This window comes from Peribacillus deserti (assembly GCF_002863585.1).
Lineage (GTDB): Bacteria > Bacillota > Bacilli > Bacillales > DSM-1321 > Paraperibacillus > Paraperibacillus deserti_A.
The window spans coordinates 57,672-107,797 of the sequence record NZ_PGUY01000043.1; the positions used below are offsets into that span (position 1 = coordinate 57,672).

Below are 50,126 nucleotides of genomic sequence, written 5' to 3' on the forward strand. Positions count from 1 at the left end.
TCAACTAAACGCACCCTTTTGTTTGAGATCAATTATATATAGGCTTACGCCTTGGAAACTTATAAATAAAACGGAATAACATATTATTACTGGTCCAATTTCATAACCGTTTGAAAAGAACACAGAGCGTCTTGCTCTGTGTTCTTCTCATTACAAAGATTCTAATGTAGCGATATTCCTAAATGATTAACAAATCACAAAGAAATCTAAAAATGCCTCAAGACACTTTTTTGGAACAAATATCCATTGTTAAACTAACGCACCCTTTAGTTAAACAAGGCACAAAATAATTAATCCGATCTTGCATATCCAAATTACACAATGTATACGGTTCTATCAGGTTACATAATAAACTTTAGTCGATTAATACTTACACAAATAGTTACACAGTTATTTTCTCCACTTCTCTTGGGGGAGTATAGCTAAGACTGCTTTTCTTGTTTTAGTAAGGTTCAGTGGTCAGAATGGAAGTTCTGGCAATTGAACCACTGTGTAACCTCCTTCGACCCTTTAGCCCCAAGGGATCCAGAAGGTTACACAATAAAATTGTGTAACTTTTCCACCTGATGTTCCTAAGTTTCACTTTCTTATCTAGTTATATAATAGAAGAAATAGTTTCTATACATTTCTTTTTTAAATCTAATATCCGTGCCCGAGCATCGTTGTGTGAGATGAAAATTTCGCTTCCGTCTCTATCTAATGCATATTGAATTGGGATAGATATTTCTGAATCTCTATAGGAGCCATCTGCATGGCTAGAACCCACAATCATTACTTTATGGGTAACGGCAATTTCTTTTGCTTTTGCAATCCATTCTTCAAATTGTTCTTCGCTAAACATACCGACACCAATAGGATGAACAATTAAATCCGGTCCCGTTTCTTCACTTTTTACTCCTTGCAGTATTAATTCATCACAAAGGATGTGACCCACTTTCAAATCACCCACTGTTTCAAAAGATGTTGCACTATATTTTACTCGATCTAAAATGACTTCACCCTGTCGGTTTATTAAGACCGCTCTATCTTTTGGTGATTCGTTTAGCTTGCGATAACCTCCGATCAGAAATACATTATATTGTTTTGCCAGTGTGCAGGCTTGCTCAATGTTTTCATTAAGATATCCTTCCGGAAACAAAACTATATCCACATAAGGGGTTTTTTGCAGCTCTGCTTCAAGCTGGGCAATTTGTTTCTCCAGTTTCGGTTGTATAATTAACATTTTCAATTTTTATTCCCCCATCTACAATCAACAGAAGTATAAGCAGAGAAATCATCAATAATTTCTATCACTTCAATTTTCCCGTTAATCAAAAGTTCAGGAAGCTCACTTTTTACATTACCCTTCCAATATTCTCTTGCCTGTTCAATTTTTTGAGAGAAGGGAGCCCCGTCTTCTTTAGGCAAAAGGGCTGCATCACCCTCAAAAGAACTCCCATTCACACGAAGTTTAACAATCTGTAAGACTTCCCGGTTATAGAAATCAAATATTCCCTTCCATTTCAAAACGTCTTCATAGCTTTTTGCAGCGTACAGGCAAGACAATCTTGACGGATACTGGGGGTATTCCTGCAGTCTAACCATCTCTGCTATCGTTTCTCTAATCGTCCTTATGGTTTGATCTACATAGTTAATCAAAACGCCAGCATTTTCTTTATTGATATTCAAGCCTTCATCCGTATAATGACCTTGTAAAATCTGAATAGAATCTTCGCCTTTAGAATTCAATTGTTCCCTTTCAAAAAAGAAGCGATATAACGTATTGGGCTGGTTATTCTCGAAGTTAATGAACTGCCTAAGACTCATTTTCTTCCTAGTAACGATATGATAAACATACATTTCGTTCTCATTCATGGTCTGCCCCCTGCTGGATTTCTTCATTATCTGATATATATAGAAACCATAGCACACCTTAACAATTTCTCCTGTACTATTAACTCATTTTTAAATCAAAAGCTTTATCTAGATTTTCCTTTAATCGCTCACTTCTTTTGGCAATAAATGTGGTCCAAAATGTTTTGCCTATCTTAGCGAGCTGTTCACTAGAATAATCACTTATCTCAAAATTTCCCCAGCACCCATCTTTAGTGAGCTTATCCCAGGAAACATAATCAGCAAATTTTATTATGCTCGACCGGCTCTTCAGATCCCATATTTTCTATCTTTACAAGATCGGGACATAGCCACAAAGCGGTGCATACGGATAAGAAACCTCCATGTTTCTCCTTTAATCCTACAATGTCCGCTTCTCTTAACGCTTCTTCCCAAGCTAAATGTCGGTGAGTTGTAATGAGGATCAGGTCTTGGTACTTAAAGTTTATATGTTTCACAAATGAAGACTCCCAATATGCTCCACCGTGACCATTGCATAGAACAAATTTTTTGAATCCCTGTCTTTTAAGATTCACAATGATTTCTTCTAACATGGCGGTTAAAATGTTCGGACTTATTGTAACCGTTCCCTTAAAGGAAGCGTGTTCTTCGGAAGTATTAAATGGAATGGTTGGAAGTACATAAGCCCCTAAAGCATTACCAAATGCTTCTGCATATTTTTCGGCAATTAAGGTATCCAAATGCATTGGAAGGCAGGGTCCGAATTGTTCAGTAGCACCTACTGAAATCAAGACAGTATCCGTGCCGCTTTCCCGGATGGTTTTTGTGGAATCTCTAAAACTTAACAATTCACATTCCCCTTTATTCTTAATATTCTTTATTTTACCATACGACTTCCAGAATTTTTACAATGAAAAAGAACCGCTAAAGCGATCCTTTGAATTCAGTATTGTTTGATAGGGATCTAACTTACCGATGGTTTTTTAAGCGGGGGTTTATAGTTGCAATAAGGTAACCCACTACGGAATAACACAACAAGAAGAATGCAAGAAACCCATAAGCAGCTCCTTCAAAGCCCCTAACCTCTACATACCCGTAGTAAAAGGATACAAATGAAGCACAAATAGCCATAATACTCGGCAAAAGCCTTACAAATAATGATAATTTGCGTTTTCTAAACCACCAGGTCAGAAGAATTATGAACAAACCTGGAATAACAGCAACCAAAAAAGGTCCTTCCATCATTATTTTTAACCCCTCCAAATCCTAATAACTGCACAATATTACTTTAACATATATTGTAAATTACATTTTAATTCTTCATATTTTTAAAGATTGTTATGAAATTAAAAAAGAACCGCGGCAAGCGATTCTTAATTTGATCATATATTGTTTGGTGATACGGGTCACCCATGATTATAGCTCGCTCATGAATGATTAAATTACACACTTTATACAGTTTGGATCAGGTAACATAACTTAATTTATCCTGCACCATCCTGGATAAAACATACTCAGTTTTAATTTCTGCTAACTCCTTGTGGCAGTAAGATTCAACGCAGTTAAAACAACATATGAAGTTCAGTCCACATAATATTTCGGCGATGAAAACTTACACAATAAGTTACACAGTTTTTATATCCTACTCCCATTGGGGGTAAGGACGAACCCAGTTTCTTATGTCATACGAAGGTTCATCTTCTAAAATGGAAGTTCTGGCAATTGAACCACTGTGTAACCTCTTTCGCCCTTACTGCCCGAAGGGCTTCAGAAGATTACACAACAAAACTGTGTAACTTATTGTATCTATTCATACTTTTTTCCGGTTTTTTAAGCGGATTGTATATATAGAAGAAACAGAAACAAAAAGGCTGCCGAAGCCGCCAATTATTAATGATTATTTACTTACTAATACCATACTTTCTGATTTTCCATCCCAGTTTACGATGGCGTCTATTTTATCCTTCTTGTCAGGTACCGAACAGCCAACCGTGCATGAAATATTACCAGTCTGACTTTTTTTATCAGGATTCAAACCACTTTTACTGGACTCATACTCTCCGTCCTGAAGAAATATTTTTGTTTGAATTTCTGTAGGGTTCTTTTGATCCGTAGTTATAGGAACAGGTTTCCCCCCAATGTACTTTAAAAGTACATTTGTTGTCGTTGAGTTATCAGAGCTAACGATCACGTTATACGTCACATTCCAATGTTTGCTTTTGCCCCTATACTCAATGGTTTCTGTGTCAGTAGCACAAGAAGTTAAAACTATTAATAAAGAAAGTAGTAGAAAGACACCTGAAATTCGTTTCATTTGAATAACCGCCACCTTCCGAGCCTGTTTTATATACAATTTTATTCTGATTTCTTGTTGGATAAAATGATATGCTCTTTCTTCCCGTTCCATTCAATCTCGATTTCCGGCTTGTCAGAAGAATCTGGCTCAGGTATATCGTTCACAGATTCTCTTCGGGTTGTTTTCTTGTATTCCACAGTAGTGTGGTCGGCACCAGTCTCATATCCCGCTCCTTCCAGTATCCAGTTTATCGTTCGGGGTTCCTTCTGCTTTGCGACGTATTCGATAATAGTTGTGCGGCTATGATTGCTCAATTCAAGCTTAACTTTCCAATTATCGCTCTTTCCCTGATATTCAAATGCTTTACTTTTATCCATAAAACCCAGGAATACGGTTACAATAATGCCCAAAACAAGGAAGCTGGATAAGATGAATAACCATTTTTTCATATTCTATCCTCCCTTAATCATGTATCTCGATATTTCCTACATATTCTGCACTTCCATTATCGGTTAAAAGGTCAACTTCAATTAAATAGTCTCCTAGTTCGATAGGGAATTGAAAATTATGATTTTTATCTAATTCCAACTTTGTCTTTTTATCTTTCTGCCACAGCAACACATTTAATTCTAAAATTTTAAAGTCCTGGCTATCAAAACCTACATAAAATTCTTGTTTATCTGGATTCACCCTTATTTGTTGTTGTTTTTGCGCTAATGCCCGTATATCTTTGGTTTTCTTACTGTACTGTTTATCAGTATTCCAATCTATATTTGCTTCCTTTAATTTGATGTCGTCATTGGTCATGCTAATATCGAATAGTGTGACGCTTGGTGGTGTAAAATCGTAATCCTCCCCAATACAACCGGTTAGGACAAAAACAAATAGTACTCCGATAAATGGCTTCAAAAAAATTTTCATTTTTTTCGTTTTCACTTTTTCCCTCCCCTTTATCGAATAGAACTAGTGACTATAATTCTTTTCATATTCTCCCTTTTCAAAAATTTCCCTAGCCGACATTTTGGTCCATGTTTTGATGTTATCGACTTTATACTTTTTAATGTAGTTCTCTACCATTTTGTAGCCCTCGCTGTACCCGTATAGCAGGGGCAAACCGTTCCCTCCAAATAGCACTTCAAAGGACTTATTTAAATCGGGATTATCCAGATCATTTTTTATTTGATCCCAGTAAGCTGTTTGGTAAGCTGTATTCACATACATTCCCTTTAGGTTAGGGAATACCATTTTTTCAAACATAACCGCTTTACCTTCAAATACTAAATTATCCAATAAGGAAGTTGAGGGGTATGCGTATAATTCAGTCCAGACACTATGATGATATTCATGGGCAATCACGGTTTTGATTCGATCCGGTGAATTAGAAGGGCGAGCTGAATATATGATTTTCCCTGCCCCAACCGTTACGGCATTATCTTGATTGTTTTCCTGCGGTGGGAAAATACATACACTTGTTTTCTTTTTTCCAGGCAGATATTCAGAAGACTTCATTAAGGCTTCTTTAATAGAAGAAATTAATTCCTTCGAGTCGGTGGAACTCAACGTTTTCTTTGCTGTCTGTTCAGGCGGATTATTGATTAGGTTGTCATCCATATATGGATACTCTGCATCTTTGAAGCAGGAATTATATACAGGCTGGATGATTTTAGACTGGTATAATTCCTCTTTTTTATTCGCCGGCTGTCCATCCGCTGCTTTAAAGTAATCGGGATACAATTTATATGCTTCAATTATTTCAAAGCTCTGCTGCTTGTTTTTGAATTTTATAATAAGAGTCTCTTCCTTTTTCTCACTACAACCTGCAATCCAAGTTATTAAAACTAAAAATATGAAGAAATACGTATGTTTTTTTAACATCTCCTGCTCCCTTTGTTCTTAATGAATTATATAAAGTATTTATAATAGTGTATGAAACTTATAGATACTCCAGAGATGGTAAATAGAAGTGTTCCTATAGCAAAAGAGCTTATTGAAACCTTATAAATAGGAGAAGTGCCATCATCGGCTCCTGTATTAAACTTAGCTGCCGCTTTTGTATAGTTAAATGAGGAGTTCGCTCCAAATGAACCCATCCATAACAGACTAGGAATAATTAAACTGCAAAAAAACAACGTATCAGTGAATGACCAACTTGTCTTAATTGTGATGATCTCTACCAAGATAAAATCAGTCAGCACTGTAAGACCAACAATAATAAACCTTTGCATTTTAAAGGTGAATTTCCTTTCAAGAAATTCCTCAAGTTTACTAATCCCATAAGCAAAGCCAAATACTATAAATACAAATAAAATGTTAATAATCAACTTAAGCAAAGAGATCATGATATAAAAGATATGAACTCCCCCTTTTTATGATCACGTGTTTTTTCCCTATATTCATCTTCCTTATTTTACCACCATTCCCCTTTCTCTTCATGTAATAAAAAAAGAACCGCTACAGCGATTCTTAGCATTTCTTCTATTACTCCCTAAGATTTATTAACAGAAACACGGATTTTGTTTTTACAGTTTGACTTAAAATACGTCGAAGTAATTCAGAATTAAAACTGTATGAAATGCTGTTAACCCAATAACACCAAATATCCTCCATTTCTCTCTTTCTTTAACTGCTTGAATCAGTGCGAGCACGAGGACTACTCCGAATAGTGAACCGATGGCAATGACTAAAAGGGAAGAGTCCTTAATTGAGTGTAGGACTCCTAGCCCGGCAATAATGATACAGAGTATGGTGCCGAATTTTTTATCCATGTATTTCGCCGCCCCTTTTGCCGGTATACTATCACTTTCAAAATAAGTTAAAATTTTTCCCTTACTATTTTTGCTACCCCGTAACCAACTGCCACGATGATCATTAAAGTAAAAAGAGGTATAATTACATTCGCAAACATAAAATCAGTCCTTTGTATCATTTTCTTTATCCTAGCATTTTTTCAAATTTTAAAAATCATTTATTTTTGAGGTCTTATTGAACTATAAAGTCCTATAATTATGCCTAATAATTTCATCAGTAAAAAGAAAAAGAAGTAAAACACAAAATAGTTGAAGATCAAACCTAGCAAATTGAAGCTAACATTTTTTCCACTTGGATAGTAGCCAAAAACCTGGGCAGGGAATCCAAATAATGTTCAAATTCATAATCTTTAACTCCCCATGCTGGAATAAACGCACAAGCAATAGCAACTACCCAACTACATATATAAGGTTTTTTCTTGTTCACCACATAGGGACCTCCATTTAAAGTTTCTACCGATCACTTTTCAATATGATTTGAGAAAAATAAGCACACACTATATATAGCACAAAATAAAACATCGCAGAAAATAAGCGATTATCCCAATTCATAAAAAGATTAAGTATTGTGGCAATAGTAGCGAACAAAAACGCTGACAATACTGCTTGTGTCCAAGTCATTTTCTTATTTAACTTCTTCATAAACTTCACCCTGCTTTTCCTTCATTGACGACATTGAAAACAGCTGCCGAAGCAGCCCCTAACACTTGATACAGATTATGGTGCCGAATTTATTATCTTGCATCTTATTTCCCTCACTAAATGCTCTATATGTTAAGAGAAGGTATGTAGGAATTGCTTCTTTTAGTCGCTCTCTTCTTTTGGCAATAAATGTGGTCTAAAATGCTTTGCCTACGCATAAATTCGCGGGGTATATCACCCTAATTTTACCATATGAGAGCAAGTTGCCGTATAATTATAAATAATCTTTTTTACAAGTGAGGGAGACTACTAATATGAAGGGCGAATTAATTAAGATTAGAGGTAAAAAACTTTATGTAGAATGTTATTGTTCGTACGATAATCCAGCAGTACTTTATCTTCACGGTGGTCCCAGTGAAAGCTGCTATAATTTTTCATACCACCAATCAAGAAAATTAGCCTCCTAAGAAGAACAAATGACTGTAAAAGAACACTTAGTGTGTTCTTTTTTCTATTTAATGAACATATGGGTCTACTACGACAAGAAAGGCTGCTAACACACCCATTCTTGTTCAACTAACGCACCCGTTAGTGGAAGTAGGGGTTCCATATAACCAGTTAAATGATGCGACGAAGTGACTAAAATTTTTAAGAGTAACTTAAATATCAGTATATGTTAACGACGTTCCCTTACTCTACTTCAACTACCCTGGACCTACAGATCAATAAGAAAACGAATTGTTATATCCTTGCGATTTCTACGGCTCTTGTTAATGCCATTGCAAATTGACCTGATTCAAGTTTGTTTCCTAAAGAAATGGTTTCCAATCCACTGTAGCCGTTACCTAGACGTTCTCTCTCAAAAGGAGTAACCGTAAATCCCTCGTCTAAACTCCACCCATAGCTGATGAATTTTTTGTTTTCTGTAAACCTTTTATAACTATTTATTTTTAGGTGACGTTGTAATACTGTCTTTTTATTAATGGATGGTTCTTCTTTATGACACAGTATTAAAGCTGACAATGCAATCTTCTCAAGATCCCTATTTGAATACGGTGCCTTCAATTCAATAAAGGTGTCCATTTCCACAATTCCCCTTTCAGTATCACAATTTGGGACAAAATATAAGGTTCCAGAAAAAACATCAACATAAATGTTTACTAACGTGTATTCCATACAAAAAATCTCCATTTTATCACCTACTTCAACTAAATGATTCATCCGTAGTTAAAACTCGTGGTACTCTTTCTCTTTCCCATTCCTGTTCAATCTAACCTTACTTACCTGCCCATCACAGGAATAACAAAAAGGCTGCCGAAGAAGCCATTTGTTGGTTCAACTAACGCACCCGTTAGTGTAAGTACAATCCTTCACAAACTTGTTTTCATTTTAGAGAAACACCTCTGAGTATAATACTCTATTTAATCGAACTCTTGACATTGTCTTTGACTCTCTTCTTGAGAAATATGTTTCTCAATTTTTACATTTGTCACTTTTAACCCTTCTAGGTTAGAATCCCTTACAGAAAAACTAAGCTTATCGTAATCTCCACCGTGATGTCCTGAATAGCTTAAAGCACTTGCAAAAATAAGATGTCTCCTTGGGTCTCCATCAATGGGTTCAATTTGGATTTTTGGACACATAAAAAAATCCGAATAAGATGGTCCCAAAATATTTAAATAACGTGTAAACAATGCTTCTTCAAGCAATTCTTCTTTAGTAGGTCCGTTCAATTCTTTTCTCCACCCTACTACGAGCCAATCATATAGGGATTGGGACTTTATTTGCACTTTATGGCTATTCTCCGAAATGATTAATTCCCCATCTATAGCTGTACAGGTTTTTTGTTTGTTTTCAAGTAGACACTTATAAGCAGGTTCAATGGTAATCACTTCTTCATTTACCGTTTTTAATGTCAATTTATTGGATGGTTTCTCTAAAGATACCTCATTTGTTCCATTCACTCTGCTAGAGTTATTAAGCCAGTGTACCACTTTTCTGAGTACACGCTCTTGAAAACCATCGTTGATACTGAATATACGCTGTTGCCCCGAATCATTTTCAATTTTAATGTTTTGAACCTCATAATGCTTTAATGAGTGCGTCATTAATTGTTCCAAAAAAGGAACCCGTTGTTTCTCCAGCTTATCACTTAATTTTTCAAAGTTTTCTACTGCATCAGGTAATGACAATTGCTTTGCTAATGTAGTCCCTTTCTGTATAGAATCCCTAGCTTTTTCAAATAAATTTGCCTTTATTTGAGCATCTGCAAGTGTATACCAATAGAACCACGCATCCATTTTTGATATTTTATTGTTATAAAATTTTTCAATTGCAGGATAGTAACTAGAGTATAATTCTTCATCTAAAACTAATTTTTCTCCATTCCATTTTAAAACATCTACAAAATAGGTATCTGCAATGTACCTTTGCCAAATGGCTATACCAATTTTCTTATTACTTATCAATTCCATCATATGATATGGGACATCTGCTATCACCTTTAAAGAATTATTATCCCATTTAAAAATCGCTAGTTTATTTCCTGCTGAAGCACCAGTTGTGACACCAAAGAGATATTCTTTAATACCATCACCAGTAATATCAGTGACACCTGAATAATCTAATCCTACCCCTTGTGTTTGGGTCTCCCAATTCTTTTCCCATCTTTCATTTTCTTTTTTTAGTACTATTACGCCATATTGTGAAGGATTAGGTTGTTCTTTTGCTTTTGTTTCAAAAGTAATAATAATCTCTTCTTGTCCATCGTGGTTAAAGTCATAAAACTGATACGGTTTTGTTGATTTAGGTTCTTCAGGACTTACTAGTTTTGAGTTTGATGGCACAAACTCATTGATAATTTCCATTAGTTCTTTATTCAATTTTTCTTCAGAGTGAGCAAAGATTGGTGAAAGGTTTGATATGACTGTTGCCAATATTGTAAATAATAAAATCCTTTTCATCCAAAATCCCCTTTATTGGGCTAGTATTAAAGATTATTGTCCCCTTATTTTACACTTTATATCAATAACCTTTGTTCAACTAAACTGCCATTCTGTTGAACAAAAAAGCCTTACTCCAATTGAAGTAAAGCACCCGTTTCTTTAAGTGTAATTGTTCACAGAGTCATCTTACCACCCCTTGCGGTTACACAAAGAAGTAATGTGTGCAAGATGATGTCTCCCATGCCAAGCGTAGATTCCTATATTTTCACCTACTGAAACTTCACCTGAATCTGGGTGAATAAATGTCTTTTCCATATCAGCAGGACTTATACTACGTAAAAGTTTGGTCCAGCGTTTGTGCAGTGCTTTAAGAAGTAAAAGTGAAATATCAATTGGCATCTCATAATCAGATAGTTCCGCCCACTTCGTTTCATCATATGGCTTAATTACAGGTTTTTCTTCTGTAAGAGCCAATTTAAATCGAATGTAGGCATTCATATGACTGTCAGCCAAGTGATGTATTACTTGTCGAACAGTCCACCCTCCTGAACGATAAGCTGTATCAAGCTGTTCATTATCTAAGTCTTTTACAGCATCTCGTAATAATCTTGGTAAATCTTCAATTTCATTTATCCAATCCCTTATAACACTGTTAGTAATTTCACCATCAAATTGGAAATTGCCAATTGGATATTTCATATCCATTTACTACTCCTCCTAAAAACCCCTTGATTTTTGTGGCTACTTAAATAAACGTTAAAAATATGTAATTCTACATCACTTCATTTAAATCCTTTTCACCTTATATGTTATTCAACTACACCTGTGAATTTTTTCAGGTAAAAGAAAAGAACCGCCGCAGCGATTCTTTGATGTTCTATTTGCTGTTTAGTAATACGAGTCACCTATAATTATGGTGCACGGCTTAGACTACTTTTAACTTATTTACCTATTATAGAGGCACCAATTACTTCATATCTTCTAAGGCTTGTTGAAGTGTGGCGTAAGTTTTAATATTCGAAAAGTTGATGCTTGCGTTGATAATTCTAGATATTAAATCCGGTCTAATCCCTGTAAACACTGCATTGATTCCTAGCAATTTAAGAACATCATATATAGTAAAGATTCGAGCCGCAATTTCGGTATCTATAGAGGCAATGGGTGAGAAGTCAAAAATTACACATTCAATTTTCAACTCATTGACTCTGGGGATGACTCTATTCATAATAAATTCACTTTTTTCCACATCAATATTTCCAATTAACGGGATAACCGCTATACCATTTTGTATAGGTATTATGGGTGAAGATAGTTCTGTTATCTCCTGTTTATGCTTTTCTGCGGTTTCTTTTGTTATTCTCTCTCGCTTAAGTATAGTTTCAGTAATACTTAAATCGAGCAAATAATTTAATCTACTGGTAACAGTGATAACTTCCTCAGTAGTTAGTCCATGGACCAAGCATAATTGAGACAAGATTTTTATTAATAGCTGTCTTGTATCCGCATAGGGCTTTATAAGACTCGATAATTGCTCAATATATTGAGCATCTTCCGGTGCTTCCTGTTTGGTGAGCCATTCAATGAATCTAGGTTCAACCTCTTCATTCGAAAATTCAAGCGTACTCCCTAAAAATTTTAGAAATTCAGCATGAGTATCAATTGATTTATCAATTATTTCTTTTGGTACTGTTATTTCTATCTTACTCATACTATAATTAACAATTTCCCTGCTTATTGATTCTGCATTTTCACTTAGAAAAAGTGCGAATTCTTGAATTGTATCTACCTTTTCAATACCCATAGAGCAATACTCCTAAGTGTCTATATTTTCTTTAAGTATATTGGTTGGAAGCACACTTGTCTATCAACGATAACCAACAGAAAAAAATAACTGTGGTTAACGACTTGGCAGGCAGAAATTGCATGATGATTGTATAAGTCTACGCCCATCTTAAGGGGAAATTAAGGAAAGATTTATACAATAACTACTTCTAAGGAAGGCTGCTTAAGGAGCCTCTATTATTTTCAACTTACACACTCGTTAGCTGAATAAAGAACATTTTTTGTAAGGACAAAATGTAGGAATAAGGTATGCCAAATGCACTTAAACTAACGCACTCGTTAGTTTAAGTGAAATTAATCACAATGCCAACAACGAAAATAAGGTACCCCTCTCGTATGTAGCTTATTTTCGTTTCTTTGTTGAGGTCTTTGTTAGAATAATGCTCTTATTTTTTCTCTTATATTGTTTATAACTTTTTGTCCTGTGTTTACCTCTGTAAGAGTAATATCCCACATCACAGCATTTGTTATTGGATTTGGATCTTTGTTAATTACTTTTATGGTAAGGTCAGTTACGCCATCTAAAGGGATTTGAAAATCCTCCTCGCCTGTGACTGATAACCCTAACGAATAAATGACTGTTCCGCCACTGATGAATTCTATGTCACTACCTTCTGCTCTTGCAGCGTTAATTACATCGTCCGGTTTGGCGACATAGCCTGTTATGTTTTTATATTTGCCATCTAAGTGATACGTGAATTCATTGTTTTTCGTATTATTTCTACTATACAGATTTATTTGAGGCGTAACCTCTTTTCGGTCTACTGTAAAGCTGGACAAGCTTTCATCCCACTGTACAGACCCATCTTTTAAGATCAGTTCATTCAGAGCTGCGGTTTCCCCTCCCCCGTTTTCTAGATAATTATTGATACCGCCAATAATTATAATAGTACAAAGGGCAAGTACAATAGCCATTATGAATATTTTGCAAAGCCCTTTTGGTTTATCTCGGTCACCAGTGAATATTCGCTGTGCCGCAAATCCTACCGAAGCACCTAATAAATTAATTATGATATCGTCTATATCAAAAGCTCCCAAACCAGAAAACATTTGTAGGGTTTCAAGTATTGTTATAGACAAAATAAAAAAGGTTATAAAGCGTCTAAAACTACATCGAAACAGGAGTGGAATGATAACCCCAAAAGGTATGAACGCTACAAAATTCCCGAATTGAAAAAACCAATTTTGAAAGTCTCTTCCCATTGGATAATGCAATTGAATCGCTCCAGGTATTGGGTTAAATCGTAAGCTAGAGTCTTGCCCTAGGGAACCTCTATTGTAACCAAGATACAAGAAATAGAGGATCAAAGCTGTATACAATGTTAACAACACAATCGTTATTTTTCGTAACTTTCCTTGATACATAATTACAATACTTCCTTTTCCGCAGAGTGAGACTCGTCTACTATTTGATAGCCAAAGCCTTTTGCCTCAGGAGAACTCGAAGCTTTAGAGGAACTTGAACATCCCTCTAACGCCACAATGACGACAAGCAAACTGAAACTCCATAATAACCCTCACGCACTCGCACATTTTCTAATTATACCCCTCTAACGATTCAAACTATTAATATTCTTCACGCTAGTAAAAAGACCTTCTTATTAAACTAACTTTCCTTTTAGTAAAACAACAAAAAGGCAGCCGTAGCAGCCTGGTCGTCTTCTTCAACTAAAGCACCCTTTAGTGAGATAAGAAGCAATCATAAAGGATTAATATTGTTAATATTAGGTGGTGGATTTTCCATAATCTCCATCATATATTCCTCTGCTTGTTTATTTGCTTGTTTTGCTTTTACAATCATCATAGTTGCTAAGAGAGCAATAATAAAACTAAAAACATATACAAGTTTAAATTGATAAAAAGGATAACTGTTGGCATATCCATCAACAGCTAAAACCGTAAAGTGCCAAAAGATAGTAAAGAGAATGTCCAGAGTAAGCAGTATTCCTCCAAATACCTTCATTTACATCAAACCTCCCACTCATCACTTAAATTTATATACGTATTGATATTGCATTAGTTTCAATTTTTTACCAAATGCACAAAATTAATTTGAAAAAGGCACTTAAACAGGAAACTCGTTCTTTAACTAAACGCACCCGTTAGCTTAACAAGAAATTTAGTTAATCTCCCTCGCTATTCATTTCCGAAATTTGTTTAAATGCAATACCATAGGGGTCTGTTTCTATACGTTTTCGAATTGCATCTGCACATTTTTTAGAGCTTAAAACCGATGTGTCAAGTTCCAAATCATAAATACCAGGCACATGAACGGACTCTTGCCAAAGAATGACAGGTTGCGGTACACCCCCATCTTCTGTGTAACCAGTACCCCAAGTTGCAATTCGTCGCTCCATGATAACATCTAATGGACAGCGGATTCCTACGAATAACACAGGGAAGTCCTTCAAAACCCGAGCACAGTTATAAAGAATTCCTCTTCTAGTTGAATAAAAGTCATGATGCCCAACATCAACTACAACGTTTAATCCTAATCGACTTTGTGCTGCAATAGACTCGTACATGGCATGATACAAGGTGACAATTAACGGTTCTAAATCAGGACGTTCTCCCCCCCGGTCTTAGTCCAATTCCTGGCTGGTAGCGTTTAGGAATCATCTTCATAAAAGCATCAACCCCTAAATTTATCCATACTCCATCAAAGGTATTCTGGACAATAGTAGCTATGCTTGATTTCCCTGACCGAGGAGTTCCATTTAGAACCACAATTTTACCGAGTGTATGTATGTTTGACACTAGACTTCCTCCATTTTCAAAGTACTCTTTATTTTTTTCCTATTTAATTAATCTGCCTGCTAGCAGAATAAGAAAAAGGGCTTCCCCAGCAGCCTTCCTTATTCAACTAACGCACCCGTTAGTAAAAATCACAGCTTTGAGGAGCTGTATTTATACTTTTTCAACTTCTACATGTAGCTCAGTTATTGATCCTGCATTAGTGTCTTCGTGAAATAGGTTAACATCCTTGATTTCATACTCAAAACATTTAATAGTCACGCTGTTACTGGCTTTTAAAGCGTTGGAATAAGCATTCCAGTTTAGTATGTTGAATTCGCCTACAGTTTCTCCACCAGAAAAATATCTTACTTTGATTGATTCATTAGACAATTTTTATTCCCCCTTTTGAGTAGAATTCGATATATCCATGACCAAATTCCTGTTTATGTTGAGATTTATCAACTCGAATTAAAATATTTAGGATAAATCAATTTTAAGACGCTTTTTAAGAAATTTTTCTTAATTAAAACGTAAAAGGGAAACTTATAGAAGGCTCCCTCATTACTTCTTAATGAGATTAAATGACTGCCGCAACATCCTCCCTTCCTTAAACACGGGGTTGCAGTTGGATTAAGGTCAGCGGGAAAAGCTTTTAAAAGAAACTCTATAAAATACATAGAGGTCTTGTGGATACCTTGTATAAATTTACCATGAAGTGATACGTAAATAAGTGTAGCCTACTCCCCTAAATCATGGTAATTTATTCTCGGGAGGTTGGATGAAAAATGAAAAAAATAAATATTGTGTTAGTTGTCATTCTCTTTATTTCAATGTTGGGTGGACTGTCGTATTCAGAGGCAGCAACTAACAGCTTATCTGTACACGTTATAAATGTAGGTCAGGGGGACTCCATTTTTATTAAGGCACCGACCGGGGAAACGATCCTAGTAGATGCCGGCAAATCAGGGGATACCGTTGTAAATTACCTAAAGAAACAAAAGGTTTCTACTTTAACTGCGGTAGTATCTACACACCCCGATGCCGATCACGTTGGTGGGTTAGATGAAGTGTTAAAAGCGTTTACTGTCAAATCAGTGTATGCACCAAAAGTATCGCATACAACACAAGCCTTTAAAAACTTTCTTACAGCAGTTAAAAATGAAAAGCTGACAATCAAGACTGCCCAAAATGGTGTCGTGATACCTGACAAAGATAAAAATACCGAAATTAAATTCATTGCACCTGTTAAAACATATGCCAAGTCCGATCTAAATAACTGGAGCGGAGTCCTTATGGTTAAGCACGGTGTTAAAAAGATCTTATTAACCGGGGACGCAGAACTGCAATCCGAAAATGACATGATGGCTAAGAAGTTAATTTCAAAAGTAGATGTATTAAAGGTTGGACATCATGGGGCAAAGACATCTTCCAGTGCAAAATTTCTGAGCATAGCTAAACCTACATTTTCGGCGATAAGTGTAGGAAAAAATTCTTATGGGCATCCTACAGCAGAAACCGTTAAAAGACTGACTGCTGTAAAAACAAAAATCTATAGAACGGATAAGAGTGGGAATATTATTTTTACCTCGAATGGTAAGACAATTACGGTAAAGACGGTGAAATAATATGAGTGAAAGAACGAAAGGCATTATTGACCGGTTTGAAGGAAATGTAGTGGTTGTTGAGATTAACGGCGATACAAAAGACTTTCCTAAAGACATGTTCCCTACTGAGGCTGCTGTTGGAGATGTAATTGAGATAATGGGTGAGCAGGTTAAAGTTCTAAAAGGTGAGACTCAAGAATTAAGAAAACAGATCGAAGACCTTATGGGAGAGCTATGGGAGGACTAACTTACCATTATACAAAAGAACCCCTCATTTCAGAGGGGTTTTTAATATTCGGAAATAAAACGTAATTAATATAAAATGACTTATGATAACCCAACTGTCTCCTATGAAAAAAGAGCCTTTTAAGTGCTCATTTTTGGTTCCTTGAAAAATTCAGAAGTCAAAAATTTAAGGTTGCAAAATCATTCTCATTAGATGATATTAAATAATTTTCTCCATGGTAGGCTTAAATAACCTCCGAAATTCCCATGGATACAATTTGCAATATCGGATATATCTGCTTCTTTTTTCTGAGCTAAGATCATAAGGCTATAATATTTCATGTCAGGATTTTTTAAAACAAACCCGCTATTGGCAGACCTCCCTATTGCTTCGGATAAAAATTCAGTCAATGTGTAACCTTCTTTTAATAAAAGACTCAAAACTTGTTCTCCTAGTTCGGCAGGAGATTCAATAATGATTTGATTTTCTAATGCTTTTTCTACTTTAATACAAAAGTCCACTCGAATTTTCCACCTCCTTTTCTACAAAATTCGATAGAATAGGCAGAGAATCCTTCTAAGTTTCAGTAGATTTTACAGAAGGTGGAACGTTCTAAACCTTAACAGCTATTTCCCGTATTCCCTAAAAGCACTATTCCTAATTTATCTCCAGCCAAATTAAGAATTAAGGTTTCAGTATCCGGCTGAATCTTAGTGTCAACTGCTACAATTACTTCGTGAATTGTCAAAGTAATATCATCCTCATCTGGCTCATTCAGAGCCAGTCGTAGTCTTGGCTGTACTCAGCCATCGCCTGCGAAAAATATACGATTATTCTTGGAATTGTTTTTTTCGAACATTCGTTTCTTTGTTTCAATATATTACGTGCATTATCAGTAATTTGCTAAGGTTCATTTCTTCTTCCATATTGCCATTCTATTTCAACATCATCATTTTATCTTAAAACTCTTCATATAGTGCCTTCCTCACACCGATTTAACTCAATAATCAGGCGGGCTGATTTTGCTCTCTCTTCTGCTCTAAGGTCATATATCTTTCCATTTAGTGGCAATAAATCTTGTTATTAGTTATCTAACCTCCCCCTAAACAAAAAAAAGCTGCCGAAGCAGCAGCCATACTCTATGTATTAAATACTAATAGCTCTACTATACTTTTGTTCATTTCTATCACTATACTGATATAAATGGATAATTGGAAGCATAGTGTCATTTATGGTACGTCCTATTTCAACTGCAAGACCAGCGGGACCATAATAAAACAAGTGTATTTCCTTGTAATCATATAAGTCTTGTAAATTATATAAATGTTTGCGGAAAACTTGTCTAATGGCGGTTATATCGTGGTTATACAAAACAGCATTTAATTCGGGTTTTTCAACAGAAATATCTAATTGATGATAAGGTGTACCAACAGCTTCCTTTACTTCTTCTTCCCCAATGGTGCCACTAACCTGAACAGTCACAACTAAAGATCGGCAAACTTTATCAGATATTAATACGTTTATCTTTTTATGAGTAACCTTCCCGTTTGTATCTTCCAAACACCATTTTTGAGAATCTCTATCAAATTGGTATATTACTATTGGAATTGTTTCTGATATCAATTTACCGAAATGAATCAGCAGAGGGATTGGTGATAATGAAAAAATGCAAAGTTTGGTTCCCGGATACTCCACTTTAGCTTGAACTACCTTTTTGAAAAAATCCTCGTTATCTTTCTTAGCCTGTACCCATCCAGTAGATGTGAAATCTGTAAATTCATCTTGGAAAGAAACAGCATCTAATATTGCCATATCAATTTCATCAGTAAGCAATATAGAATCAAACGGAATGCTATTTTTCCTTTTATGGATCACAGCTATTGCTTTATTATTTTGAGATAAGCGACTCCTAACCCAACCTTCGTGCTGGTTTTTCATATCGAACAAAAGTTGTGGAGGGTACGCTTCAACATTTGTGTCAATGGTATGATGACAAGGGCTACACATAAGCATAAGGTTGTCGAGGGAGTCTATATTCTCCTCATTGAAACCAAATTCTTCAGCAAATTCTCGCCGAGGAGCATTTTTCCCCGTCCCCTTTCCAATAATATGAGCCTTCTCGCCAATATTGACTTTTTTCTCAATGTCATCCAGGATTAAGGCTCGTTTGCATCTAGCACACAAGCCACCAGACCTTACCCACAAATCCCTATCGTCTACCGTTGATAATTTAAATGGATCTCTACTCATATACATTCTCAACTCCTTGTCAGTTTTTGTAGTTCCAAATTAGTTCTGAAGCCTACCCACACACCAATAGATTCAGTACCAACAATTACAAAAAACAACTCGTTAGAATCACATTTGGTGTTTCTAAGCACCCTTTTCCATTCTTTGATATCATGACCAGAAGGAGTCGGATGTCGTTCTGGGTGGGTATGCCATTCACCAAGGTAGTTACAAGTTCCTTTACTTTCTTCCCAAATAGCTTGAATGACTTTTTGATGGTCGTCTCTATTCTTTTTAAAGAAACATCGTTTTCGGATATCCCTATTCATTGGTGTCGTAATATGGTCAACTACTACATCGTGAGAGAATCGAATAAAACGTCCCATTAATACTCCACCAGCTTCTGAATCTCCTTTTTCTGTTTGATAATATTGCTGAAATTTGGAAAGTACATTATCACTAATTTTAATAACGCCTAGGGGATTAATGTTAAAGTTCATGTAGTTTCTCCCGTTCCGCAAACTGGACAATTTTCAGCCCTGTAAAGATATCGATACTCAAAAAGCTGTTCATTAGTCAACTTATATCTGTCACTTACCTTTTTCCCCTGTGATAAAACTTCTTTATCTTCTCCCTTCCAAGACAGCAGAGGATTTCCACGTTCTTGCCCCTGTAAAGTCTTGATTGCCAATCTACTGGCAAGGATGGCTGTCTGTAGTGCATCCAATGAACCATATGGAGTGAAAACAGACTCGCATCCCGTCAAAGTCTTCCCAAAGAATTGGTCGGGAGCAGCAAAGGAAGCTCGATTAGGAATTAAAATGTTGTTATTCTCTACATGGGTATATAAACATTGAAAGCACCCTTCTTTTTTCTGGTTATTTGTAAGCAAGGTGTGTCCACCTAAACCTAAAGGATCCAGCCAAGTATAGATAATTGGTGGTGCACAATCCATATTGTAAAAACGCTTATTTAACTCTAGTTCAACCGTAGGAGATCCTAAAGCTACAATAATTATATCTGAATCGAGAATGAAATTCTTCTGCTCCTCCATTAAGGTCAATACTTCTTCCATTTCATAATTGATGTTTAAAGAGGGGAAATGTTGTAGTAATTCTATTTTCAATCCTTCTGCTTTTGATATATTATTATAGGCTTTTTCTGCCTTCCAATATAAACTGCTAGTTCCTAGTTCATGGCGATAAATGTTATCCACATCTAATATCTCTTTATCAATTAGCTTTATGAATGACACCCCTGCTCTCCCTAGTTCTAACGCTATTCGGCTTCCAATTGAGCCAAGACCAATTAATGTAACCTTCTTTCCAATGAGTTTATTATGCCCCAAGGTCCGATTTAGAAGGAATTCCGTATCATGACGTTTCACTGAAAGGGGAGTTACAGAAAAAGTTGCGTGAATTTGCTTTAATGGATGCGAAAAGGGATAACTGGTTTTTATATGCCTAATCCGTTTAAAATCAGTGAGTAAAATACCAACAAAAGCTCTTTGCCCTTTTTCTATAGGAATCGATATAAAAATATATTCTTTATCCTGAGTTTTGAATTTAGTTTTCTCTAAATATGACTTGAGGTTTTTTTTAGTACCGCTGCTGATATTCTCATTTACAATTTTCCTTAACTGTTTTATATTCCAAAAATCCCAATAGGAAGGCGGCTTAACCTGAGCCCCGTCCCTTAGCGGAATATGTATTCCTCGATAGGATGTAAATTCTTTCACTACATCACATTTGTATAGTGTTTTTAAGCTCTGTGCCGTTGCATTGTCTGTGTTTTTCACAATAACTGTTTTTCCGGTATTCTCATCAAAGAAAACCAGGATTCTTTCAAAAGTGTTACCTGGCGAGAATAAGGAATCTATCCTCATTACTTCACTTTGTCTTGACCAAAGGACTTCAAAGTCAACAAGGTAGTCGCGTTTATTAATACCAGTGATTCCATCTCTTAATGTTCTTTCCGCCCTTTGGAAGGCTTCCTTGAGAATACCAGAGGGGTTGCTACTATCTAAAAGCAACCCCTCGTCATGAGAATAACAAATGAAACCATCTTTTTCGATATGAGGCAAAAAACCTAGAACTTGCGGGTCCTTTAGAAATAACATTGGCTTTTCAATAGGGAACCGAACAGGTAAAGCCAATTGAATTGTAATATCTTTTCCTCCTATAGCATAAGTACCTTCAAATGCTTTTTTAAAGGGTCCTCTGGTGGAGGAAATATTAAAGGATGAAATTTCCTTTACAGCGTTCAGTAATTCATGTAAACCTAAGTTCAGTACACTTTGCTCTATCATATTTCACCTCAAGCCGATGAATGATCAACAATAATTGCCGCTCCTCTTTTTTCACCGGTAGTAGGTTTATCGGGAACCGGAAAATCATCCCCAAATTCTTCACGCATAAACTTACACGCCTCTACCGGATCTGTTTCACTCTTAGCTTCTTTCAATTTTTCCAGTAAAGTTTGAAGTTTCCCCTTAAAATCGCTCATCTGATTCACGGTCATTTTTTCATAGATGTCATTGTAAGTAGGGGTAGGAAGGTGTACTTCTAGCCTATCTTCGTATTGACCAGTGTCTTGATTCCACATAGTTATAAATTTATTTAGCATATTTTGAACAAATGACTCTAAAGCTTCCAGGTCATTATAGGTCTTGGTATTGGAAAATAAATCAGGTGTGTATTTGGACTGAAAATGACTAAGCCCAGCAACTGTAAGTCCAATTCCGGAAGGACGATTGACTTGACCTCGGAATTTGATATCCTTCCATCTTTTCATATATCGGATAACTCTTCTGAACTGCTTACGGTCATCACCATCGGAAAGATTATTCTTGATAGTGTTCACAAGCCTTTTAGGGGCAGCCTCGTCCCAACAACGTTGATCGGCGTTGCTGTGTAGTTTACCTTTAGCATGGTGTGTAGTTTCCTCACTATCTTCTCCATCAATATAAATAGCGAAATCCACATGGTAATTTCTTTCATCGGCACCCTCTGATTCAAACTTTACAGTTACGCAAGGCTTCTTCATTTCAACATTGTCATATTGTTTACAAAGGGCATCATAAACCCACTTTTTTACCGTTACGGGATTAGAGTAATCTTCTTTCGACACGTGAAAAATTATTCCGACATCAATGTCATAATCTCCACCATCCAAGGACTTAACGCCGGTATGCATAGCGTAACTTCCTTGATGGAAGATGTCATATGAACCGGCGTCTGACGGCAATTCTTCATCTAAAATTTCCAGTAGTTCATCCCGCTTATCCCTTAACTCTTTATTGTCATCGTAATCCAGTTTGATTGCATTATGAAATTGTATGAAATCGGATTGCAAATTCGCCATAAAACACCTCATCGTTAAAGAATAGTAACCTATGAAAGTCCAAAAAAAAGTATAAATCCCTGCCATTCAATGACATAATTATACAATTTCATTAATTTAACAACAAGATATTTATATCCCATCGGGGCAGAACTTCCTTACTCACTTTTCATATTGGCTGTACAAATAGAAATTTCTTATCCATACGAAAATCGCAGAATATTTGTAGTGTTTTTTGTATCCATTTGCATTTGCGTCAGGAACCGGTGATTATGTACAATTGTTCGAACCCACCGCCAGTGTATTCGAGAAAGAAGGAAAAGGCCATATCATTGCTTCGTTCGGTACGGAATCCGGTCATATTCCATATACCACTTTCATGGCAAAAGAAAGCTTCTTGAAAGATAAAAAAGATGCAGCTGAAAAATTCACAAGAGCTGTTTATAAAGCCCAAAAATGGGTGTATGAGCATAGTTCGGCAGAAACGGCCAAAGCCATACAATCCTTCTTTCCGGATACAGACTTGGAGCTTATTACTACGGTAGTTGACCGGTACAAAAAACAAGAGTCTTTTGCGAAAAATCCGGTTCTGGATGAAGATGAATGGGATAATCTTCAGAATATTATGGATGAAGCTGGGGAACTGCCGAAGAGGGTTAGTCATGAAAGCCTCGTTAACACTGATATCGCTGAAAAAATTTCCAAAGATTGAGGAGGCTTTTATATGAGCTTTCTTAGTATCCAACATGTAAGCCATACCTACTTCACAAAGAAAACCGCGAAAACTGCATTAAGCGGCATAAGTCTGGACGTCGAGGAAGGCCGATTTCTCTCCTTTCTCGGTCCAAGCGGCTGCGGCAAAACGACCTTGCTTTCCATTATAGCCGGTCTGCTTGAACCGAGCAGCGGCGAGGTGCTTGTTGAAGGGCGGCCTATAAGGGAAGCGCAGGAGCCAATGATCGGATACATGCTGCAGCAGGATTATCTGTTTCCTTGGAAAACGATAGAAGAAAATATACTTCTGGGACTGCGGATCTTGAAGAAAGACAACGAATTATCAAGAAGAAAGACCTTCAAGCTGCTTAAAGAAATTGGTCTTGAGGGGACGGAAAAACAATATCCTAAGCAGCTATCCGGCGGGATGAAACAGCGGATTGCACTAGTACGGACTCTTGCGGCTGAACCAAAGCTCCTCCTCTTGGATGAACCGTTTTCAGCTCTTGACTTTCAAACCAAGCTGAAGTTGGAGGATCTTGTATCGGCCACCCTTAAATCGTTTAGTAAAACAGCCATATTGGTCACACATGACATAGGGGAGGCAATTGCCATGAGTGATACGATATTCTTGTTTTCTACGAATCCAGGCAGGATTTATAAGCAGATTGATGTTCCTGAAGTCCTAAGGAACCTTACACCCTTTAACGCACGAGCCCATCCAGAATATTCTTCATTATTTCAAACCGTATGGAAGGAGCTTGAAAATCTTGAAAAGCAAACCCCATCGTATTGAACAGCTTCATCAGCAATATATAGGGTCTCTGCTGAGGGAAAAACGGATCGTCCGGACTTACCAGTTCTTTATTTTTGCTTTCTTTTTTGCTTTATGGGAGCTGTCAAGCTGGCTTGAATGGATCGACCCTTTAATCTTCAGTTCCCCCTCCAAAATTGTTGAGCTGCTCATTTCGAAGATCCAGGATGGTTCCATTTTCACTCATATTGGGTTTACCGTTTTTGAAACCATATTGGGCTTTATACTCGGCACACTGAGCGGTACACTGCTTGCAGCTTTTTTATGGTGGTCGCCGCTTGCATCAAAGGTACTTGATCCATATCTGGTAATATTGAACGCGATGCCTAAAGTAGCCCTCGGACCTATTCTCATCGTAGCTCTCGGACCAGGCTTTACTTCTATCATTGCAATGGGAGCAATCATCTCTGTAATCATTACAACGATTGTAGTGTATACCTCGTTCAAAGAGGTCGATCCGAATTATATTAAAGTACTGAAGACTTTTGGAGCATCAAGATATGTCTGTTTTAAAGAAGCCATTCTACCCGCTTCGTTCCCTACTATTATTTCTACATTAAAAGTGAATGTCGGACTTTCCTGGGTAGGTGTTATTGTGGGAGAGTTTCTGGTTTCACAGCAGGGACTCGGCTATTTGATCATTTACGGTTTCCAGGTATTTAATTTCGGACTTGTGCTAATGTCACTTCTCATCATTGCCATCTTTGCCACCATTATGTATCAGCTGGTAGAGTATTTAGAAAGAAAAATCATTAAAAGTTCAAACTAGAAAAGGGGAGAACAGTGCTTTTACGAACACATTCTCTCATAGACTGATTGGCTTATGTCTCGTGAATGCAGGTTACAGCACCATGAGGATTAGCTAAATGAAGAGAACCTGCCAAGGTTCTCTTTTCATTTACAGAGACCTCTTTGATCAATAAGGCGCATACAAACCGGAATTACCCGATCCTTCATTATAAAGCTAAACCGATCATCTCCTGTTAAATTTTCCGGCAGGCGGGCTACAAGGAGCGGTCCGTCTGTTTCATAATAATTCCCCCTGGTTTCCAAGGATTTCAGCACGGTGAAAAAAACGGATTTATAGAATGAGCTGCCGCCACAATCCACATGGTAAGAACCGAGGTAAAAAAGGGTACCTGAAACTCCACCCGTTTCCTCATATACTTCCCTTTCAGCCGCATCCCTTACCGACTCCTGTTCCTCAACCTTCCCACCCGGGAATTCCCATCCCCTTATTTTGTGCTGCGTTAGCACCCATTTCCCCTCGTAGATACATATAACTAAAACATGCCCCGATCTCGCGAGAAATTCTTGATTGTTCTCCGAAAAAGAGACGATACAGCCGTTCTTATCTATAAACTGTTCCATTTGAATACCTTGCCCTTTGTATAAGTGCTTTTTATAAATTATCATAACAAATTAACGCACATTCTGACAAAAAGGGTGGTATAACTGGATGGTTTGTCTATTTTAAAATCCCCATGCTGTCGATGTGATTTTTTGCTTCCGTATCACCCAGCGTGTATATCATTTGATATACATCCTTCAATGTACCATCAAAATTGTCATTGGACTTATCCTGATGATATTCCATAAATGGCACGTGAGCTCTCCAGAATGTCATCCAGTCTTCAGAAGCGTTCATATCAAAATATTCTCTCAGCTTCCTTACCTCGTCTGGTGATGCCTCTATTTTAAAATTCCACTCGGATGCTTCACGGTCCTGGGAAATCTGTCCAGTTGCGACTGTAATATAATAGGTTTTTTTATTTTCCTTCAAGAACAACCCAGCCTTTCTAAATTCCTTCCTGAGTTAGTTTCTCTGCTCTTAATTCGTTCCATACACAAAATGTGTCAGTCATGAAGCATACAGCATCAACCAGTAACGATTAAAACAACAGGAAATTTATTTAAGGCAATTGGGTAAAAATAGATTAAACGAAAGATAAAAGGGTAATAAAAAAAATAAGCGACATATCATATTTAATCCAAACGAATAATATAGAAGCAGTAGAGAATCGTCTAATATCACCTTTAAGAAGGTTACGCCATAGGAAAAATTATAACTGCAAGGGGTGAAAAAAATGAAACTAATTGAAGAATTGTATGAACTGTATAAGTCGAAGCTGACCGGAAATGATGAAGACATTGATATGCTGGCCTTTGCTGTACTTGAACAATTAAGCCGTGAAGAGATACTGGGATTAATCCATGAGATGGATAATCAAGAGCTGATCAACCTGATGGGCCTCTATATTATAGAAAGCTTAAAAGGTAAATTCGCTCAGGAAAACTTCGAAAAACATTTGCCATACCCGTCCCGTAATGTTCATTGATACATACTGCCTATCAAGCCTTAAGAGGTATCCCTCTTAAGGCTTTTTATCTGCCAGCGGCAGCCTGCGGACAAAAAAATCGTACAAGCAGCACAGACTCCCCTATGTTAAAATAAAGAAAACATGACAATGTATAACAGAAGGTGGTGGCTTTTATAAAAATCATTTTGATTATTTCAATCATTATCGTACTGGTTGTGCTTTTGTTAGCTGTATTAACAACTTCCAAAGCTTACACTGTAAAACATACAGTAGATCCAATCGAAAATAATCCCAATGTACTAAAGGAAGAGAACTCTACGGTGGATGATGATCCGGCAGACAATTGATTTTGTAGGTTTTGTACTTCAGTACCGCTCTCGTTTTATTGCAAACGCTCTTTTCTAAAAGATTGTTGTTTTTTTAATAGTTATGTGAACCTTCCTTATTGTTAAACAGGTTGATTGGAACGTAAGGTGCGAGACTCCTGCGGGAGCAGCGTGACAGGTGAGACCCCACAGGCGAAGCCGAGGAGGCTCAGCGCACGCCCCTAAGGTCCGCGAGTATCCTGTAGTGGAAATCACCCCCTTATTCAATAACAACAAAGTTTGCGAAAACAGCCATTGCAAAAAAAGTGCTCCACTCAGCAAAAGTCAATGAAGTCGTCTTTTCGAAGAATCTCTCACGGAATAAATCATTCACTGAGCGAGAGTGCAGCACCCCGAAGTCTTAGATTCTGGACTTTGCGCCGGTTACTCATTCCTATAAAAAAGTGAAAGTGTGCACTATCGCATAATAAAAAATGGGACTGGCTCATTCAGGCCAATCCCATTTTTTATTATGCAAATACTTGGTGAAGCTCTTCTTTGCTGTGGGTCAGCCAAAACTTCATCAGTTTTTTTGCCCCTTCGAGATCGTGAAGCTTTGCCTGGCCGCATTGCTTTTCTGTTGCAGCAGGTACTTCAGTCACTTCAATTGCATCCTTCATCGTTTCTTCTAGTACATCGATAATTTCAGAAACCGTTGGTTCACCGCTTACTACTAAATAGAAGCCAGTCTGGCAGCCCATAGGAGAAATATCGATAATATCGAAGTGATTGTACTTTTCTGTGTATTTACGGATATTGATTGCCAATAAGTGCTCCAAAGTGTGAATGGAATCAGGCTTCATTGCTTGCTTATTTGGCTGGCAGAATCTAATATCATATTTATTAACAACACCGTCACTTCCAACCTTGTGAACACCGCAATGGCGGACATAAGGGGCTTTGACTGCATGATGGTCGAGTTCAAAGCTTTCTACTGAAGGCATATTATCACTCCTTTTGTAAGTCTAAGTTTTATTTTACTACTTTTCTTAAAGGTTTTCATTAATTTTCTACAAAAAACTTTATAAATCCTACCGGAATTATCAAGATTAAAACGAAATGAAGGTACTGATATGATTCAAAAATTACTAATAGGCATAATCCGCTTTTACCAAGTCGCTATATCGCCCTTAAAGCCGCCTGCCTGCAGGTTTTATCCGACTTGCTCTCATTACGGTCTTCAAGCAGTCAAGCGGTTTGGTCCCTTAAAAGGGGGCTATTTAACACTAATCCGCATATTAAAATGCCACCCTTTTCATCCTGGAGGCTTTGACCCTGTTCCTGAAAATGATGAAAGGAAAAAATAAGTTTAAGGCTGAAGACGGCAACTTTTCATTTTCCAATAAATACACTTGATATATTTTTGATTTTTCGATAATATAATCTAGGGTAATTCGGAATCATTTCGAATTATTTTTCTTTTTTCACTAAATCGTAATCAATCCGACTTATTAAAATATCAGGAGGAACACACTTTGAGACTAAAATTTATGATTGCAATCATTACAGCAGCCTTCTTAACAGCTGGCTGTTCGGCAGATAAAGAATCTCAACAAAAAGAAGTCAAGGGTGAAGAGATAATCAAAATCTATTCTACGGTGTACCCCCTTGAATACTTTGCAGATACCATTGGCGGAAAATATGTTAAGGTTTCATCTGTATATCCACCAGGGACTGACGAACATACCTATGAACCTTCTCAAAAAGATATAATCGACATGACAGAAGCAGACCTCTTCTTGTATATCGGCCACGGACTGGAGGGATTTGTTACTAAAGCAGATGATATCTTTAAAAGTGAAGATGTAGAAATGTCTGCAGTGGGAGAAAAAATAAAACTTCCAAAAGCCAGCGCCGAAGACCATCATGAAGAAGAGCACCATCAACACGGTGATGTTGACCCTCATATTTGGATGGATCCGGAACTTGCTAAACAAATGGCTTTAGTTATAAAGAATGATCTGGCAGCTAAAAAACCAGAGAAAAAGGAGTATTTTGAGAATAATTATTCGAGGCTTTCTGCAAAACTGGACCAATTGGATAATACATTCAAAACAACGATTAATGAAGCCGGACGGAAAGAAATCATTGTTTCACATGCTGCTTATGGATACTGGGAAAAACGGTATGGACTAAAACAAATAAGCATTTCAGGTTTGTCTTCTTCCAGTGAACCTTCGCAAAAACAGCTGAAAGAAGTCGTGCAAACGGCAAAAGAACATAAAATCAACTATGTGTTCTTTGAACAAAATGTAAGCTCTAAATTAACAGAAACGATTCAAAAAGAAGTCGGTGCAAAACCTTTGACCCTCCATAATCTGGCTGTTCTTACAGAGAATGATATCGAAAAAAAAGAAGACTATTTTAGTCTCATGAATAAAAACCTTGCTGCTTTAAAAACGGCTCTAAATAAATAATTTGCCATGAAAATCTTGTCTTAACGGCAAGGTTTTTATTTTTAATCAAAAATTAAAGCGCTTTCTCATGAGCAGCAGCTTGATTAGATCCATTTTTGTTTTAAAGCCTGAAGCTCATCATCAGCCAGCCTAGTGATCGTTTTGATTACATACTCCGGCAGCCCGCGTAATAGTAAAATTTCAGCAATTAAATATGGCTTATTATTAATTTTCATAAATTCCCCTGCCTTTTATTTATTGATTACTCTTATTATAATCAAATTAGCAGTAAAGAGAAAATCGGCAAAAGCCCATTTTCAGAAAATTTATTTTATTTTAATCCCTTGCTTTGTAAACTTCTTTATGGTTCGTGAGTGCTAACAATCTTCCTTCATTGATTTCAAACCCAATCCCGCTTTTTTCGGGTACAGATATCCAGCCATTAACCACTTTAACATCTGGAATAATGATATCTTCCTCCCAGTATCGCGCAGAAGACGAAATATCTCCTGGTATTGTAAATCCAGGAAGTGAAGCAAGTGCGATATTATGCGCTCTGGAGACACCAAACTCAACCATCCCTCCACACCATACCGGTATATTTTTATCTAAGCAGAGATCGTGGATTTTTTTAGCCTGAATCCAGCCTCCCACTCTGCTCATCTTAATATTTATGATTTTACAGCTGCCCATTAACAGTGCACCTTTAGTATCTTGCAAAGAATGAATACTCTCATCAAGACAGATCGGTGTTTTAATTTTTTGCTGAAGGATAGAATGCTCGGCTATATCGTCATGCGCAAGCGGCTGCTCGATCATAAGCAGCCTGAATTCATCGAGTGCCTTCAAATGATCGATATCCTCCAATGTATAGTCCGAATTTGCGTCAGCCATAAGGGGTATATCCGGAAAAAACCTTCGAATATCTCTCAGAATATCTGTATCATTGGTTCTGCTGATTTTAATCTTATAGCGCTGGTACCCTTCTCTATGAAGATCCTCGATCTGTTGTATTGCCTTATTGCTTACACCCCCGGATACGACCGCCCCTGATGGGATCCTTTTTGCAGTCCCTCCGAACAGCTTGGAAAGAGATACTCCCTGCTGCTTGGCGTATAGATCCCATATAGCCTGCTCCAGGCCGGACTTTGCCATGTTATTTCTTCTGAACCGCTTGAAAATGAACTCTAACTCTTTTGGATCCGCAATATCATATTGAAATAAAGCTGGAATTAAAAAATCCTTTAACATGTGCTGAGCCGTAACAAGGGTTTCTTCGGTATACCAGGGGCTGGAAAAGGCCGTCACTTCTCCGTATCCGTTCATACCGTCCCTGTCCGTAACTTCAACAATGATAGCCTCTCTTTCTGTCACAGTTTCCAGGTGAGTAATAAAGGGCTGTTTTAAAGGGGCAGAAATAAAATATAAAGATACCCGCTTAATGTTCATAGATTACTGCTCCTCTTCCAATAATGTATGTAGCTCTCTCCTCAGCAGCTTATTAGAGCCATTCCGCGGCAGTTCTTTGACAAAAATAATACGTTTAGGAGTTTTATAAGATGCGAGATACTGTTTACAAAACTCTTTTAATTCTTCTTCCGACACTGCATTCTCCTGGGTTAAAACAACAAAAGCATAAGGAACCTGCCCCCATTTCGAATCTGAAAAACCAGCAGCTCCCGCTTCAAACACATGAGGATGCCTGGATAATACGCCTTCTATTTCAGCAGGGTAAATATTTTCTCCGCCGGAAATAATCAAATCAGACCTTCTGTCCATAACAAACAAGAATCCTTCGTCATCAAGGTACCCAATATCTCCCGTATAAAACCAGCCGTCCCTGAGAGCCTTATGAGTCTCCTCTGCCCGGTTAAAATATCCTTTGGTTACATTCGGCCCTTTCACGACAATTTCACCCGCTTGATAGGCAGGCGCTTTTTTGCCATCCAATTCAATATATAACTCAGAAGGCAGCAAAGGTTTCCCGGCTGAACCGAGCTTTTCCATGCTATATTCGGGTGAGAGAGTAACAATCTGTGAAGAGGTTTCCGTCATTCCGTACGTTTGGAAAACCGGTATATGCTTAAGCTTACAATCTTCCAGCAGAGATCTAGGAGCTGGCCCCCCGCCTAGCAGCATACATCTAAAGGTCCTGGGATACTTTTGGTCTCCCAAATTAGAAATCATTCGGTTAAGCATAGCGGTAACAACAGAAATGATGGTCACTCCTTTATTCCTTATGTCATCGTTTACAAGCTTCTCATTAAATGAGTCATGAAGGATAACGCGAATACCGTAAATGACACTTCTCATTAAAATCGAAAGACCGCTGATATGAAAGACTGGAACTGTGCATAGCCAGGTATCCTTCTCATGCAGTCCGAGGTTCAATACAGAACCAACCGCACTCCACCAGTGGTTCCCAAACGTTTGCAAGACTCCTTTTGGTTTGCCAGTTGTTCCGGAGGTATACATGATCGTTGCTGTCTCTTCTAATACAAATTCATGAAGAATAGGCGCTTCCCCGCAATTTTTGTCCAGAAAGTCCTCTTTAATAAAAGCCGTAATTCCATGATTAGATAGGAAATTCACTTGATCTTTGTATATTTGTTCACTAATGAGAAAGGAAGCTTCTGAGTCATCCAGCTGAAATCTCAATTCGTTTTGAGTAAGCCGGGAATTAAGCAGAACAACCTTTACTCCTAAATAAAACAGAGCATGCAGAATAAAAACGGTGTCTGCATGGCTGGCAGCCAAAAGGCCGACCGTATCCCCTCTTCTGATTCCCTCAGAATAAAAAGCCGACGCCCAGTTCCTTGCATGATTATGCATATCTAAGAACGAATATCTTTGGTCTTTGAATTCCAAAGCAATCCTCTCAGGAGAAAGCTCCGACCTTTTTTCAAGCCAATTTGGCAGACATTCAGAATGTCCCATCATTCATCATTCCTTTTGCTAGACTGGATGTATTCAAGGAAAGCGGTGCCTTCCATCACAATATGTTTAATTGGACAATTGAGCAAATTCCTTTTACCTCACATTAGGTATAAGGAAGGCACATTCGCGAGCCGTAGCGACTATAGAAGCTTAGTCTACCTTACCACGCTCGAACCTGGCTCGCATGTGCATCGTGCGTAAACCAAGCATACGGCGAGCTGGCCATGAGAAGCGCTTTTCTCTCATGGGCTGGCTGGCTTACAAGGGTCTCTGCCTGGTGCTGGACAGTATATAAGCTCGGAAGGAGCAGCGATATAAATCCTAATATTACAAAAACAGCCTGACGAGTATCGTCAAGCTGTGTGAAACATTAAGGGAAACGAGGGAACTGCCCAAAATCTGGTTTCCGTTTTTCTTTAAAAGCATCTCTGCCTTCTTTTGCTTCATCTGTTGTGTAATAAAGAAGAGTCGCATCTCCAGCGAACTGCTGTATTCCTGCTAAACCGTCTGTATCTGCATTAAATGCAGCCTTTAGGAAACGGATAGCAGTTGGACTTTTCTCTAAAATTTCCTCACACCATTGAACCGTTTCATCTTCAAGCTGGTCAAGAGGCACCACTGTGTTGACCAGACCCATATCAAGTGCTTCCTGGGCATTATACTGACGGCACAAGAACCAGATTTCCCTTGCCTTTTTATGTCCAACGATGCGTGCTAGATAACCAGAGCCGTATCCTGCGTCGAAGCTCCCTACCTTTGGACCAGTTTGTCCAAAAACAGCATTATCTGCTGCGATTGTCAGGTCACAGACTATATGAAGTACATGGCCTCCACCGATGGCATAGCCTGCAACCATTGCGATAACCGGCTTTGGTATTACACGGATCAGGCGTTGAAGATCTAATACGTTCAGGCGCGGGATCTGATCTTCACCCACATAGCCGCCATGGCCGCGGACTTTCTGGTCACCGCCTGAGCAGAATGCTTTTCCGCCTTCACCAGCCAGGATAATGACACCTATATTAGCATCATCTCTCGCATATGCAAAAGCGTCAATCAATTCCATAACCGTCTTTGGTGTAAAGGCATTATGTACATGTGGACGGTTGATAGAAATTTTAGCAATTCCATTATACGTCTGGTACAGGATTTCTTCATATTTGCGTTCGGAGATCCATTCTCTTGCCATTGTTAAACCCCTCTCAAAATTGTTGTGATATTGCGGCTTCTAAATCCATTTAGACCTGAAAGCCCTGCATCTTTCGCCTTAGGAGGCCGTTTCATACCTTCCCGTCAGCTAAAAAGTCACTAACTATATGACCGAATTCTTCAGGTTGTTCTACATGAACTGCATGACCCGCATTTTCTATTATGACCCAAACTCCTGCTGTCAGCAATTCATTCATTTCGGCAGCTAGTTTACAGAATTTCTTATCCAGGGAACCTGTTATCAGCAGGACTCGGAAGGAAAGGGTTTTAAGGGTATTCCACCAAGAGGCTTGAGCACCGGTACCCATCCCTCTCAAACTATTTGCCAGACCATGCTTTGTATTGTTCAGCCTTTGTTTCTTTATTGATTCTTGTTCCTCTTTTGATAGAAGCAGCTGGGATTGAAACAAAGGAATGTGGCTCCAGTAATCAACAAAAGCCTCCATGCCTTTTCCTTCAATGAATTCTGCAAGCTTCCAATCAGACTTAGTCCTAACATCGCGTTCCTGCTCGTTATTCAGGCCGGGAGAAGCACTTTCCAGGATAAGGGAATTAATATATTCCGGATAGAGAGCTGCAAACGATAATGCCAGCCGCCCTCCCATTGAATAGCCTAATATAGCGGCCTTGCCAATATTTAATGTATCAAATATAAGTTTCAAATCTTCCACAACACGGACCATACTATATCTAGATAAGTCTGTAGGACTCTCCGTTTTTCCGTGTCCAATTATATCTATGGCAATGAGTTTAAGATTTTCAGAAAAAAACCGCGATGGGTAATCCCAATTTTCTGCGGAACCGGTAAAACCATGAAGCAGTACAAGCGCCTCACCCTCCCCGCGGATCTCTATATTATACTCAATGCCGCTGCATAGGATTTTCATTAGGATTGCTCTTTCAGAAGACTCGTAATTTCCCGGGAAACATCTTTCCACAAATCTCGATGTTTTTGGACATTAGACTCTCTTGCCGTTTTCACTTCAATTACCTTTAGACCTCTATTGTTAAAAGAAGATGTAAAAGCATCCGTAAACTCGTCCCAATTCTGCGGGACGAAATACTCAGCTCCATATAAATTTGCAGCATGCTGATAGTTTAAACCATGCGGCGTTCCGAATAAAGTTTCATAATGCCTTTCATCGTTAGATTGCGGAAGGAATGAAAAAATTCCGCCCCCATCATTGTTTACGACTACAATGGTTATATTCAATTTCAAAAGTTTAGCTGCGAGCAGGCCATTCATATCATGAAAGAAACTCAAATCCCCAATGAGTAATACCGTATTGTCAACAACTGTGCTCACACCAAGAGCTGTAGAAACTACACCATCAATCCCATTTGCTCCTCTATTACAAAACATCCGGACCTTTTTAGAAGAGGAGTGAAAAAAGGAATCAAGATCTCTCACAGGCATGCTGTTTCCAACAAAAAGACCTGATCCATCAGGCATTAAGTCATTTAGCAATGCGAACAGCTTTCCTTCATCCAGCTCTTTAATATCACGAATTCTGAGTAAGCCTTGTTTCGTATAGTCTCTAACCTTTTTCCAGATATCCATCCACTCAAATGAAGGCGAAGGAGTGCTCCTGTCTGTGATTTCGCGGCAGAAAACAGCTTCATTACAATACACATAAGCCGAGGCTGTTCCAGTTGGTTCCCTCCAGCCTGCCCCACCGTCTATCACGAGTACATCTGACTCTTTCTGTTGTTTTATAAAGATGGCCAGAGCTTTAGAAACAGGCATGGAACCAAACCTCAAGATAAGATCCGGCTTGAGATTCTCTTTAACTTCCTCATATCGGAGGAAAGTGTCATACGTATCTATAACTGTTTCGGATACAAAGCTGCTGCTTCTTAATTGGGAAAGCGGATCTGCCAATATTGGAAATCCAATCTTTTCACTCAAAGAGACGACAGCAGCGTTAAATTCTGCTGAATCCATTCCCCCGCATACAATCAATCCCTTTTCAGCACGAGAGATTCGATCGGCGTAATGCTTAAAGGCATTTTCAGAGAGAATAGGTATAGATTGTTCCACCTGAATGCTGGGTCCCATTGTTTCACCAAACCACTTTGGTTCATTTAAGAAAGGAATAAGTGGTTCCCTGAACGGAAAATTCAAATGTACGGGTCCCGCTGGAGCAGATACTGCAGCTGCAGCTGCACGCGCACAAATCGTCCTGGCATAATTCAAGCCTTCTTCTGTATTTTCGGGAAGTGCCATTTCTACGAACCATTTGGCATGCTTACCGTATAAGTGAATCTGGTCAATAGCCTGCGGCGCACCGACATCTCTCAGTTCATGCGGCCTGTCTGCCGTCATTACCAGCAGCGGAACCCTGGAATTATAAGCTTCTACAACTGCAGGGTAATAGTTAGCTGCCGCTGTTCCAGATGTACAAAGAAGCCCAACAGGACTATTAGAAGCTTTGGCTAATCCGAGTGCAAAGAATCCAGCTGATCTTTCATCTATGTTCATATGAACCTGAATATCAGGATGTTCCATAAGCATATAGGCAAGCGGAGTCGAGCGGGAGCCTGGACTGACAACCACATGCTTAATCTGTACTTTTGCCAGTTCGTCTACAAAAGCACCTGTATAAGCGGTTAAAGCTTCACGATGTTGCATGGAGATTTCCTCCTAAAGCACTAAGCATAGGCTTAAATTTAATGGCAGTTTCAATATACTCGCTTTCAGGCTCGGAATCCTCTACAATCCCGCATCCTGCAAAAAGAGAAGCTTCATTGCCCTGAACGAGTGCAGAACGTATGGCAACGGCAAATTCCCCATTGCCTTTTCCATCAGTCCATCCAATGGGCGATGCATAGAAACCCCGTTCTAATATTTCTAATTCTCTAATTCTCTCCACTGCTTTTTCTTTTGGCAGTCCACCCATTGCAGGAGTAGGATGAAGTTTCTCGACACAGTCAAAGATGGAAATGTCTTCCGTGCACTCACCTGAAACTGGAGTATATAGATGCTGAATATGTTTGGTCTTCATAAGCTCTGGTCCATCTGGGACCGAGACTTTCCTGCAGATCGTTTCCATGGCATGCTTAATCATGGACACGACATATTGATGCTCGATTAGATTTTTTTGGTCATGAAGAAGAGTTTTACCAAGCAGATCGTCTTCTTCAGCAGTTTTGCCTCTAGCAATAGACCCTGCAAGGCATGCAGAGGACAATGTGGTTCCGTTCTTTTTAACAAGCTGCTCTGGGGAAGCACCGATAAAGTAATCACTTCCTGATTCATAACAGAAAATAAAACTCGTCGGCTGTTCCCTTGCTAATCTGTTCAGTACAGGTGCAGGGGAAATGTCTGATTGGAACCTAAGCCGGGTTTCACGTGCCAATACTATTTTATCCAGGTCAGTTGTTCTTATCTCATTAATTGCACTTTGAACGGTATCTTTCCACTCTTCAGGACATACTTCGATTTGCTCAAGCAGCTCGTTTTGTGCAGCAGGCTGTTCCACGTAATTCAGCGCCTTCTCAAGGAGTTCGTCTTTTTCCTTGTCCGATTCTGTTAAGAGCGAAAGATCATCCTCATGGTCAATCAAAGCATTGATCGTCAGATAAGCCTGTCCATCTATAATGGAAAGTAAATACTTAGGAATATAAAATAAATGATCTCCAAATTGATCCCATAGCAAAGAACTATTTTTTGCGGAATCAAAAGAAAAGCCGCCAAATAATAAGGGGCCAGTCCCAGGGACATCTTGATTTTTTATAATACATGCATGGTCAATTAATTTTTCCCATCGCTGTTCTATCGTGTTATATCTATTTTGATTATGAGAACTTTGAAAAACATCTATTTTGCCAATTCCAACAAGAACCGTTTCTTTCTTTGGATCCTGCCAGAAAAATCTATCTCCGGTATAACTTTCGTTTCCGGATTGGTAAAATGAAAGGGGGTCCAGCATGCCGATTTTTGTAACTTCACTGAATAGAACACTGCTATTCGTTTCTTTAGCTGCAACCCTTGCTTTATGAAGGTTTTCCATGATGTTCATTTTGTTGGCAGTAATCAAAATTTATCCCCCCTTCTTGTCCTGCGATACCTTGTAAACCTATTTAAAGATACACCTCCAGCCAGTTCTATGTCAATTATTCAAGCCGGCAGAAGAAGTCCAAAACCTATTGTTTTCCTTATTATATATTAACGGACCTCCACTGTTGAAATTCCCTGTATTTGGGTGTACAGCTTCAAAAAAATACGTTGACACTGCCCCTTCCTTTTTCTAAACTTAGTTTGTATGAAAAAGTACAATGTCCAGCAAGTTTGCTGACACCCGCTATTTAGGAAGGCGCTGCTTTCCGCTTTCGTACTATTGTATCCTTAGTATGGGGAAAACAAGCAAAGGATGAATAAACTTATGAAGTGTTATTTATCCGTAGAGGAGAATAGATCATGCACACACACACACAGCACACCCCGCTTGTGAAAAATAATAAGAATAACTGGAGAGTCTGGTGGCAGTTAACACGCCCTCATACCCTGACAGCAGGATTTGTTCCCGTTTTGGTAGGAACTGCCCTTGCACTAAATGATGATGCAAGTTTTCATATTCCCGTTTTCATTTGCATGATGATCGCAACTCTGTTCATTCAAATGGCCACTAATATGTTTAATGAGTATTATGACTTTAAACGTGGCTTAGATAATGAGAACTCAATCGGGATCGGGGGCGCAATTGTCCGAGAGGGAGTATCTCCGAAAACTGTCCTGAATATAGCTTTATCCTTATACGGACTTTCCGTTCTGCTGGGGATTTATATCTGCGTGGTATCCAGCTGGTGGCTTGCCTTAATCGGGCTTATCTGTATGGCTGTCGGATATTTATATACAGGCGGTCCGCTGCCCATTGCTTATACCCCATTTGGTGAATTATTTGCAGGTTTGTTTATGGGGGTTTTCGTAATCTTGATTTCCTTCTTCATCCAGGCAGGTTATGTATCTTCAAATGCGGTGCTGGTTTCCATTCCGGTTGCTTTGCTGGTTGGTGCCATTAATCTTTCCAACAATATTCGTGACCTTGATGGAGATAAGGAAAATGGCCGGAAAACTTTAGCTATCCTATGCGGCCGCAAGAATGCAGTAATTGTTCTTGGCAGCATGATGGGTGTCTCATATTTATGGGTGATTATCTTAATCGCAAGCGGCCTTGCATCACCATGGCTTTTAATCGTTTTTTTCAGTGTCCCAAAAGCCGTTAAGGCGATCAAAGGATTCATTGGTAAAACTCAGCCTCTTCAAATGATGCCGGCAATGAAAGCCACTGCCCAAACCAACACAATATTTGGCTTCCTGCTCTCCATTGGATTGTTTATTAGCTACTTCGTTTAAAAAGTCTGCCTCCGGGCGGGCTTTTTTTCTTTTGCTTCCAATATCTGTTCCCAAGTTTTTTCTAATTATATATAGGGTATGTATGCATATATACGGAACATAATGTTTCTCGGCTTCGAGTCCATATAAAACTTAACAAAAATGAGGGAAGTGACGATTTATGCTAAACCAACAGCAAACTGATCATTTAAAAGGAGAACTTCTTGTTCTGAAAGAAGACCTGGAACAACAGATTGACATGCAGGACCCAGGGGAGGAAAGCTTAACCGAATCCGTCGGGGAAGTTTCCAGTTACGATAATCATCCTGCAGACTTAGCGACTGAGCTTTTCGAAAAGTCAAAGGATGTAGCTCTTGTAGATCATAATTCTAATGAGTTAGAAAAGGTAAATAAAGCTCTACAGGCAATCGAAGAAGGTACTTACGGCAAATGCAGGGAGTGTGGAGAAGACATTCCCTATGAAAGGCTAGAAGCCCTTCCATCCACTTTATATTGCATTGACCATGCCGCTGCCGGGGATAATTCCTTTTCAGACCGCCCTGTAGAGGAAGAGGTACTGGAGCCGTCCCACCGAGACTCTTTCCAGCGTCTTCGTGATAATCATATAATAAATGATGACATTGACAGTTTTGAGCAGGTTGCCCGATATGGTACATCAGAGACACCTGCAGATTATTTCGGAAAAATGGATGATTATACTGGCATTGAGGAAGATCGAGAAGATTCTGATGGGTTCACCGAAGACTTTGAGAGGTTTACAGCTACCGATATCAAAGGGGACAATACACGTATATATGATTCAAAGGAGAAAGAAGAATTTGAAGAAACGTTGGATGAACAAGGGATTGAATCAAATATTGGCGACATTCCTTATCATCAAAGGGACAGTTATATTGAGGACAAGGTTCCTGGGGAAAACGAAAACAAACCCACTAAAGATTAACATGTTGGACAGCTTTAAAAAAGCTGTCCATTTTTGTGCCGATATTAAATAAAGGCTCTTTTCTAGTTGTTTTAATAAGTTTTGAGACCTACCCTTTTACTAAACAGGTTGATTGGACGTAAGGTGAGAGACTCCTTGATCCAGCTACAAGCTTAGACCCTCGAGGGGGAGAAAAGCACAGGCGAAGCTGAGGAAGCTCACGCGCCCTCCCCGCGGAAAGCATGCACCCTCACTCCAATCAACCCCCTTGTTCAATAACAAAAAGTCTGCGAAAACGGCCTAAATAAATCACGATCCATATAAAAAGCAGCCAAAAGGCTGCTCATATAGTCTGTATTTTCCAGATTTCGTCTGCATACTCTTTCACTGTACGGTCACTCGAGAAAAAACCGGACATTGCGATATTCTTCAGGCTTTTCTTCGACCAGCTTTTCTCGTCCTGATACGCAGCCTCTACCTTCCGCTGTGTACTTATATAAGAGGCAAAATCACGTAGAACAAAAAATTGGTCGTTTTCCGTAAGCAATGAATCAAAAATGGCCTCAAACTGATCGGAAGAATTAGGGAAAAACCCATTGATAAGCTGGTTGCAGATTAACTGGATCCTTTCGTCTCCGTGGTAATAATCATATGGACTATAACCACCATTAGATAAGTAGTTTAACACCTGATCTGCATGTAACCCGAATATAAAAATATTATCACGGCCCAATCGTTCTTCCATTTCTACATTGGCTCCATCTAAAGTTCCAATGGTCAAAGCACCATTCATCATAAACTTCATATTCCCAGTGCCGGAGGCTTCCTTGCTGGCCGTAGAAATTTGTTCACTCACTTCAGTGGCCGGAAAGATTTCTTCAGCTAAGGAAACATTATAATTTTCCAGAAAAATAACCTGTATATACTTATTCACTTCGCAATCACTATTCACCTTTTCTGCCACAGAATTAATCAGCTTAATTACTTTTTTTGCGTAGTAGTAGCCTGGGGATGCTTTAGCCCCAAAGATAAAGGTCCGCGGATAAGGTTTATACTGTTTATCTTCCTTCATTCGATTATAGACATAGAGGATATGAAAGACATTTAACAGCTGTCTCTTATAGGCATGAAGTCTTTTAACTTGTACATCAAATATGGAATCCACGTTTACCTTGAGGCCTGTGTTTTTATGAATCCTGTCTGCCAGCTGATGCTTCTTTGTTCTCTTTACTTCTCTCAATCTGCGGAGAAACGCTTCATCATTATCAAATTGATTAAGCATTTCAAGCTCCTCGGGAGATTTTTTCCACCCGTCACCAATTGCTTCTGTAATCAATCCGGAGAGTTCAGGATTAGCTTTCATCAGCCATCTTCTGTGAGTGATGCCATTTGTTTTATTATTGAACTTATCTGGATAAAGCTTGTAAAAGTTTTGCATTTCCCTGGTTTTTAAGATTTCTGTGTGAAGTTTAGCGACTCCATTTACACTAAAGCTTCCCGCTATTGCGAGATGTGCCATTCTTATTTCTCCATGGGCTATGATTGCCATCTGTTCAATATGATTCCAGTTTCCGGGATATTCCTGCCACAATTCTTGACAGTATCTCTCATTTATTTCATGGATAATCATATAAATGCGCGGCAGCAGCGGTGCCAATATCCGGACCGGCCATTTTTCAAGCGCCTCTGAAAGTGTTGTATGATTGGTATAGGATATACATTGTGTCGTAATCTTCCAAGCTTCATCCCAGGTAAGATTTTCTTCATCAATCAATATCCTCATAAGTTCCGGTATGGCAAGGACTGGATGGGTATCATTAATATGCAGCCCTACCATTTCATGGAATCTGTGAATATCCTTATATTTCTTTCTGAACGTACCTACAATCGATTTCAAAGTGGCTGCCACTAAGAAATATTGCTGTTTAAGCCTCAGTATTTTACCCTCATCATGTGTATCATTTGGATACAAGAATTCGGTGACAGCCTCTGTTTCCCTCTTATATTTCATGATATCCTTCTGCCATGGAACCGGGCTGGGTTCCGCGCTCCAGAGCCTCAGGGTATTCACGGTTTTATTTTGATATCCTACCACGGGTACATCATAGGGTACGGCCAGAACCTTGACCGCATCTATATGCCTGAATTTTAGGCGTCCTCCATCGGAATAGCTTTCGACTGTTCCCCAAAAAGGAATCTCTTCCGCCAGGTCGGGCTTCCGGACTTCCCATACAAAGCCGTGCCTGAGCCATTGTTCAGGAAGCTCCACCTGAAAACCATCTACAAACTTCTGTTCAAACAAGCCATGTTTATAGCGGATACCACATCCATGACCAGGAAGGGATAATGAGGCAAGAGAGTCAAGAAAACATGCCGCTAGCCTCCCAAGCCCTCCATTGCCAAGCCCCGCATCCGCTTCGTGGTCCTCAATTTCAGCCAGATCAATGCCTAAATCATTCAGGCCATCCTTTATAAGTCCTGTAATTCCTAAATTCAATAAATTATTGCCAAGAAATCTGCCTGGAAGATATTCAATGGATAAGTAATACACCTGCTTTGACTTTGAGGTTCTGGCCTTTTCAGCAGATTTAATCCAGTCTTTGCTGATATACTCTCTAACCATCATTCCCAGCACATGAAACTGATCTCTTTTTGATGTTTCTTCCACGCTTTTTCCATAGGTCATTTCAAGTTTCCTTAAAAATACCTCTTTAAACTGCTCTTTGTCAGAAAACATGGCTTCCACTTCTGCTGACCAGCTCCTTATAAAGCAGATTATATTGATAAGCCGACTGCGACCAGCTGTAGTCCTTCTCCATTGCCTGCTTCACAATCCTACTCCAGGATGGTTTATCCCGGTAAAAAGCCAGGGAACGCTCAATTGTAAACAGCATATCGTGTGCATTAAAGTTTTTAAAGGAGAACCCATTTCCGTCCCCAGTCCACTCATTATAAGAGTCAACCGTATCGTTCAGTCCGCCTGTTTCTCTTACTATAGGTACTGCCCCGTATCTCATGGCAATAAGCTGGCCTAAGCCGCAGGGCTCAAATTTTGACGGCATCAAAAATAAATCGGCACCGGCATAAATCTGATGCGCCAGCTCCTCGTTAAATCCAATGACCGCTTTTACTTTGTAAGGGTAATACCGCTCCATCGCCTGGAAGAAATCAGAAAACTCAGGATCCCCGGTTCCCAGGATAATGATCTGTATATCCTGGTTAATGATTTCTTGAAAGACCGCCTTTACAAGGTCAAGGCCCTTCTGCTTCGTCAGTCTGGTGACCATAGCCATGACTGGTATATCTTTATTTTGCGGAAGGCCAAGAGTTTGCTGGATGGCAAGCTTATTATCTATTTTCCCTTCCGCAGATTCAGCACTATAATTTTTTTTAAGGAATGGATCTTTTTCGGGATTGTAAAAATCATAATCAATTCCATTTAAGATTCCTGAAAGGCTGTTATTACGGATTCGGAGCAGTCCATCCAGCTTTTCACCGAAATAAGGTGTCTGTATCTCCTCCTTATAAGTTGGGCTGACAGTGGTAATACTATCGGATGCCACAATTCCCGCTTTCATGAAACTTATATTACCATAAAACTCTATATGCTCTGGCCGGAAATAATATTCACTGATCCCCAGCAGTTCCCTCATAACCTCAGGGGGATAAATGCCCTGGAATTGGAGGTTGTGTATAGTGAATACTGTATTGATAAAATTGTATCCCTCTCGGTTTTGATACTCTGTTTTATACAAGAAAGGCACCATTCCGGTATGCCAATCATGACAATGAATAACATCCGGGCGCGGGATATGCTGCAATGCATCAAGGACAGCCCTGGTAAAAAAGGAGAACCGTTCTCCATCATCAACATAGCCGTATAAATCATCTCTTTTAAAATAATATTCATTATCTATAAAATAATAGGTTATTTCATCAAGCTCTAAACTATATATGCCGCAATACTGTTCCCGCCAGCCAACTAGGACATAAAACTCAGCTATCTTGGACATCTTAGCTGTATATTTCGTATCTATAGTCTTATACTTTGGCAGAACAACCCTGACCCGGTTACCGTGTTTGGCAAGTTCCTGGGGCAGGGAGCCGGCCACATCTGCCAGACCTCCCGATTTGACAAATGGTACACATTCCGAGACAGCAAAGAGTATATCCATCAGGTCATCAACACTCCTTGGACCGCACCCTTCTTAATAACGACCGGTTCATCCTGGCTTCCTGTCAAGCGTACACCGTCTTCAATCCGAACGTCTTTATCCAGGATGACAGAATCCAGCACACAGTTTTCACCGATGCTGCTCTTTTGCATGATGACACAGTTTTTAACTACGGAACCTTTCCCGATCTTCACCGATCTGGAAATAATGCTGTTTTCTACATGGCCTTCAATTACACAGCCATTTGCGATCATTGAGTTAGTAACATTGGAACTTTTAGCATATTTGGTCGGTGGTTCATCTTTAACCTTAGTAAATACAGGCTGATTCCCTTTAAACAATTCCTGCCATTTAGAAGGATTCAACAGCTCTAGGCTTGTTTGATAATATGTCTGAATAGAATCTACCATCACACAGTAATCCTCATAGTCATACGTACATACCTGGTAAGGATGCTTTGAATCTTCTATAAGGTCATATAGACATTGGTATCCCGTTTTGTCCCGCTCAACGATAAGATCGATAAGAAGCTCACGTTTTAGCAGATAGATCTCTAATGAGCGTCCCTCATTTATGACCTCGGTAATATCACAGCCATTTTCAATATGTTTTTCTAAAATTTCGCAAAAGTCAACATTTAAGACGGTATAGCAATTTGTCACAATCGCATATTCCTGGGTGCTTCTTCTAAAGTAATCCAAGTGATAGGAAAAACATTGGAAAGACCCTATATGATGAAATGGAATATCTAAATTCGGAGCTGGAAAGAAAAAGAGACCATCGCGCTTCCTGTTCAAATCCCAGTTCTTGCCTGATTCAAGGTGATCCATAAGTGAACGATAATGATATTTTGGAAATACGGCTACGCTGGAAATACCCGAATTAACCATGCTGGAAAGGACAAAGTCAATTAGACGATATCTCCCTCCAAAAGGCAATGCCGCTAAAATACGCTGTTCTGTAAGGTCTTTTAAAGGATCTAAATATGTTGTAGCATCTATTACACCCAGAATGTTTTTGTTCATACATGATCTCCTCTCAATATACTGCAGTCCAATTTATCTTATTTAGCCATTAAAAAATCCTGTATCATGGATTCTGTTACAAGGACAACATCTTCACCTGCCTGCTCTGGTTTTATGACAACACCATCGGGAATATTCAGGTTTGTGGGAACAATAGCTCTTTCGACATGGGCTCCCTCACCGATCACCGCACCAGGCATGACAACAGATTCATATATATATTTGCCCGCTTATGGATGGTGACTCCCTGAAATAGAACCGACCTTTCAACATGCCCTTCTACAAAGCAGCCCTCATTGATCAGCGACTCCTTTACTTTCGCATCCGGTGATACGTACTGCGGAGGTTGATTGGGATTCACAGAATAAATACGCCACGAATGATCATATAAATCCAGGGAGTTGGTTTCGTCCAATAAATCCATGTTCGCTTCCCACAAGCTTTTTATCGTCCCTACATCCTTCCAATATCCCTTAAAAGGAAATGCATTGACTTTTTTCTTTTCTTTAAGCAGCTGTGGAATAATGTCTTTACCAAAATCCCTACTGGAATCCGGATTCTCTGAATCTTTAATAAGCGCTTCTCTAAGGACACTCCACTTAAACACATAAATGCCCATCGATGCTAAATTGTTTCGTGGATGCTCCGGTTTTTCTTCAAAGTCCGTTATTTCAAGTTCTGAGTTAGTATTCATGATGCCGAATCGGCTTGCTTCTTCCCATGGAACCTCGATAACAGATATGGTCGCATCAGACTTTTTCTTTTCGTGATATTCAATCATGGTTGCATAATTCATTTTATATATGTGGTCTCCTGAAAGAATTAAAACATACTCAGGATTATAGTCATCAATATAATTTATGTTTTGGAAGATGGCAGATGCTGTACCTGTATACCATTTTACTTCCTTGGTTTCAGCATACGGCGGCAGCACAGTAACCCCGCCATTTTTTCTATCCAGATCCCAGGCGCTGCCAATCCCAATATAGGTATTTAATACAAGAGGCTGATATTGAGTGAGAACTCCCACTGTATCAATACCTGAATTCGTACAGTTGCTCAAAGTGAAATCAATGATTCTGTATTTACCTCCAAAGGGTACTGCCGGCTTGGCTATATTCTGGGTTAGTTCATTTAGCCGGCTTCCCTGCCCTCCTGCCAAGAGCATTGCTACGCATTTTGTTTTCACCATTAACGTTTTTCCCCTTTCTCTTTTTGATCTTTTTGAACACTGTTAATCCTAAAGCTGGAATCCGTATACTTATATTAAACGGCTTTCCGTGGTAAACTCCTTTTTCTGCTATGACAGCCTTCTTATTTATAAAGTGACTTCCTCCAAACTGAAGGGAATCACTATTAAAAACTTCCCTATACTCTCCCGCTTCAGGGATTCCAATCAGATAATCCTGGTAGCTATCCCGGGAAAAATTACATATAACGATTAAAGATTCGTCTTCGGACCTGCTTTTTCGAATATATGAAAAAATGGACTGTTCAGCATTATTCGCATCAATCCACTCGAAACTTTCTGAAAGGGAGTCAAGCTCATATAAAGCTTTCTGCCGCTTTGAAAAAGAAACCAACTCTCTAACATATGCGTCCATCTTCTGATGCATGTCATATTCAAATAAGTTCCAATCAAGCTGTTTCCATACGTCCCACTCCGAAAACTGACCAAACTCCCCGCCCATAAATAGCAGCTTCTTTCCTGGATGAGTGAACATGAATCCGAATAAAAGGCGGAGCTGGGCGAATTTTTCTTCGTACGAACCAGGCATTTTGTCCAACAGTGATTTTTTGCCGTGTACAACTTCATCATGGGAAAACGGCAAAAGAAATTGTTCGCTAAAAGCATACATCAGTGAGAAGGTTACTTTATGATGTAAAGAAGCTCTGTTTTGGGGTTCTGCTCGCATGTAAAGCAAAATATCGTTCATCCATCCCATATTCCACTTATACGTAAAGCCAAGGCCGCCATAAGACACTGGTGCCGTCACTTGGGGATAATCAGACGAATCTTCTGCAATTTTTAAAAAATGAGGATCTTGTTCTTCGATTACGGTGTTTAACTTCTGTAAAAAATGGATGGCAAATGAATTAGTCTCTTTGTAATCCCCGCCCGGCCAATAAATAATGTTTGCGACCGCATCCATTCTAAAGCCGTCGATGTGATAATATTCCATCCAGAAGCGTGCATTAGAAATAAGGAAGCTGTGTACTTCGTTACGTCCAAGATCAAAATTCGCAGTGCCCCAGACCTTGTTCTCCCGGTGCTTTTCGGTCGGATATTCAAACAGCGGTTTCCCGTCAAAATGGTATAAGCCATGGGCATCTTTTATAAAATGACCCGGGACCCAATCCATAATGACTCCAATGTCATTTTGATGGCATGAGTCGACAAACTTCATAAATTCCTGCGGTGTTCCGTATCTGCTGGTTATCGAATAATATCCCGTCCCCTGATAGCCCCATGATCCATCATATGGGTGCTCAATCATCGGCAGCAATTCCACATGGGTAAAGCCATATTCTTTTAGATAGGGAATTAATTCATCCACCATTTCCGTGTATGTTAGAAATGCGCCATCCTTATGCCTTTTCCAGCTGCCAAAATGCATTTCATAAATAAAGACGGGCTTGGATAACGTGGACTGTTTTGCTTTTTTCTTCAACCAGGCAGAATCACTCCAATTGTATCCCGACAAATCACAGACCATGGATGCAGTCCCTGGTCTTTTTTCTGAGTAAAAGGCAAAAGGGTCGGCTTTCATAAATTTGCTGCCTTCCTCAGTGATAATTTCGTACTTATACAATTGTCCCTGAAGATTCTCTTCTAATTCAATCTCCCAGACTCCTTCATCGTTGATTCGGTGCATCTCATACCCTTGGCCCTTCCACCCATTAAATTCACCGGCAACCCGCACCTGAGCGGCATGAGGAGCCCATACACAAAAACGGGTTATGGCAGAACCATCTTTCTGGATAAGATGGGATCCAAATAACTTATATGCCTCATATAGTGTTCCTTCGTGAAAAAGATGAAGGTCATAACCAGAAGCTGTATTCACAGACACGACATTCACTCCCTAATCATTATGAAATCTTGGAAGAACAAATCTTTATTCACTAAAATGCATGCAAGGGAGTTCTACAAGTATATAAAATGAATGAACATTCATCTTTCCCTCGAGTTTTCATAAAATATTTATTAATTCTAGATGAAAAGGCAAATTCCTGCATAAATATTCTTAATTTTATAAAAATAGTTATATTGACCTAGTTTTCTTTGTCAAAGCGTTTAGCAAGTATGGGTTAGCTGAAGAAACATTTCGAAGGAAGACGAAGCGAATGGTAATAACAAGATCTGTACTAGTTTGTGAATAATCAAGGAACGGTTGTTCACTATTTACTGTTACTTATCATTTGTACGTCCTGATCCTTAGATAAAACAATAGAGCTGTAAAGGACAGGTAAAACGGAACTAACTGCATTGCCCATCTAGTTAATGAAGCAAAAAAGTTTTGACGTTGTGTTTTACCCTTATTGTTTGTGCGGTAAACCAGAAAAATAAAGTGGGGATTCAGAGGGCAATAATAGACTTTGGAGGATGTTGAGTGTATGTCTAATTCAAGTGGGCATGCGACCTGCTGTCACTGCTCTTCTATTCAGGGTTCCCTTGTAGCGAAGGGGATTAAAGCCTGCAACTCAATAATAGTATAATTTTCTTGTTCGAGAGCATATGCAGCTGTTCGATTTCTCGGAGGGCCCACCGCTCCCAACCTATGTATAATGGTTGATTAAAACAAAAAAAACAAAAAGAGCTGTGTACATTAGTACACAACTCTTTTTGTATGACCCCTACGGGATTCGAACCCGTGTTACCGCCGTGAAAGGGCGGTGTCTTAACCGCTTGACCAAGGGGCCAAATGGCGGAGAAGGAGGGATTTGAACCCTCGCGCCGCTTACGCGACCTACACCCTTAGCAGGGGCGCCTCTTCAGCCTCTTGAGTACTTCCCCATATGGCTCCGCAGGTAGGACTCGAACCTACGACCGTTCGGTTAACAGCCGAATGCTCTACCACTGAGCTACTGCGGAATGGTGGGCCTAAATGGACTCGAACCATCGACCTCACGCTTATCAGGCGTGCGCTCTAACCAGCTGAGCTATAGGCCCAAATAAAATGGAGCGGGTGATGGGAATCGAACCCACGACATCAGCTTGGAAGGCTGAGGTTTTACCATTAAACTACACCCGCGTTACTATGGGGCGACTGATGGGAATCGAACCCACGAATGTCGGAACCACAATCCGATGCGTTAACCACTTCGCCACAATCGCCACAGAAATGAATTTATAAGTAATGGTGGCTCAGGACGGAATCGAACCGCCGACACAAGGATTTTCAGTCCTTTGCTCTACCGACTGAGCTACTGAGCCTTAATAATGGCGGTCCCGACGGGAATCGAACCCGCGATCTCCTGCGTGACAGGCAGGCATGTTAACCGCTACACCACGGGACCACTTATTGCGGGGACAGGATTTGAACCTGCGACCTTCGGGTTATGAGCCCGACGAGCTACCAGACTGCTCCACCCCGCGACGATATAAAGTAATTTATTTTGTTTATGCTTTAATTCTTATTGTTGACTGTCCCGATTTCAGAAAGCATCTCAAGCAGCAGCTCAATCGGTACAACTCGCAGCTTATTCATCGGAAGTTTTGCTTGTTGCTCCACCCCGCGACGATATAAAGTAACTTATTTTGTTTATATTTAATTCGTAAAAAATGGAGGAGGTAGAGGGATTCGAACCCCCGCGGGCTTTTACACCCCTGTCGGTTTTCAAGACCGATCCCTTCAGCCGGACTTGGGTATACCTCCACGTGTATGGTGGACCTTGTAGGACTCGAACCTACGACCGGACGGTTATGAGCCGTCTGCTCTAACCAACTGAGCTAAAGGTCCAATAAATGGTAGCGGCAGAGGGGATCGAACCCCCGACCTCACGGGTATGAACCGTACGCTCTAGCCAGCTGAGCTACGCCGCCATAATACTATTAAAAAATTGGTGGAGCCTAGCGGGATCGAACCGCTGACCTCCTGCGTGCAAGGCAGGCGCTCTCCCAGCTGAGCTAAGGCCCCAAAAGATAATTCTGGTCGGGAAGACAGGATTCGAACCTGCGACCCCTTGGTCCCAAACCAAGTGCTCTACCAAGCTGAGCTACTTCCCGTAAATATATATGGCGCGCCCGAAAGGAGTCGAACCCATAACCTTCTGATCCGTAGTCAGACGCTCTATCCAATTGAGCTACGGGCGCATTCATTTAATGGTGCCGAGGACCGGAATCGAACCGGTACGGTAGTCACCTACCGCAGGATTTTAAGTCCTGT

General features: G+C 39.2%; 49 protein-coding genes, 15 tRNA genes and 3 pseudogenes. 12 read left to right on the forward strand and 55 right to left on the reverse strand.

The features are described 5' to 3' along the window. Window positions 1-595 precede the first annotated feature (595 nt). The 10 genes from CUU66_RS13965 to CUU66_RS24230 all read right to left on the reverse strand — a co-directional run bounded on the left by CUU66_RS13965 (window position 596) and on the right by CUU66_RS24230 (window position 7,366). Window positions 596-1,222 (reverse strand): hypothetical protein, encoded by a 627-nt coding sequence (locus tag CUU66_RS13965; protein WP_257968006.1) that lies wholly within the window; start codon window positions 1,220-1,222, stop codon window positions 596-598. 2 nt (window positions 1,223-1,224) lie between these two features. After that, window positions 1,225-1,854 (reverse strand): DUF2441 domain-containing protein, encoded by a 630-nt coding sequence (locus CUU66_RS13970; protein ID WP_101643224.1) that lies wholly within the window; start codon window positions 1,852-1,854, stop codon window positions 1,225-1,227. 257 nt (window positions 1,855-2,111) lie between these two features. After that, a complete protein-coding gene (locus CUU66_RS13975) occupies window positions 2,112-2,681 on the reverse strand; it encodes a creatininase family protein (protein WP_257967998.1) in 570 nt (189 codons plus the stop codon). A gap of 121 nt (window positions 2,682-2,802) precedes the next feature. Then, window positions 2,803-3,078, reverse strand: a complete 276-nt coding sequence (locus tag CUU66_RS13980) for a YesK family protein (RefSeq protein ID WP_257967999.1) — start codon at window positions 3,076-3,078, stop codon at window positions 2,803-2,805. Window positions 3,079-3,730: 652 nt separating this feature from the next. After that, window positions 3,731-4,147 carry a hypothetical protein gene (locus CUU66_RS13985; RefSeq protein ID WP_101643226.1) on the reverse strand — a complete coding sequence of 139 codons (417 nt, stop codon included), beginning with the start codon at window positions 4,145-4,147 and terminating at the stop codon, window positions 3,731-3,733. A 41-nt stretch (window positions 4,148-4,188) separates the two neighbouring features. Further along, on the reverse strand, window positions 4,189-4,578 hold the full coding sequence (locus CUU66_RS13990; RefSeq protein WP_101643228.1) for a hypothetical protein: 390 nt from the start codon (window positions 4,576-4,578) through the stop codon (window positions 4,189-4,191). Between the two features lie 13 nt (window positions 4,579-4,591). Beyond that, entirely contained in the window at window positions 4,592-5,065 is a 474-nt protein-coding gene (locus CUU66_RS13995; RefSeq protein ID WP_257968000.1) for a hypothetical protein, read from the reverse strand. A gap of 27 nt (window positions 5,066-5,092) precedes the next feature. After that, a complete protein-coding gene (locus CUU66_RS14000) occupies window positions 5,093-6,004 on the reverse strand; it encodes a DUF2268 domain-containing putative Zn-dependent protease (RefSeq protein ID WP_101643229.1) in 912 nt (303 codons plus the stop codon). 656 nt (window positions 6,005-6,660) lie between these two features. After that, entirely contained in the window at window positions 6,661-6,894 is a 234-nt protein-coding gene (locus CUU66_RS14010; protein WP_101643233.1) for a hypothetical protein, read from the reverse strand. A 304-nt stretch (window positions 6,895-7,198) separates the two neighbouring features. Then, window positions 7,199-7,366, reverse strand: a complete 168-nt coding sequence (locus tag CUU66_RS24230; protein ID WP_219622795.1) for a hypothetical protein — start codon at window positions 7,364-7,366, stop codon at window positions 7,199-7,201. Between the two features lie 526 nt (window positions 7,367-7,892). Here CUU66_RS24230 and CUU66_RS24880 point away from each other — a divergent pair. After that, a pseudogene (locus CUU66_RS24880) lies at window positions 7,893-8,036 on the forward strand (alpha/beta fold hydrolase); the annotation flags it as partial. Window positions 8,037-8,319: 283 nt separating this feature from the next. Here CUU66_RS24880 and CUU66_RS14020 read toward each other — a convergent pair. From CUU66_RS14020 to CUU66_RS14055, 10 genes are all read right to left on the reverse strand, one after another. Next, the gene (locus CUU66_RS14020) at window positions 8,320-8,754 is read right to left on the reverse strand and encodes a hypothetical protein (protein WP_101643239.1); all 435 of its coding nucleotides are present in this window, start codon (window positions 8,752-8,754) and stop codon (window positions 8,320-8,322) included. Between the two features lie 245 nt (window positions 8,755-8,999). Next, complete coding sequence (locus tag CUU66_RS24235; RefSeq protein WP_180955291.1) at window positions 9,000-10,541, reverse strand: hypothetical protein; 1,542 nt, start codon at window positions 10,539-10,541, stop codon at window positions 9,000-9,002. A 168-nt stretch (window positions 10,542-10,709) separates the two neighbouring features. Further along, on the reverse strand, window positions 10,710-11,228 hold the full coding sequence (locus CUU66_RS14030) for a YfiT family bacillithiol transferase (protein ID WP_101643241.1): 519 nt from the start codon (window positions 11,226-11,228) through the stop codon (window positions 10,710-10,712). A 262-nt stretch (window positions 11,229-11,490) separates the two neighbouring features. Continuing rightward, window positions 11,491-12,324, reverse strand: a complete 834-nt coding sequence (locus CUU66_RS14035) for an STAS domain-containing protein (RefSeq protein WP_101643242.1) — start codon at window positions 12,322-12,324, stop codon at window positions 11,491-11,493. Window positions 12,325-12,737: 413 nt separating this feature from the next. After that, window positions 12,738-13,730, reverse strand: a complete 993-nt coding sequence (locus CUU66_RS14040) for a VanZ family protein (protein ID WP_101643243.1) — start codon at window positions 13,728-13,730, stop codon at window positions 12,738-12,740. A gap of 2 nt (window positions 13,731-13,732) precedes the next feature. Continuing rightward, window positions 13,733-13,861 carry a hypothetical protein gene (locus tag CUU66_RS24885; RefSeq protein WP_257968001.1) on the reverse strand — a complete coding sequence of 43 codons (129 nt, stop codon included), beginning with the start codon at window positions 13,859-13,861 and terminating at the stop codon, window positions 13,733-13,735. 203 nt (window positions 13,862-14,064) lie between these two features. Continuing rightward, complete coding sequence (locus CUU66_RS14045; protein ID WP_101643244.1) at window positions 14,065-14,328, reverse strand: hypothetical protein; 264 nt, start codon at window positions 14,326-14,328, stop codon at window positions 14,065-14,067. Between the two features lie 160 nt (window positions 14,329-14,488). Beyond that, window positions 14,489-14,890: a phosphotransferase-like protein gene (locus CUU66_RS24890; RefSeq protein WP_257968002.1), complete on the reverse strand. Its 402-nt coding sequence runs from the start codon at window positions 14,888-14,890 to the stop codon at window positions 14,489-14,491. 34 nt (window positions 14,891-14,924) lie between these two features. Next, window positions 14,925-15,122, reverse strand: a complete 198-nt coding sequence (locus CUU66_RS24895) for a chloramphenicol phosphotransferase CPT family protein (protein ID WP_257968003.1) — start codon at window positions 15,120-15,122, stop codon at window positions 14,925-14,927. Between the two features lie 150 nt (window positions 15,123-15,272). Further along, window positions 15,273-15,491, reverse strand: a complete 219-nt coding sequence (locus CUU66_RS14055; RefSeq protein ID WP_101643245.1) for a hypothetical protein — start codon at window positions 15,489-15,491, stop codon at window positions 15,273-15,275. 395 nt (window positions 15,492-15,886) lie between these two features. On the opposite strand from CUU66_RS14055, the gene CUU66_RS14060 reads away from it, so the two are divergent. Beyond that, on the forward strand, window positions 15,887-16,726 hold the full coding sequence (locus CUU66_RS14060; RefSeq protein WP_101643247.1) for a ComEC/Rec2 family competence protein: 840 nt from the start codon (window positions 15,887-15,889) through the stop codon (window positions 16,724-16,726). 1 nt (window position 16,727) lies between these two features. Further along, the gene (locus CUU66_RS14065) at window positions 16,728-16,952 is read left to right on the forward strand and encodes a DUF3006 domain-containing protein (RefSeq protein ID WP_101643249.1); all 225 of its coding nucleotides are present in this window, start codon (window positions 16,728-16,730) and stop codon (window positions 16,950-16,952) included. Between the two features lie 188 nt (window positions 16,953-17,140). On the opposite strand, the gene CUU66_RS14070 is transcribed toward CUU66_RS14065, so the two are convergent. The 5 genes from CUU66_RS14070 to CUU66_RS14090 form a co-directional block, all read right to left on the reverse strand. Then, window positions 17,141-17,452 carry a hypothetical protein gene (locus tag CUU66_RS14070; protein WP_101643251.1) on the reverse strand — a complete coding sequence of 104 codons (312 nt, stop codon included), beginning with the start codon at window positions 17,450-17,452 and terminating at the stop codon, window positions 17,141-17,143. Window positions 17,453-18,077: 625 nt separating this feature from the next. Further along, on the reverse strand, window positions 18,078-19,181 hold the full coding sequence (locus tag CUU66_RS14075; RefSeq protein ID WP_101643306.1) for an SAVED domain-containing protein: 1,104 nt from the start codon (window positions 19,179-19,181) through the stop codon (window positions 18,078-18,080). 8 nt (window positions 19,182-19,189) lie between these two features. Continuing rightward, window positions 19,190-19,660, reverse strand: a complete 471-nt coding sequence (locus CUU66_RS14080; RefSeq protein WP_101643253.1) for a Mov34/MPN/PAD-1 family protein — start codon at window positions 19,658-19,660, stop codon at window positions 19,190-19,192. Continuing rightward, window positions 19,657-21,468, reverse strand: a complete 1,812-nt coding sequence (locus CUU66_RS14085; protein ID WP_101643255.1) for an E2/UBC family protein — start codon at window positions 21,466-21,468, stop codon at window positions 19,657-19,659. The genes CUU66_RS14080 and CUU66_RS14085 overlap by 4 nt, the downstream gene beginning before the upstream one ends. A gap of 8 nt (window positions 21,469-21,476) precedes the next feature. Beyond that, the gene (locus CUU66_RS14090; RefSeq protein ID WP_101643258.1) at window positions 21,477-22,523 is read right to left on the reverse strand and encodes a nucleotidyltransferase domain-containing protein; all 1,047 of its coding nucleotides are present in this window, start codon (window positions 22,521-22,523) and stop codon (window positions 21,477-21,479) included. Window positions 22,524-22,749: 226 nt separating this feature from the next. On the opposite strand from CUU66_RS14090, the pseudogene CUU66_RS14095 reads away from it, so the two are divergent. From CUU66_RS14095 to CUU66_RS14105, 3 genes and pseudogenes are all read left to right on the forward strand, one after another. Then, window positions 22,750-23,214: pseudogene (locus tag CUU66_RS14095) on the forward strand (ABC transporter substrate-binding protein); the annotation flags it as partial. Between the two features lie 12 nt (window positions 23,215-23,226). Continuing rightward, on the forward strand, window positions 23,227-24,012 hold the full coding sequence (locus CUU66_RS14100; RefSeq protein WP_101643260.1) for an ABC transporter ATP-binding protein: 786 nt from the start codon (window positions 23,227-23,229) through the stop codon (window positions 24,010-24,012). Then, on the forward strand, window positions 23,987-24,799 hold the full coding sequence (locus tag CUU66_RS14105; protein WP_101643262.1) for an ABC transporter permease: 813 nt from the start codon (window positions 23,987-23,989) through the stop codon (window positions 24,797-24,799). Before CUU66_RS14100 ends, CUU66_RS14105 begins: the two co-directional genes overlap by 26 nt. A 125-nt stretch (window positions 24,800-24,924) precedes the next feature. Here the strand turns inward: CUU66_RS14105 and ytkD are convergent, their stop codons facing one another. Both ytkD and CUU66_RS14115 read right to left on the reverse strand, forming a co-directional pair. Then, a complete protein-coding gene (gene ytkD, locus CUU66_RS14110) occupies window positions 24,925-25,401 on the reverse strand; it encodes an RNA deprotection pyrophosphohydrolase (protein WP_180955292.1) in 477 nt (158 codons plus the stop codon). 97 nt (window positions 25,402-25,498) lie between these two features. Continuing rightward, entirely contained in the window at window positions 25,499-25,813 is a 315-nt protein-coding gene (locus tag CUU66_RS14115; protein ID WP_101643266.1) for a hydrolase, read from the reverse strand. A gap of 304 nt (window positions 25,814-26,117) precedes the next feature. Here CUU66_RS14115 and CUU66_RS14120 point away from each other — a divergent pair, with 304 nt between their 5' ends. Next, a complete protein-coding gene (locus tag CUU66_RS14120) occupies window positions 26,118-26,369 on the forward strand; it encodes a DUF6154 family protein (protein ID WP_101643268.1) in 252 nt (83 codons plus the stop codon). Between the two features lie 155 nt (window positions 26,370-26,524). Continuing rightward, complete coding sequence (gene ytzI, locus CUU66_RS14125) at window positions 26,525-26,698, forward strand: YtzI protein (protein ID WP_101643308.1); 174 nt, start codon at window positions 26,525-26,527, stop codon at window positions 26,696-26,698. 488 nt (window positions 26,699-27,186) lie between these two features. On the opposite strand, the gene CUU66_RS14130 is transcribed toward ytzI, so the two are convergent. Then, window positions 27,187-27,660 carry an S-ribosylhomocysteine lyase gene (locus CUU66_RS14130; RefSeq protein ID WP_101643270.1) on the reverse strand — a complete coding sequence of 158 codons (474 nt, stop codon included), beginning with the start codon at window positions 27,658-27,660 and terminating at the stop codon, window positions 27,187-27,189. A 129-nt stretch (window positions 27,661-27,789) separates the two neighbouring features. On the opposite strand from CUU66_RS14130, the gene yidD reads away from it, so the two are divergent. Together yidD and CUU66_RS14140 are read left to right on the forward strand one after the other, a co-directional pair. Further along, window positions 27,790-28,023 carry a membrane protein insertion efficiency factor YidD gene (gene yidD / locus CUU66_RS14135; protein ID WP_101643273.1) on the forward strand — a complete coding sequence of 78 codons (234 nt, stop codon included), beginning with the start codon at window positions 27,790-27,792 and terminating at the stop codon, window positions 28,021-28,023. Between the two features lie 168 nt (window positions 28,024-28,191). After that, a complete protein-coding gene (locus CUU66_RS14140) occupies window positions 28,192-29,133 on the forward strand; it encodes a metal ABC transporter solute-binding protein, Zn/Mn family (RefSeq protein ID WP_101643275.1) in 942 nt (313 codons plus the stop codon). 83 nt (window positions 29,134-29,216) lie between these two features. Here CUU66_RS14140 and CUU66_RS24900 read toward each other — a convergent pair whose 3' ends face one another. The 7 genes from CUU66_RS24900 to CUU66_RS14170 all read right to left on the reverse strand — a co-directional run bounded on the left by CUU66_RS24900 (window position 29,217) and on the right by CUU66_RS14170 (window position 37,298). Further along, window positions 29,217-29,348 carry a hypothetical protein gene (locus CUU66_RS24900; protein WP_257968004.1) on the reverse strand — a complete coding sequence of 44 codons (132 nt, stop codon included), beginning with the start codon at window positions 29,346-29,348 and terminating at the stop codon, window positions 29,217-29,219. 100 nt (window positions 29,349-29,448) lie between these two features. Then, window positions 29,449-30,561: an o-succinylbenzoate synthase gene (gene menC, locus CUU66_RS14145; protein ID WP_101643277.1), complete on the reverse strand. Its 1,113-nt coding sequence runs from the start codon at window positions 30,559-30,561 to the stop codon at window positions 29,449-29,451. Between the two features lie 3 nt (window positions 30,562-30,564). Beyond that, window positions 30,565-32,052, reverse strand: coding sequence for an o-succinylbenzoate--CoA ligase (locus CUU66_RS14150; protein ID WP_101643279.1), 1,488 nt, complete (start codon window positions 32,050-32,052; stop codon window positions 30,565-30,567). A gap of 367 nt (window positions 32,053-32,419) precedes the next feature. Further along, the gene (gene menB, locus CUU66_RS14155; protein WP_101643281.1) at window positions 32,420-33,238 is read right to left on the reverse strand and encodes a 1,4-dihydroxy-2-naphthoyl-CoA synthase; all 819 of its coding nucleotides are present in this window, start codon (window positions 33,236-33,238) and stop codon (window positions 32,420-32,422) included. 91 nt (window positions 33,239-33,329) lie between these two features. Beyond that, entirely contained in the window at window positions 33,330-34,145 is an 816-nt protein-coding gene (gene menH / locus CUU66_RS14160) for a 2-succinyl-6-hydroxy-2,4-cyclohexadiene-1-carboxylate synthase (RefSeq protein ID WP_101643283.1), read from the reverse strand. Further along, window positions 34,145-35,890 carry a 2-succinyl-5-enolpyruvyl-6-hydroxy-3-cyclohexene-1-carboxylic-acid synthase gene (gene menD / locus CUU66_RS14165; RefSeq protein WP_101643285.1) on the reverse strand — a complete coding sequence of 582 codons (1,746 nt, stop codon included), beginning with the start codon at window positions 35,888-35,890 and terminating at the stop codon, window positions 34,145-34,147. The genes menH and menD overlap by 1 nt, the downstream gene beginning before the upstream one ends. Beyond that, on the reverse strand, window positions 35,877-37,298 hold the full coding sequence (locus tag CUU66_RS14170; RefSeq protein WP_257968005.1) for an isochorismate synthase: 1,422 nt from the start codon (window positions 37,296-37,298) through the stop codon (window positions 35,877-35,879). Before CUU66_RS14170 ends, menD begins: the two co-directional genes overlap by 14 nt. Window positions 37,299-37,678: 380 nt before the next feature. Between CUU66_RS14170 and CUU66_RS14175 the strand changes: the two genes are divergently transcribed. Beyond that, complete coding sequence (locus tag CUU66_RS14175; RefSeq protein ID WP_101643287.1) at window positions 37,679-38,614, forward strand: 1,4-dihydroxy-2-naphthoate polyprenyltransferase; 936 nt, start codon at window positions 37,679-37,681, stop codon at window positions 38,612-38,614. Window positions 38,615-38,774: 160 nt separating this feature from the next. Next, window positions 38,775-39,557 carry a TraR/DksA C4-type zinc finger protein gene (locus CUU66_RS14180; protein WP_101643289.1) on the forward strand — a complete coding sequence of 261 codons (783 nt, stop codon included), beginning with the start codon at window positions 38,775-38,777 and terminating at the stop codon, window positions 39,555-39,557. Window positions 39,558-39,879: 322 nt separating this feature from the next. On the opposite strand, the gene CUU66_RS14185 is transcribed toward CUU66_RS14180, so the two are convergent. The 20 genes and pseudogenes from CUU66_RS14185 to CUU66_RS14280 all read right to left on the reverse strand — a co-directional run bounded on the left by CUU66_RS14185 (window position 39,880) and on the right by CUU66_RS14280 (window position 50,053). Then, window positions 39,880-42,273: a glycogen/starch/alpha-glucan phosphorylase gene (locus CUU66_RS14185; RefSeq protein ID WP_101643291.1), complete on the reverse strand. Its 2,394-nt coding sequence runs from the start codon at window positions 42,271-42,273 to the stop codon at window positions 39,880-39,882. Next, window positions 42,263-43,711, reverse strand: a complete 1,449-nt coding sequence (glgA, locus tag CUU66_RS14190) for a glycogen synthase GlgA (RefSeq protein ID WP_101643294.1) — start codon at window positions 43,709-43,711, stop codon at window positions 42,263-42,265. Before glgA ends, CUU66_RS14185 begins: the two co-directional genes overlap by 11 nt. After that, window positions 43,711-44,736 (reverse strand): sugar phosphate nucleotidyltransferase, encoded by a 1,026-nt coding sequence (locus CUU66_RS14195; RefSeq protein ID WP_101643296.1) that lies wholly within the window; start codon window positions 44,734-44,736, stop codon window positions 43,711-43,713. The genes glgA and CUU66_RS14195 overlap by 1 nt, the downstream gene beginning before the upstream one ends. A 38-nt stretch (window positions 44,737-44,774) precedes the next feature. After that, window positions 44,775-45,928: pseudogene (locus CUU66_RS14200) on the reverse strand (glucose-1-phosphate adenylyltransferase). Then, a complete protein-coding gene (gene glgB / locus CUU66_RS14205) occupies window positions 45,867-47,810 on the reverse strand; it encodes a 1,4-alpha-glucan branching protein GlgB (RefSeq protein ID WP_101643298.1) in 1,944 nt (647 codons plus the stop codon). Before glgB ends, CUU66_RS14200 begins: the two are co-directional and overlap by 62 nt. Before the next feature lie 778 nt (window positions 47,811-48,588). Continuing rightward, a tRNA-Glu gene (locus tag CUU66_RS14210) sits at window positions 48,589-48,660 on the reverse strand. A 3-nt stretch (window positions 48,661-48,663) separates the two neighbouring features. Continuing rightward, window positions 48,664-48,754, reverse strand: a tRNA-Ser gene (locus CUU66_RS14215). Window positions 48,755-48,757: 3 nt separating this feature from the next. After that, window positions 48,758-48,832, reverse strand: a tRNA-Asn gene (locus CUU66_RS14220). Window position 48,833: 1 nt separating this feature from the next. Beyond that, window positions 48,834-48,910 (reverse strand) — tRNA-Ile (locus CUU66_RS14225). Between the two features lie 8 nt (window positions 48,911-48,918). Next, window positions 48,919-48,992 (reverse strand) — tRNA-Gly (locus CUU66_RS14230). Between the two features lie 7 nt (window positions 48,993-48,999). Then, window positions 49,000-49,075, reverse strand: a tRNA-His gene (locus CUU66_RS14235). Window positions 49,076-49,098: 23 nt separating this feature from the next. Further along, window positions 49,099-49,174, reverse strand: a tRNA-Phe gene (locus CUU66_RS14240). 7 nt (window positions 49,175-49,181) lie between these two features. Beyond that, window positions 49,182-49,257: transfer RNA gene (locus tag CUU66_RS14245), tRNA-Asp, on the reverse strand. Between the two features lie 5 nt (window positions 49,258-49,262). Next, a tRNA-Met gene (locus tag CUU66_RS14250) sits at window positions 49,263-49,336 on the reverse strand. Window positions 49,337-49,523: 187 nt separating this feature from the next. Further along, window positions 49,524-49,616 (reverse strand) — tRNA-Ser (locus CUU66_RS14255). A 7-nt stretch (window positions 49,617-49,623) separates the two neighbouring features. Continuing rightward, window positions 49,624-49,700: transfer RNA gene (locus CUU66_RS14260), tRNA-Ile, on the reverse strand. A gap of 6 nt (window positions 49,701-49,706) precedes the next feature. Then, window positions 49,707-49,783: transfer RNA gene (locus CUU66_RS14265), tRNA-Met, on the reverse strand. Between the two features lie 18 nt (window positions 49,784-49,801). Then, window positions 49,802-49,877: transfer RNA gene (locus CUU66_RS14270), tRNA-Ala, on the reverse strand. Between the two features lie 12 nt (window positions 49,878-49,889). Then, window positions 49,890-49,966 (reverse strand) — tRNA-Pro (locus tag CUU66_RS14275). Between the two features lie 10 nt (window positions 49,967-49,976). After that, a tRNA-Arg gene (locus CUU66_RS14280) sits at window positions 49,977-50,053 on the reverse strand. Window positions 50,054-50,126: the final 73 nt, after the last annotated feature.

What these genes read in the sequence shown, in the direction of transcription:
- CUU66_RS13965 (WP_257968006.1), bottom strand. Translation starts at nt 1,222, where the DNA reads ATGTTAATTATACAACCGAAACTGGAGAAACAAATTGCCCAGCTTGAA.
- CUU66_RS13970 (WP_101643224.1), bottom strand. Translation starts at nt 1,854, where the DNA reads ATGAATGAGAACGAAATGTATGTTTATCATATCGTTACTAGGAAGAAA.
- CUU66_RS13980 (WP_257967999.1), bottom strand. Translation starts at nt 3,078, where the DNA reads ATGATGGAAGGACCTTTTTTGGTTGCTGTTATTCCAGGTTTGTTCATA.
- CUU66_RS13985 (WP_101643226.1), bottom strand. Translation starts at nt 4,147, where the DNA reads ATGAAACGAATTTCAGGTGTCTTTCTACTACTTTCTTTATTAATAGTT.
- CUU66_RS13990 (WP_101643228.1), bottom strand. Translation starts at nt 4,578, where the DNA reads ATGAAAAAATGGTTATTCATCTTATCCAGCTTCCTTGTTTTGGGCATT.
- CUU66_RS14000 (WP_101643229.1), bottom strand. Translation starts at nt 6,004, where the DNA reads ATGTTAAAAAAACATACGTATTTCTTCATATTTTTAGTTTTAATAACT.
- CUU66_RS14010 (WP_101643233.1), bottom strand. Translation starts at nt 6,894, where the DNA reads ATGGATAAAAAATTCGGCACCATACTCTGTATCATTATTGCCGGGCTA.
- CUU66_RS14020 (WP_101643239.1), bottom strand. Translation starts at nt 8,754, where the DNA reads ATGGAATACACGTTAGTAAACATTTATGTTGATGTTTTTTCTGGAACC.
- CUU66_RS24235 (WP_180955291.1), bottom strand. Translation starts at nt 10,541, where the DNA reads ATGAAAAGGATTTTATTATTTACAATATTGGCAACAGTCATATCAAAC.
- CUU66_RS14030 (WP_101643241.1), bottom strand. Translation starts at nt 11,228, where the DNA reads ATGGATATGAAATATCCAATTGGCAATTTCCAATTTGATGGTGAAATT.
- CUU66_RS14035 (WP_101643242.1), bottom strand. Translation starts at nt 12,324, where the DNA reads ATGGGTATTGAAAAGGTAGATACAATTCAAGAATTCGCACTTTTTCTA.
- CUU66_RS14040 (WP_101643243.1), bottom strand. Translation starts at nt 13,730, where the DNA reads ATGTATCAAGGAAAGTTACGAAAAATAACGATTGTGTTGTTAACATTG.
- CUU66_RS14045 (WP_101643244.1), bottom strand. Translation starts at nt 14,328, where the DNA reads ATGAAGGTATTTGGAGGAATACTGCTTACTCTGGACATTCTCTTTACT.
- CUU66_RS24890 (WP_257968002.1), bottom strand. Translation starts at nt 14,890, where the DNA reads ATGTACGAGTCTATTGCAGCACAAAGTCGATTAGGATTAAACGTTGTA.
- CUU66_RS14060 (WP_101643247.1), top strand. Translation starts at nt 15,887, where the DNA reads ATGAAAAAAATAAATATTGTGTTAGTTGTCATTCTCTTTATTTCAATG.
- CUU66_RS14065 (WP_101643249.1), top strand. Translation starts at nt 16,728, where the DNA reads ATGAGTGAAAGAACGAAAGGCATTATTGACCGGTTTGAAGGAAATGTA.
- CUU66_RS14075 (WP_101643306.1), bottom strand. Translation starts at nt 19,181, where the DNA reads ATGAGTAGAGATCCATTTAAATTATCAACGGTAGACGATAGGGATTTG.
- CUU66_RS14080 (WP_101643253.1), bottom strand. Translation starts at nt 19,660, where the DNA reads ATGAACTTTAACATTAATCCCCTAGGCGTTATTAAAATTAGTGATAAT.
- CUU66_RS14085 (WP_101643255.1), bottom strand. Translation starts at nt 21,468, where the DNA reads ATGATAGAGCAAAGTGTACTGAACTTAGGTTTACATGAATTACTGAAC.
- CUU66_RS14090 (WP_101643258.1), bottom strand. Translation starts at nt 22,523, where the DNA reads ATGGCGAATTTGCAATCCGATTTCATACAATTTCATAATGCAATCAAA.
- CUU66_RS14100 (WP_101643260.1), top strand. Translation starts at nt 23,227, where the DNA reads ATGAGCTTTCTTAGTATCCAACATGTAAGCCATACCTACTTCACAAAG.
- ytkD (WP_180955292.1), bottom strand. Translation starts at nt 25,401, where the DNA reads ATGGAACAGTTTATAGATAAGAACGGCTGTATCGTCTCTTTTTCGGAG.
- CUU66_RS14120 (WP_101643268.1), top strand. Translation starts at nt 26,118, where the DNA reads ATGAAACTAATTGAAGAATTGTATGAACTGTATAAGTCGAAGCTGACC.
- CUU66_RS14130 (WP_101643270.1), bottom strand. Translation starts at nt 27,660, where the DNA reads ATGCCTTCAGTAGAAAGCTTTGAACTCGACCATCATGCAGTCAAAGCC.
- yidD (WP_101643273.1), top strand. Translation starts at nt 27,790, where the DNA reads ATGATTCAAAAATTACTAATAGGCATAATCCGCTTTTACCAAGTCGCT.
- CUU66_RS24900 (WP_257968004.1), bottom strand. Translation starts at nt 29,348, where the DNA reads ATGAAAATTAATAATAAGCCATATTTAATTGCTGAAATTTTACTATTA.
- menC (WP_101643277.1), bottom strand. Translation starts at nt 30,561, where the DNA reads ATGAACATTAAGCGGGTATCTTTATATTTTATTTCTGCCCCTTTAAAA.
- CUU66_RS14150 (WP_101643279.1), bottom strand. Translation starts at nt 32,052, where the DNA reads ATGATGGGACATTCTGAATGTCTGCCAAATTGGCTTGAAAAAAGGTCG.
- menB (WP_101643281.1), bottom strand. Translation starts at nt 33,238, where the DNA reads ATGGCAAGAGAATGGATCTCCGAACGCAAATATGAAGAAATCCTGTAC.
- menH (WP_101643283.1), bottom strand. Translation starts at nt 34,145, where the DNA reads ATGAAAATCCTATGCAGCGGCATTGAGTATAATATAGAGATCCGCGGG.
- menD (WP_101643285.1), bottom strand. Translation starts at nt 35,890, where the DNA reads ATGCAACATCGTGAAGCTTTAACCGCTTATACAGGTGCTTTTGTAGAC.
- CUU66_RS14175 (WP_101643287.1), top strand. Translation starts at nt 37,679, where the DNA reads ATGCACACACACACACAGCACACCCCGCTTGTGAAAAATAATAAGAAT.
- CUU66_RS14180 (WP_101643289.1), top strand. Translation starts at nt 38,775, where the DNA reads ATGCTAAACCAACAGCAAACTGATCATTTAAAAGGAGAACTTCTTGTT.
- CUU66_RS14185 (WP_101643291.1), bottom strand. Translation starts at nt 42,273, where the DNA reads ATGTTTTCTGACAAAGAGCAGTTTAAAGAGGTATTTTTAAGGAAACTT.
- glgA (WP_101643294.1), bottom strand. Translation starts at nt 43,711, where the DNA reads ATGGATATACTCTTTGCTGTCTCGGAATGTGTACCATTTGTCAAATCG.
- CUU66_RS14195 (WP_101643296.1), bottom strand. Translation starts at nt 44,736, where the DNA reads ATGAACAAAAACATTCTGGGTGTAATAGATGCTACAACATATTTAGAT.